Consider the following 57,671-nt stretch of genomic DNA (forward strand, 5'->3'; position numbering starts at 1 on the left):
GCGACCATAGCAAGAGTGAACCACCTGATCCCTTCCCGAACTCAGAAGTGAAACCTCTTAGCGCTGATGGTAGTGTGGGGTTACCCATGTGAGAGTAAGTCATCGCCAGCTCATTATTCCAAACACCCCGGTCTCGAAAGAAACCGGGGTGTTGCTTTATGGATAAAATAAAGATAAAGATAAAAAACAACTCTAAAAGAACATTTGTACAGGTGCCCTGATTCAGAGATATAGTGTCTTAATTCAATTAAATTGCCTTGTAATAAAAAAACATTTCATAATATTCCAATATTTGCTTAATCTATAAATAGTTAAGCTTGAGTTTCCATCTATGCAGTTCAAAATTATCGCAGCCCAAGATCTAGATAAAAATCAACGTCATCAGATTGCTGAGTTATGTTTTTCTGCTTTTGATGAAGATCCATGGAGCCAATATGCTTTCATGCAAAAAGCGATTCATGTCGTTGGTATATTGGACAATCAAATTGTCTCACATGCCTTATGGACGGATAGAGCTTTTACCATAAATGGTAGTTCCGATGTAAAAATAGCTTATGTAGAGTATGTGACCACTGATTACACGATGAGAGGTAAGGGACTTGCATCACAATTACTAAAATATTTAGTTGAAGCATTAACTGATTTGGAATATGAACTTGCTGCATTACAACCAGAAGATGAAGCGTTTTATAAAAAATTAGGTTGGACTACTTGGTGGGGTGATTTGTACATCAAACAAGATACATCTACTTATCTAACCGATGACTATGAAATTATGCTATATCCTTTGAGTATTCATATGAAAGATCTACTCTCACACAGTTCAGAGGACGATAGTATTTCCGCAGAATGGCGAGAGGGTGAAGTTTGGTAGTTCTAATGATCTAATAAATTCATTTTTTATTCTGTCTAAAATAGATGTAGCTGTCATTTTTTCATATTACTTAACTTTTTCTACTTTCCTGTTTATTAGACAAGCCTATAATGATTCAGAATCATTCCAAATCTAATAAGGATATAACATGTCTACCGATCAGCAATTTCCAACTCCCAACAATTTAGGTATCGCGGTATATTCAAATAATGCCGAAGCCATTGGTAATACACCTTTAGTACGTATTAACCGATTGATTAAAACAGGTGCAACCGTATTAGCAAAAGTGGAAAGCCGTAACCCTGCATTTTCTGTGAAATGCCGCATCGGAGCGGCACTTATTGCAGATGCGGAAAAGCGTGGTGTATTAAAAGAAGGTATGCATATTGTTGAGCCAACCAGTGGTAATACTGGTATTGCATTGGCGTTTGTTGCTGCGGCAAAAGGTTATCCAATTACTCTAACTATGCCTGCAAGTATGAGCCTTGAGCGCAGAAAAGTACTAAAAGCTTTAGGTGCTAATTTGGTATTAACTGAACCCGCAAAAGGAATGAAAGGTGCAGTTGATGAGGCTGTACGATTAGCAACTGAACAGCCAGATCTTTATTTCTTGCCACAACAATTTGAAAACCCAGCGAATCCACAAATTCATGTAGACACAACTGGTCCTGAAATTTGGCAAGCTACAGGTGGGCAAGTCGATATTTTAGTTGCGGGCGTCGGTACTGGCGGTACGATTACGGGTATTTCTCGTTATTTTGAACAGGTTCAAAATAAACCTTTGTATTCAGTAGCAGTTGAACCTGCTGAGTCTCCAATTATTACTCAAACTAAAAATGGTGAGAACATTACACCTGCACCGCATAAAATTCAGGGAATTGGTGCGAACTTTATTCCAAAGAATCTTGATTTGGACCTTGTGGATGAAGTCTTACCAGTGACTAGCGAAGAAGCAATTCAATGGGCGAGAAACTGTGCAACTCAAGAAGGTATTTTAGTGGGTATTTCAAGTGGAGCTGCATTAGCAGCCGCTGCAAAAATTGCAGAGCGTCCTGAAAATGCTGGTAAAACTATTGTTGTTATTCTGCCAGACAGTGGGGAGCGTTATTTGTCTTCTGTGTTATTTGAAGGTTTATTTGACGAATAAAATTAGTCGCATAAAAAAGCCCATCTATTGATGGGCTTTTGTTTAAGCTTATTTATAAGGCACTTTTTAAATTTTTTTGATGGTGCTTAATAGATCGAGCATATTTTTTCGCTTTGTGACGGGTCCAGAAGCTTCGCTCATATCCTGTTGGCCCAACATTATAATAGGCCGTGGCTTTAAACCAGCTATCTGCGGTTTGATAGTAATGATTTAAAATATAAGCACCACATTGGATATTTGTAGATTCATCATACAAATTACCAGCACAAGTTTGTTGCCAATAGCTTGGAATAATTTGAGTTAAACCAACAGCCCCAGTTGGAGAACGGGCATTACTATTGTAGTTCGACTCTTGTCTGATGACTGCCGCGAGTAAAAGGGGAGGAACATTATATTTGTCAGCACTTTGAATAATCATAGGAGACAATCGATTCGCTGTACTCGGTGGAACGGAATAAGCTTTTTGTAAACCAGATGATAGCTTATTTGAACGCCAAGTAAATGAGCCACTATTAGGGCCTAAGCTTGTACATCCTGTCATTATGATCATCAAGAAAATTATGAAAAATTTGAGACTAAGGATGTGTAATTGTGATGGTTCAAAACGATTTTGGGTTAAAGATGAGGTAAGCAAAATACAAAACCAATCATGAAGTTTCAAATGAAATAATCGTATTTAGCCGTACTTATCGGATCAATATTAGTTCTGTTGCTCAGCACATCTAAAAAGTAAGAATTTTGTATAAGTGAAATGAAAAAAACCCCGACATCCTGTCGAGGCTCCTTCGTATTCAGCTTTATGTAGCTAACTCCTGTCAACTACCGCTTCCTGCGTTCTTATTCTTCTTCAATGAGACATCCTGTCTCTCTATGATTCATATATTATGAAATAATACTAAAGCTGAATATCCGCAAATCACCGCAATTTTTGTACGTTTTAACTTACAGATCAACTTACTTAAATACAATGTCGACTAGTTTCTGGGCGATAGGAGCACAAATCAATACACTTGGAAAAGCTAATATCCATGCAATAATCCAAGCCGATACCCACAATGAAACGAAGTGATGATTTAGTCCTACTACTTTAAAAGTTGAAACACCTGAAACGATAAAAGACATCATTCCCGATAAAATGAAGAGGAATAAAAGTTTCTGTGCTTTCATGGATTTATATTCCTTGATAAGCACTTAAGGTCAATGCAAAATTTTCTCCAAATTGTTGAGCAGTTTTAATATCTCCTTCATCAAACCTATCGGCATTACTGCCATGTTCAGCCTGAGCCATTAAGCCTGACCATGAACCGAGACGGTTGGCTGCTTGAGTATAAGGAATACCATGGTGTTGCTCAGGCATAATCGGGTTGCCGATCCATAACATGCCGTGTTGCATACAAAAGGTAAAAATTGAAATTAGTGTCGATTGTTTATCACCAGCGGGAAGAGAGGAAATGGTAAATCCAGCTGCAAGCTTTCCTTTAAAGCTTTGCTTTTTCCATAATGGACCCGTTGCATCCATGAGTTGTTTTAACTTGGAAGACACGCCACCTAAATATGTAGGAGATCCCCAAATTAAACCATCATATTTGATAAGAATTTCTGGAGTGTTGATAAGATCTTCGGCATTTAGTAAATCTACTTCAATATCTTGATGACTCAAAATGCCAGTTTGAATTTGTTGAGCGATAAATTGCGTATGCCCTTGGCGACTATAGTAAATAATGGCAACAGTTTTCATGGATAGTTTCCTTTTTATTTAAATTTGAAAAATTTTTGCAGTGAGATATAAGCCACAACCAAAAACACTATGATTCATCAAACTTTTTAGACAGTTCAAAAAAGGATGTGGTGTTTTTGATGAAGCAAAACCACTACCCATGGCGGGTTGCATAATAAAAAAAGGGATGAGAACGGTGACTACACCAAATACTAGTGCTGAGAAAAACTGAGGATGACTAAGCCAAGTTGAGCCAACAATGAAAAGAAAGCTAAATGAAAAGATTAGCCCGACACTATAGTGAGCAATCCAACCGAATAAATATTCACCCTTAATCTGAGGGCTTTGTGCTATAGATTGATGGATGAGTTTTCCATGAAATATCCAGCCGACCCAGCGTCCGAGAAAGGAAAAATTTAAAGTCGGGATCTTAAATATTTTTAGTATTAACAGCCATATATCCATAATAACTGTTGCACCAATACCAAGACATAAAGCTTGAAAGAACAATGTAGAGGTATTCATTTTTACACCTTGCTTTTATACGTATGAAACGTGATAAATTTATTGTGCAAGTTCAAGTTCACTTGAAGTCAAGAGGATGTTATGGATATTGGTGAAGTTTCTAAGAAGGCAAAAGTCACAACAGCTACGCTACGTTTTTATGAAGAGAAGGGGTTAATTAAGTCGATTGGGCGGCAAGGTTTACGTCGGCAGTATGGTAAGCAGGTGCTTGATCAACTGGCACTTATTGCTTTAGGACGTGCTGCTGGATTTTCTTTAAATGAGATCGCTACTATGTTTGGACAAGATGGTCGGCCTGATCTTGACCGTCAAAAACTAAAAGATAAAGCTGAACAACTAGAGCAAATGGCAAAGCGATTACATTTTATTAGTCAAGGATTACAACATGCAGCTGTCTGTCCAGCCGAAAATCATATGGAATGCCCAACCTTTCAGAACTTTTTGAAAGCAGCAATTGCTGGAGAATATCAGCCAACGAAACTTTAATTCTTTTGATGAAGTCATTTAGTTTGTGTTTGTATTGAACAGTTGAGTTTGTCATATTTTCGCCATAAAGATTTCATCTTTTTGAAGAAAAAACTTCATATAAGCTTGATTAAATTTGCTTAATTTTTTACCAAATGTATAAAATCATGAGCAAAAAAACTTTAGTCGCATTATTATGCTGCGCCAGTTTAGGATTGTCGGCATGTAACGATGACAACGACCAAGAACAAACCTCACCTACAGAAAACGTTACCGAACCAACTTTAATTTCTTTTGCCAAATTGCCTGTAGAAACCTATGCTGCTGGCCCAGACTCTGGTGCATATGTAAAAGGTGCAAATGGAATTTATCCTCCATTTAAAGGCCAGCCTGTACAAGGTTTTTCGGCTGCATTAAAAAATGAAGATGGTAGCTATATGGCAATGGCCGATAATGGTTTTGGTACCCAAGATAATTCTTCTGACTTTTTGCTTCGTATTTATAAATTAAAACCTGATTTTAAAACTAAAGCCAAAGGTACAGGGCAAGTTACTGTACAAAGCTTTATTCAATTGCGTGATCCAAACAAGTTAATTCCTTTTAATATCGTGAATGGTAACACGCCTGAGCGTTTATTAACGGGTGCTGATTTTGACCCAGAGTCAATGCAACGTACTAGCGATGGCACTTATTGGATTGGGGATGAATTTGGTCCTTATTTACTTCATTTTTCAGCGGATGGTGTGTTACTAGATGCACCAATCGCTTTACCAAATCCATTAAATCCGACCCAAGAATTACGTTCACCACAAAATCAGTTTAATAAAGCACAAATTAATTTTGTGGAGCCTTTGGTTCAGCAAAGTGGTGGTTTTGAAGGAATGGCAATTTCACCAGATGGGCAGTATCTTTACCCGCTTATAGAAAAGCCAATTAAATCAATTCGGGAAACGGAAAGACAGTTGCTGATTTCTCAATTCGACATTAAGAAAAAAGCGTATACAGGTAAATATTATTGGTTCCAATTAGACAGCAAGGCAACCAATATTGGTGACTTCCAACTCTTTAATGATAAAGAAGGCATTATTATTGAGCGTGATGCGACTCAGAATAATTTAGGCGGATATAAAAAATTAATCCGTATTAAATTGAATGAGTCAGGTCAGCTAGTAAACCGTGAAGATTTAGTCGATTTAATTAAAATTGCTAACCCGAATATGTTGTATGGCACAGCTAGAGCAGGGGATATTGGTACGGGACAAGTTTTTGCTTTCCCGTTTGAAACCATTGAAGATGTGATTATTGAAAATGGTACAACGCTCACGGTACTAAATGACAATAACTTCCCTGGTTCAACAGGACGCAACGCAAAACTGGCTGATGATAACGAGATTATTCAAATTCGTTTGCCAAAAGCTTTGTTCTAATACCTACAAATAAATTATGTTAAGACTACGGCGGATTTTATTCCGTCGTATTTATTCTGAGAATAAAAATATTGGATAAACTTTAATCAAATTAATTTCTATATTATTGTTTTCGTATGTTTTATAAACAAGGAAAATGAATGAAATTCATGTTAAAATGATCGGCTTTCATCTTTAGATGTCTCTCCTTCATCTGCTAGCCGAGATTCGCAAGCCATGTCTACCGCTTATACCATGCAAACTGCGCCAAAAGCGCTGTTTGATTACGACAAATATTGGGCGTCGTGTTTTGAACCAGCGCCATTTTTGCCGATGTCACGAGAAGAAATGGACCAACTCGGCTGGGATGCTTGTGACTTTATTTTAGTCTGTGGTGATGCTTATATTGACCACCCATCATTTGTATCGGGTGTGATTGGGCGTGTACTTGAAGCACAAGGTTTCCGTGTCGGAATTATTGCGCAGCCAGATTGGACCAATGTTGAAAGTTTCCGCGTTTTAGGTAAGCCAACGATTGCTTGGGGTGTAACCGCAGGTAATATGGATTCGATGATTAACCGTTATACGGCAGATCGTAAAATCCGTTCTGATGATGCATATTCTCCAAATAATGAGCCAAATAAACGTCCTGACCGTGCTGCAACAGTATATTGCCAGCGCTGTCGTGAAGCTTTCCCAGATGTACCAGTGTTATTAGGTGGTATTGAAGGTAGTTTACGCCGTATTGCACACTATGATTATTGGTCAGATAAAGTTCGTCGTTCGATTTTGATGGACTCAAAAGCTGATTTACTCATGTATGGTAATGGTGAGCGTGCCATTATTGATGTGATGCATCGTTTGGCGAAAGGTGAAAAAATCCACGAGATTACAGATGTTCGTGGTACGGCATTTATTATTAATAAACATAACAAAGCATCAAAAGCAAAGTTTGTCGAAGTTGCGAGTAATGATGTAGATACGGTGGGGCGTGTTGACCCAATTATTAATCCATATGTCATGACAGAAGATATTGATGGCTGTGAGGTTGAAAAAGAAAACGGTAACTCTTTAGCTCAGTACCAAAATTTCCAAAAAGAGATTGTTGCAAATCCGATTGTACGTGAAGGCGACAAACTCGATGACGACACTCAAATTGTTCAATTAAAGCCAGCACCGTCAAAAGCAATTAAACACAAATTACCACCACGAGAGTTGGCAGTAATCCGTTTGCCTTCTTTTGAAGAAGTGGCAAATGATCAAGTGCTTTATGCACATGCAAACCGTATTTTGCACCTTGAAACTAATCCGGGTAATGCTCGTGCGTTGGTTCAACGCCATGGTGAACGTGATGTGTGGATTAATCCACCTCCAATTCCTCTAACCACTGAGGAAATGGACTATGTGTTTGATTTACCATATGCACGTTTGCCACATCCTACTTATGGTGATGCGCGTTTCCCTGCATTTGATATGATCAAATTCTCGGTCAACATTATGCGTGGCTGTTTTGGTGGTTGTACATTCTGTTCGATTACAGAACATGAAGGTCGTATTATTCAAAACCGTTCGGAAGATTCGATCTTACGTGAGATTGAAAAAATTCGTGATACGGCACCAAACTTCACCGGCATTATTTCAGACTTAGGTGGCCCAACAGCAAACATGTACCGTTTGCACTGTAAAGACCCAGAAATTGAGAAGAACTGTCGTAAACCTTCTTGTGTTTATCCGGGCGTTTGTCAAAACTTACATACCGATCATGCGCCGTTAGTGCAGCTTTACCGTAAAGCACGTGCGATTAAAGGTGTGAAGAAGATTCTGATTGGTTCAGGTTTACGTTATGACCTTGCAGTATTGAACCCTGAATATGTCAAAGAGCTGGTGCAACACCACGTGGGTGGTTATTTAAAAATTGCGCCTGAACATACCGAGCAAGGCCCGCTATCTAAGATGATGAAACCGGGTATTGGTACGTATGATCGTTTCAAACAAATGTTTGACCGTTTCAGTAAAGAAGCAGGAAAAGAGCAGTATCTAATTCCTTACTTTATTGCTGCGCATCCGGGTACTTCAGATTATGACATGATGCACCTTGCTATTTGGTTGAAAAAGAATGGTTTCCGTGCCGATCAGGTACAGACGTTCTATCCATCACCAATGGCAACTGCAACCACCATGTATTATTCGGGCAAGAACCCACTTGCTAAAGTTGCTCGTTATACTGAAAAAGTTGATATTGTAAAAGGTGAGAAACGCCGTCGTCTGCATAAAGCATTCTTACGTTACCATGATCCAAACAACTGGCCATTACTTCGTGAAGCCTTAAAAGAAATGGGCCGTGCCGATTTGATTGGTAATTCAAAGCAGCATTTAATTCCGACTTATCAGCCAAAAGGTACTGAAGGGGAATATAAATCTGCCCGTAAGAAAAACTCGTCTACGGCAGGGGATTCGGTTAAACGAAATAACCAGCAAACGAGTAGTCATTCAAATCAGAAGCGTCCACAAAAAGGTCAGGTACTAACGCAACATACAGGTTTGCCTCCTCGTGAAACAGGTGAGAAGAGACCGTTTGGTGGGAAAAGTAAAGCAAAGTCAAAAGCACGTGGATAATGATAAAAAAGGCTCTTAAACAGAGCCTTTTTTGTTTTTCATGAGGTTATTTAAATCGTATAGTGAGATTTTTGCAGATTTAAAGTACAAAAAACGTAACGAATAATGATAAATATCCAAAATCTGACGAGCTGCACTTGATTGTTGTTGACTCTATGATTATAAATAATGTTGAGGGTGGCTAAATTTAAGCCAAGCTTGATAACTACAAGTGAAATTACTAAGTGAACCTTTTAAAAAACGGCTGTGTCGTTATCAATTAAAACAAAGCGTGATCTAGCAAAATCATTATAAAAACTTAAAGGATTAGACCCATGTACTATTTAATTACGATCTTACTACTCTTTTTGACTGTCATTATGGCGGCGAAAAGCCTCTCAAGAAAACACCAACAAGATAGTGCTTTAAAGCGCCGTGCTGTATTAAGTAGTCATGAGCAAATGACTCTTACTCGTTTACAAACAGTATTTCCCAAATTTACCGTATTAGCTCATGTCTCATTTGATGCATTATTAACAACGAAATATGCTCACACCCGTCGCAAATATCAAAATATGACGGCTGACTTTGTAGTACTTGATCAAAATTACCAAGTTTTTGTGGTGGTTATGCTTGAAGAAAATGGTTTACGCCGTGCACATCAGCAGTATGAACGCCGTTTATTACAACTTGCGGGTTACCGTGTACTGCGCTACAGCAGTGTGCCTGATTATAATGATTTAAGAAGAGATTTATTGACCCCTGAATCAGAGATGGCAACTTTACATGCCACGCCGCAGTTAGAGCGAATCTCAAATGCTTTTGTGAAGTCTTAACAAGTAGACATTATAAAATTTTGATTTTAGGGTTTATTAAAGACGATATGAATAAAATGCTGATATTAGAATTTTTTGAACTATAAAAAATGAGCAATATTACTGTAAATATTGCTCATTTTTTTATTGATTAAAACCAATAAGAACTAGGGAAGTACCGCAACGACAGTCATTTCTACTAATACGTCAGGTGCGTAAAGTTTAGACTCCACACAAGTACGAGCAGGTGGGTTTTCTTTGCTAATCCATGCATCCCATACAGCATTCATGGCTGCATAGTCTGTTTCAATATCTTTTAGAAAAATCATGACTGAAAGAATATGACTTTTGTCTGTACCAGCTTCAGCAAGTAAGCGATCAATATTGTCTAAAGTTTGTTGAGTCTGTGCCGTAATGTCTACACTGGTGTCATCAGCGAGTTGGCCTGCTAAATGGACTAAATTACCTGAAATCGCAACTTCGCAGTAGCGTGAAGTCACGTGTAAACGCTTTACAGACATAACCTTTACCTTATTTAGAAACAATAGAAATGATTGTACTTGATACAATTCTAACGCAGTATAAATTTGGTTAAATTAGGCAGAAAAAGATTCTATTTCCATTAATTTACGCTGTTTAAAAATAAGAATAGAGTGATATTGTGGGCAAATAATAATATTACCTAGATTTAAAAATTGGATTTGGGTTTGTCGAAGCTGATTCAAGCAAGTTGCAATTGAACTTTGGTTTGGACACAATTTTTTGAGTTGGCTTAAAGCTGATTTGGTCTGTTGGTGCATAGTACAATCCTCATTTTACTATAAAAATTGAGCGAGGATTTGATCTCGCCCGATAGATTTAGATGCGTTGTTGTTCGGATTGATACCAATTAACATGGCGTGTGATGTACATGACACATGCAATTAGTATGAACGAAAGAATAGAGCCAAAAAGGAAGGTCTTGCCGCTGGATTGTAGTAGTAAATACATCATTCCATAAAGGATGCTTAGTAAAACACCGAATAGCAGAGCAGCTTTAAAACCCTGAACAACGAAGTATAAATACCAAGTAATTAAACCAATACAGGCAACTGCTGCAGCGAGATAGGCTAGTACAAAAGCATAATATTCACTTATAGATAGGAGCAAAACAAAGAATACACCTTGTGCCATAGCTACCAGAGCGTACTGAACAGGATGAATTTTAAGATTTTTCAAAACCTCAAATAAGAAGAAGCAACCAAAGGTAATAATGATCACCATGATGCCATATTTGATGGCACGATCCGTTTGAGTATAAATATTTACAGGTTCTAAAAATTGTGTAGAAATACCTGAAATGTTGTTTGAAGTTGCATTTGAAACAGCATAAGCAGCTTCATCACTCATCGGATTGTTTTGAGTATTTAAAGCTTGATAAAAGCATTGACTGTTTTCACAAGTCGAAAGTCGATCTAGATTGCGTTTACCTAAAGCAATATTTTTCCAGTCAGCTTCAAAGAATTGTTTTTTATTCAGTTTCTTAAAAGGCAAACTTTGACCATCGTATTTAACATCCCCCCAATTGCCTTTAGCTTGATAGGTCATCTCGTAACTGGTTGGAACAAAGGAAAAAGCGCTTAAACCTTCTAAATCAAATTGCAGACTAAAACTAAAACCTTGTTGTAATTTTGTGATTAGTTCTGGATATTGCTTGCTTGTGATATGAAGAAGATCAAAGCCATGTTGACCTTGGCTTTGAGTAGAAAAGTCAAATTTATAATTTTTTCCATCAATATTAAATATTGGTTTAGCATTTAGACCGCGCGCATCTTGAATAGGAAAAATGATTTCAGCTTGATCCCAAAGATAGTTGCGTTGTGATTCAAGCATTGTGCCTTTAAATACACCTTTACCTAACATGTGATTTTGATAGCTAATTGCTTTATACATATTGCGTTTGTAGGTGCTATCAGAAACTTTAAATTGAGCTTTCCAGTCAGTTGTTTCCGCACCTATGGTGACAAATAATGTTTGTATACATGCGTAAGTTTTCTTTTGCTCATCGGTACATATGGTTTGAACTTGATAAGGTAGTTTTAAATATGGTGCGACCACTTGTTGTGGGCGAATTTGTTCTTTTGCAATGTCTTGAATTACTTGTTGTTGATAGCTTTGGCGTTCATCTACCAAATTTGAAATAAAAAATAGGCCAATATAAAAAATTAAAATTAAGAATAAGATCGCTCCTATTTTAAGATTAATAGAGTTTCTACGCATGGTGGATTCCATTGTCATTCTGATATGACAATTCTCTCGAATGGATATGCGTTCTAAATGAGTTGTAGTTGAAGCTTATGTGAAGTTTTGATGAAGTAAAATTTTTACCAATACTCCCGATCTGTGCTGTTCTAAAAAATCCAGATAATTTTCAGGGATATTTTGAATCGTGATGTGACCTTGGTGCTGTTGAATAATTTGCTGCACAATACTTAGACCGATACCTGTACTTCGTTGCTGGTTATGCGGGCGTGGCAATGAAAAATAGGTTTCGTAGACACGATTTAAAGCATATTCAGGAATGGCTTCACCTTCATTGAATAGCAGAATTTCAAGACCATTCGTGATGCTGTTTTTCCGAAGTTGGATGGCGATAAGGCCATACTCAGAACAAAAGTCTCTTGCATTATCTAAGAGATTATTGATGGCTTGTTTAAGCCAAAAGGGATCAGCGTAGATTGTGCAATCTTCAGGAAGATTGAGCTCTACTTGAAGCTGTTTAATTTGGAGAGCACTGTGTTGTGGTATCAAACAATCTTGAATCAATTTTGATAAATCAATATTTTGAAACTCTAAAACATGCTGATTCTTCTCTAAACGTGTGAGCAGCAGCATACGTTCAATTAAAGATTGTAAGCGCTGACTTTGCTCAACAATATGTACAGCAAATTGTTGTTGATCTTCTAAGGGCAGATCATCTTGTAATAGTTCTGCACTGGCTTGAATCGCCGTGAGTGGACTTTTCAACTCATGGGTTAAAGTGTTGACATAATTTTCGACATAAGCACGATCTTCAAGTTGCTCGCGCATTTCACTTAATGCCTGTGTTACTTGGTTAAGCTCTTTTGCAGAATAGAAAAAAGGAGCTTGATTGACAGGTGCTAGTGCTTGAGCATAACGACGCACTTTATCAATACTGTGTCTTAACCAATATGCCACAATGCTTGCGAGTAATAAACTCAGTGTAGCGATCCATAATGCTTGATGAATCAGTTGACGTTCTGCACGTGTGATATACGGTTGCACGGATTGATTTGGTTTACCAATGCTGACTACACCTATTAATTGCTGATTGTAGATAATCGGCGCAGCAATATACATCACACTGCTGTTTCGGTCATAAGGAGTGGTTGAAGTAGAACGTGCACCGTACTTACCTTGTAGGGTTAAATAAACATCATTCCATTTTGAATAATCTTGTCCAATGGCTTGACCTTCTGAGTCATAGATTACTATGCCATGCTGATCTGTTATATAAAGTTGTTGATTAATTTCATCTTTTTTATGCTGCCAAATTGTGGCATTCAGTTGGCGAGATAATGCTGCTTGAATTTTTTGATCAAATTCGGGCGTACTAACTTGTTTTTGCGCTACATCTTCGGCAATCAGTTGGGCAATAATATTGGCATTTTCAGCAAGCGTATCTTCAACTACTTGACGGACATTTGGTTTGACCTGTTGATTCAACGTATAGGCAATAAAACTCAGACTCAGTACCACCACTAAGCTAAAGAAAAACCAAATACGGATGAAGATGGACATTAAGCTGTTCTACTTTTTCAAAGGAATAGACAGAGTGCTGAGTAATAAAAATATAGTCATCCCACAAATTGAACCAATAAAAAATGAAAAAAAGATGATGAAATAACTAAAAGCTATACCATAGAAATACGGATAGAACCTGCTAAAAATCCGTGCTGGGCAAAATAAAAAGATGACAGCAAAAGTTAAACTGATTGCCCAATGTAAATAAAAATTAGGATAATTGACAAAAGCACCTATATTGCTTGAAGCTAAAAAAAATCGATCAGCCTTAGGTGCTAAATATTCTTTAAGGCAAAAACTGAGGAAAATACTATAAAAGGTTAAAAAGAAAATTAGAGTTTTCTTTTTGCCTCGTTGCCAAATAATCCATATATTTGCTGGATTTTGTATTACAGCTTTATCCATTGTTGACCCCAAATTCCTTTTTTAAACTATATCCAAATCCTCGATGAGTCCGAATGGGATCATCATTTTGGGTAATTTGTTTTAGTTTTTGCCTTAAACTTTTGATATGCGTATCGACTGTGCGTTCTAAACTATGTTCAGGATGTTCCCAAATATGATCCATTAATTGTTGACGGCTAAAGACTTGTTCAGGATGCTGAATTAGTAAAAATAACAATCGATATTCATAACGTGTCAGTTGTAGTAATTTTCCATGGTATTGGATTTGCAGAGATTGTGGATTGCACGACCATATCGAGGAGGGAGTAATTATTTCCGCCTGAGAGACTGGATTTTGATTTGAATTACTTGCTATAGGCACTTCCATTCTACGCCAAATGGCTTTAATTCTAGCCACAATTTCCCGCGCACTAAAAGGTTTTGTACAATAATCATCTGCGCCAATTTCTAGACCGACAACCCGGTCAATTTCATCATCTCGTGCAGTAAGAAATAATAAAGGTGTTTGAGATTTTTGGCGTAGTTGTTTGCAGACTTCGAAACCATTGAGATCAGGTAAACCTACATCCAAAATAATAAAATCAAAAACTTGTTCTGAAAGATATTGTAATGCTTGAGTCCCCGTATTTGCCCAACTGACTCTCCAGCCTTCACGTTCAAGTGCATAACGTAGAGGAAGGACAATAGCCGCTTCATCTTCAATACATAGAATTTGTTTTGGACTCATCATGATTAACTAATTAATATATTCTAATTTTATTGAGTTAGTTTAACGGAAGATGCTGTAGAGAAAAGCCATTATATTAATTTTTATAATTTTTTATAAGACAGAGGGCACATTTGTGCCCTGTAATATTCGGATTTGGTCGTCACGCCAATCACAGGACGATATGCCGAAAGTAAGGTTGCTTTGGCATGTTGCAAATACATGGGTAATGAATATGCGCTAATTAGATTACTGTAATTTTTGATCAAAAGGTAACTGTTTTTGTCTAAAACTTGTTCTTTTGAATAAAAAAACATCAATTATAATAATGAAAGTTGGAAGTCGTCAGCTTTGGTCTGTAACTGATAAACACCAATCCCAATAAGACGAAATTGAAAATTTTCGGGAATATGCATTTCATTTAAAAGTAAGAATAAAACTTGAATCAAATCTTGTTGAGAATGGATTGGAGTTTTAAAACTTTTACTGTGTTGTAAAGTCTGAAAATTTTTAAGTTTGAGTTTAATATTTACACCACGCGCATGGAGTTGTTTTTTCTCTAAACTTTGCCAGACTTTTTCGGCTAAGCCATGCCAATAAGGTTGGCACTGAGTTAGGGTTAAATCACTATCAAATGTGGTTTCTTTCGAAATTTGCTGACGAGCACGTTCAGCTTGAACAGGGCGGTTATCAATACCTTGGGCGTATAAATAAAGCTGTTGCCCATATTTACCAAAGTGATGAACTAAAACCGCTTCTTCAATTTTTTGCAAGTCACCTAGTGTGTGCAATTCAAGCTGTTGGAGTTTTTCTTGGGTAACTTTGCCCACGCCAGGAATCTTTTTTAGCGGAAGGTCTTGAATAAAAGTAGCGACTTGAGATGGTTTTATTACACATAAACCATTCGGTTTATTCCAGTCAGACGCGACTTTTGCCAAGAATTTATTGGGTGCTACACCAGCCGAGGCGGTCAGTCCTGTTAGTCTAAAAATATCTTCCCGAATACGCATAGCCACTTCGGTTGCACTCGCGATTTGCTTTAAATTCTCAGTGACATCTAAATATGCTTCATCAAGCGATAAAGGTTCAATGAGAAGAGTATACTGCTGAAAGATTGAATGGATTTGAGCCGAGACTGTACGATATTTTTCAAAATTAGGTTCGATAATAACAACTTGAGGGCATAGTTTTCTTGCTTGGCTCATAGACATAGCAGAGCGTAAACCGAACTCACGGGCAGGATAAGAAGCTGCCGCAATTACAGCGCGCGGATGATGCGAAGAGATAACGACAGGAAGATGCTTTAAATCAGGACGCTCTCGCAATTCGACCGATGCATAAAAGGCATCCATATCGATATGAATGATTTTGCGCATATTATTGTGCTTTCACGATGCCTTGTTGCTGTAAAAATTGATGCCACTCTTTGACTGAACCCTCATAAACATTTAAGTCTACTGGCTTTGTCATGCCTTCAATTTTACCTTGATTACTATGTTGCCAAAAGAGCCATTTTCTTTTGTCTTTCAGTTCAGGTTTTCCTTCATAATCTCTAACCCAAAGCGGGGTATTAGGGAAATTTCCTCTTAACACAATATGGTAAAAAGTTTTGGAGATATAAAAGATAGGTTGTTTGCCATAATGTTGTTTTAAGCGGTCATGCATAATGCCTATTTCTTTAAGTAATTGTTCTTTGGTGTGTGCATTTATACAGTTGCTGTCATATTCGAGATCGATAACAGGTGGAAGCGCATCGATTTTTTTTGGAACAGTTGCAATAAAATTTTCGGCCTGTGTTTTACCATCACGACATAGACGATAAAAATGATAAGCCCCTACATGAAATCCATGTTCGCGTGCTTTTAACCAGTTTTCTTGAAATTTTGGATCTTTATAATCACCGCCTTCAGTCGCTTTTAAATAGACGAACTGGAATTTTTGGGGTGATATTTTTTTCCAGTTAATCTCTTCTTGATGATGAGAAATATCAAAGCCTTGAACTGGATAATCTTGAGCAATTGCTTTTTGTTGATAGAACAGACCGAAGTAAGTGAGAACCCCCATGACACAAGCTAAAACAATACCGATTACGGTGTTGTAGCGTGGTGCAGAAAAGGTTTTTGCCAGCTTGGTCATGCAAAACTCAGTATCAAGATGAAGCTCACATCATAGCGTGATTTACGAACGAGAAACCATGCTAAAAATGCAACTGCTTACACAGGTGTATTTTTTGGAATTTGCCAAAAGATAAGCGCAGTAATGACGTTAATACAGCCCAAACAGACTAGAGTGATATGAAACGCTGTTGTCACATGGGCTGTACCATAGTAATTAGTAAATACATTAATGAGTGTACCTGCCAATGCAACACCGATACTCATAGACAGCATCATAATCATTGATAGGAAACTATTTCCACTACTTGCATCTTGTTGAGGCAAGTCTTTTAAAGTCAGCGTATTCATTCCTACAAATTGTAATGAGTTTAATGTACCAAACAAGAAAAAGTGTAGGGTCCTAAACCAAGTAGGCGTGTCGACCGTCATAATCGCAAAAGACGCAATACATAGTCCCACTAAGGTTGTGTTAATTAACAGAAAGCGACGATATCCCATTTTCTGAATAATAGGTCTAACAATTGGCTTAGAAAAAAGTGAACCTAGCACTAGTGGAATCATCATTAAACCCGCAATAAATGGTTCAAATCCAAAAGCCACTTGCAACATGAGTGGTATGACGAAAGGTAAAGCGTTACCACCAAAGCGAGCGAAGAAATTACCTAAAATCCCGATTGCAAAAATTTTATTTTTAAATAATCGGCTACGGAATAATGCATTTTGATGAGTATGGGAATGATAGGCATACCAAAGCGTTGCAATTACTCCGACTATTAATAGAGAAATACTGAACCATTTGGAATATTCAGGTGAGGCAAGATGTTCAATACCTAAAGACCAGCCAATCATTGCAACCACCAAGAGCACAAACCCCATAAGATCAAAGGTTTTAGCAGTAGGTTCTTTTACATTTGGCATGACCTTTAATGTCATTAATATACCGAGTACACCCATTGGAATATTAATAAGAAAAATCCAGTGCCAAGTTGCCACTTCAACTAACCAGCCTCCTAATGTTGGACCTGCGAGAGGGCCAAGTAAACCTGCCAGACTCATGAGGCTCATAGCAGCTAGGAATTGAGTTCGGGGAATAATTTTTAAAAGTGATAAACGACCAACGGGGAGTAATAGTGCTCCACCCACACCCTGAATGACACGGAAAAATAAAAGTTCATTCAGATTTTGAGACAGGCCACACCCCAAAGACGCTAAAGTAAAAATAATAATTGCTGATAAAAATGTATTTCTGACGCCAAACCGATCAGCTAACCATCCACTTAAAGGAATGCAGGCAGCAACCGACAAAACATAAGCCACCACCACGCTATGCATACGTAATGGGTCTTCATTTAAATGGTGTGCCATTGCAGGAATAGCAGTATTTACAATTGTGGTATCTAATGCCTGCATAAAAAAGCCAATAGATACCAAAAGTACGAGTAAGCGATATTCAGGTTGCAAGGCTTGGTGAGTCGGCGTGGCATTCATAACATTTGAAAGTTAACGTTTTGGTCTAGTTTAAAACAAATTGAAAGTAAAAAAAGTAAGACAATGTTGAGTACCCCTTTACTAAATCTAATTGCTCTTGAAGGCAACGGTGAAAATAGTGAAAACAAAAAAAGCGGAAGAACCGCTTTTTTATTGGGAGAGGAGAGTTTACACAACAAATCTTTTTGGCATTTTTAAGTTTCTGATGACGTTGTAAATTTGATCTATTTCTTCACATACAATTAATTTTGCTCGGTGTTGAAGGGGAAGAAAACCTTCTTGAACCGCATGATCTAGCTGGGCAATTAATGGATTATAAAAACCATTTACGTTATATAAAATCATGGGTTTTTGGTGCTGATTGAGTTGGCCCCAAGTCGCAATTTCCAAAATTTCTTCGAATGTTCCTAAACCGCCAGGTAATGCAATAAATGCACTTGCACGCTCTGCCATCATGGCTTTACGCTCATGCATGGTTTCGACCACATGCAATTCGGTTAGTCCTGCATGTGCGACTTCATAATCAAGCATAAATTCAGGAATGACTCCTACAGCTTCTCCACCATGTGCAAGCACACTTTCTGCAACTTGGCCCATTAAACCAATGCTGGCACCGCCGTAGACTAAACCAAAACCTTGTTCAGCTATTCCGCTGGCTAATTCAATTGCCTTTTCTCGATAAATCGGCTTATTTCCTGCTCGTGAGCCACAATATAATGCAATAAGAGGTTGTGTTGTTTTTACAGATGTTATTGGTGAATCGTTTACTGCCATTGTTAATACGCTATTCATTGCTTTATTTTCACCTTATCACGTTCATATTTCTTGTCTACACTAAGCAAAAAATATGACAACTTTATAAGCAGTTTTATAGGAAAGACCCATGTTTTGTATGGGTTTGGTGAATACATATAATGATCAAATAAAAATGATGAATTTATGTTAAATCTTGCCTATACTGAAAATTCGTTTAACAACATATGAACAAATATGGGTAGTGGTTGTAGTCGCTCCGTTTTAATTTCTTGTCCTAAAAAAACATTATTCCCCCTTTGTCTAGGTACGCCAGTTGCGTTGCCCAATAAAGATAAAATCCACCCAGCACAGGAGCAGGATCAATGATCTTTGAATGGATGTCTGATCCGTCTGCTTGGGTAGGCTTAGCTACATTAATTGTTCTTGAAATTGTACTAGGGATCGATAACCTCGTCTTTATTGCTATTTTGGCTGAAAAGTTACCGCCAGAACAACGTACTAAGGCACGTATAGTGGGTTTAATACTCGCTTTGGGAATGCGTCTTGTCCTCTTGGCTTCAATTGCTTGGGTTGTGACACTCACCCAACCGCTTTTCCATATTTTTGATCATCCATTCTCTGGTCGTGATTTGATTTTATTATTCGGTGGTGTGTTTTTGTTATTTAAAGGCACCATGGAATTGCATGAGCGAATGGAAGGTAAACAGCTTCATAAAGAAGATAATCCAGTCCATGCCGCGTTCTGGATGGTTATTGTCCAGATTGTTGTGCTTGATGCCGTATTCTCATTAGACAGCGTAATTACTGCGGTGGGTATGGTCAAAGAGCTGTCAGTGATGATGGTTGCTGTTGTGATTGCTGTGGGTATCATGTTGTGGGCTTCGAGACCACTCATGGACTTTGTAAATAAGCACCCAACAGTCGTTATTCTGTGTCTTGGCTTCTTAATGATGATTGGTTTCTCTTTGGTGGTGGAAGGTTTTGGTTTCCATATTCCGAAGGGTTACTTATATGCTGCGATTGGTTTCTCGATTTTAGTCGAAATGATCAACCAAACCATGCGCCGCAATCAAGAAAAGCTAGTTACTACTACAGATTTACGTTATCGCACAGCATCTGCAGTTTTACGCATGTTAGGCAGTAAAAATAGCAGTTCTACTTCCGATGCCCAAACGGCTGATAACGAAGATGTATTGGCTACACAAGCTTTTGCCGATGAAGTTTTTGACGAAGAAAACGGTGTTTACCACAGTGTGCTTGTACAAGGTGTACTTGGGTTATCTGAACGTCCAGTAAAGTCGGTGATGACTCCACGACCTGAACTTGAATGGATTGATTTAGACGACGAACCGGAAGTTTTGAAAGAACGTTTAATGTCGATGACACATTCACGTTTAATTGTTGCTCGTGGTGAACTTGATAATATTGAAGGTATCGCCCTTACGCATAAAGTTTTAAATAACTTTATTGAAACGGGTGTTGTCGATTTCCAAAAGCACTTACGTGAACCAGTTATTGTGCATGAAAATGCTCAAGTGCTTATGGTGATGGAGCAATTACGTCAGGCTCCTTTACAAATGGCCATTGTTCTAAATGAATATGGTTCAATCGAAGGTATTGCGACACCAATTGATATTTTAGAAGCTATTGCAGGTGAGTTCCCAGATGAAGACGAACTAGATGCAGCAGCTGAAAGCTTAGAAGATGGTTCTTTAATACTTGAAGGTTCAACCGATATTCGCCATGTATCTCTTTTACTTGGTCGTGACTTGGTAGATGAAAGTGAACAATATTCTACTTTATCGGGTTATTTGTTATTCCATTTAGGTCGTTTACCTGAAAATGGTGAAACTGTGGAAGCGGATGGTTATCGCTTTGAAGTTGTAACTATGGAAGGTCATAAAATCGAGAAAGTTCATATTGTTTCTATCGAACAAGATGAATCAAAAGATTAAATGACATTTTAAGTCTAGAAACATCATAAAATAGCTCAACTCTGAGCTATTTTTTTATTTGAGAAACTTAATGACAGAACAAATTTGTCCATGCGGAAAGGGCAGTTATGCAGAATGTTGTGAGCCTTTACATTTAGGTACAGCAAAAGCCCTGACAGCGGAGCAGCTTATGCGTTCCCGCTATAGTGCTTTTGCATTACAACAAATTGATTATATTGTTCAAACCACAGCACTAGGACAGCAATCTGCTCTTGATAAAGAGGCTATTGCAGATTGGAGTAAACAAAATCAATGGTTGGGTTTAGAAGTCATCCAAGCCAAAGAAAAGTTGGATAAGACTCATGCACAGGTGGAGTTCAAAGCTCATTATCATGATGGAAAAAGTACTCAAATCCACCATGAAGTTTCACATTTTGTGTATCAACAGCAGCAATGGTTTTTCCTTGATCCAACGGTCGATATGCAAGTCACTATGAAACAGCCTTGTATCTGCGGTTCAGGAAAAAAATTTAAACAATGCTGTGCACAATTCCTATAAGTTTATCTTAAAATACGCCCACCGTTTGGCCTGAAGGAAAGGGCAATGTTACTCACCGTTATTTATATTATTGCGATTACTGCCGAAGCCATGACTGGAGCATTGTCTGCTGGGCGACGGAGTATGGACTGGTTCGGTGTTGTACTGATTGCCTGTGTAACAGCTTTGGGTGGTGGTTCTGTACGTGATGTACTACTTGGGCACTATCCTTTAACGTGGGTGAAGCATCCTGAATATTTAGTTTTAACGTGTTGCGCTGCCTTTGTTACCATCATTATTGCTAAATGGATGCGCCATTTACATAACATTTTCTTGGTACTTGATGCTTTAGGTTTGATTGGCTTTACCATTATTGGTTGTCAGATTGCCTTACAAATGGGACATGGCTTTGTCGTTTCAGCCGTAGCAGGTGTTTTGACTGGGGTTTCGGGTGGTATTTTACGTGATATTTTATGTAACGATGTGCCATTTGTTTTCCGCCGTGAACTCTACGCGAGTATTTCTTTTGTGGCAGTGATCTGTTATTGGGTCTGTCAGGATATAGGATTAAGTCTAGAGTTAACTGTTATTTCGACCCTAATTTTCGGCTTTACCTTACGTTTGATTGCCATTTATTTTGGTTTGGAAATGCCTAAATTTATTTATAAAGATGATGATGCAGAGTCGGCTTCTTCTACCGACGAACATTAATCATTCAGAACTTGATGTGGGCATGATATAACAATTCTATATATGGTCTTGCTCACTTAATCTTTCCAGTAGAGTTAATCCTATGGATCTGGTTTCACGTATACAAAATCTCCCAATCGGCAAATTTCACTACACGCTTTTATGGGTAGTAGGGTTGGGATGGATGTTTGATGCGATGGATACCGGCATTATTGCTTTTATTATGACAACCCTTGTTAAAGACTGGTCATTAACACCGGCTGAAAGTGGTTGGATTGTCAGTATTGGCTTTGTGGGCATGGCTATCGGTGCAGTTTGTTCTGGTGCCTTAGCAGATCGTTTTGGCCGTAAAACGGTATTTGCGATTACGATGGCCATTTATAGTATTGCTACAGCTTTATGTGCTTTTGCTCCTGATCTAAAGTGGCTATTAATTTTTCGGTTTATTGTTGGTCTGGGACTAGGTGGTCAGTTACCTGTAGCAGTCACACTGGTCAGTGAATATGTTCCTGCTCATGTTCGTGGCCGATTTATTGTTCTGCTTGAAAGTTTTTGGGGACTAGGGTGGCTGGTTGCAGCGCTCATTTCTTATTTTATTATTCCTAAATTTGGCTGGCATATTGCCTTTCTTATGGGCGGCCTACCACTTCTTTATATTTTAGTGATTTGGAAAAAAGTCCCTGAGTCGATACCTTACCTGATTAACCGTGGTCGTATTGAGGAAGCACATGCACTGGTACAAAAACTAGAAGCCGAAGCATGCGTGCAAATTGTTCATCATATTGAAGTCGTGCCTGTGGCGATGCGACAAAAAGTTTCATTTAAACAGCTCTGGAGTGGTCAATTTGCTCGTAGAAGTTTAATGCTCTGGCTGATCTGGTTTGGAATTGTGTATTCCTATTACGGGATTTTTACTTGGTTACCAAGTTTATTGGTAAAACAAGGCTACGATGTTGTTAAATCATTTGAATATGTATTGCTTATGATTTTGGCGCAACTACCTGGCTACTTAGCTGCTGCTTGGTTTGTTGAACGCTTAGGTCGAAAAATTACACTCGCAGCATTTATAGGTTTTTGTGCCTTATCTGCATATTTCTTTGGACAAGCCGACAGCGTAAATAGCATTATGTTTTGGGGTTGTCTCATGTCATTCTTTAATTTGGGTGCATGGGGAGTGTTATATACCTATACACCAGAACAATATCCGGCCAACATTCGTGCCTTTGGTTCGGGTTGGGCATCGGCAATGGGGCGTATTGGTGGCATTGTAGCGCCAATCGTCGTGACTCATATGATGGTCGCTAAAAACGGGTTTAATCACGTTTTTATGATGTTTACTGTTGTTTTACTTGCTGTGGCATTGGTTATTTTGATATTAGGTGAAGAGACTCAAGGGAAAAGACTAGAGTCGATCGGGCTATAGTTTTGCCTAACTTTATAGCAAGTAACTAAAAATATAGAGAGATAAGACATAATTTGACGCTCAGGTGACAGAGTCCCTCTTGTGTCTGTAACATAGCCCACTTAGCATAATACACACTTAAAATAACGACTGATTTGGAAGATAAGCTGACTATGACCAGCCTTGCGCATCATGCGACAGAAAACCGCTCTGTAGCCGAATTTACTGAACAGGCTTACTTGAATTATGCCATGTACGTCATTATGGACCGTGCATTGCCGCATATCAGTGATGGCTTAAAGCCTGTACAGCGCCGTATTGTCTATGCCATGAGCGAACTAGGCTTAAAAAATAGTGGTAAGCCTAAAAAATCAGCGCGTACTGTGGGTGATGTACTTGGTAAATACCATCCACATGGTGACTCGGCTTGTTATGAAGCCATGGTCTTAATGGCTCAGCCTTTTAGTTATCGTTATCCCTTAATTGAAGGTCAAGGTAACTGGGGAGCACCAGATGATCCTAAGTCATTTGCTGCAATGCGTTATACAGAAGCCAAGCTTTCGGCTTACAGTGAGCTATTGTTAAATGAGTTAGGTCAGGGCACAACTGAATGGCAAGATAACTTTGATGGTTCATTAAAAGAACCTATTACATTGCCAGCGCGTATTCCGAATATTCTACTCAATGGTACAACCGGTATTGCTGTAGGTATGGCAACCGATATTCCACCGCATAATTTACGTGAAGTGATTAAAGGAACGATTGCCTTAATTCGTAACCCACAAACTTCAGATGAGAAATTAGCTGAATATATTCCAGCTCCAGATTTACCAACCAAAGCTGAAATTATTACTCCGCCAGAAGAGTTGCTTAAAATCCAGACAACTGGTCGTGGTAGTTATCGCATGCGTGCGGTTTATACCGTTGAAAAGCATGAAATAGTGATTACCGAGTTACCATATCAAGTATCTGGCTCTAAAGTGATTACTCAAATTGCCGACCAGATGCAGGCTAAAAAGCTACCATTGGTGGTGGACATACGTGATGAGTCTGATCATGAAAACCCAACACGACTAGTGATTGTGCTGCGTTCTAATCGTATTGATGCGGAAGCAGTGATGAGCCATTTATTTGCGACCACCGATTTAGAGTCAAGCTATCGTGTCAATTTGAACATGATTGGTGAAGATGGTCGTCCTCAAGTTAAATCGATTCGCCGTATCTTGCTTGAATGGATCGAAATCCGTAAGAAAACGGTAACTCGCCGTTTGCAATATCATTTAAATCGTATTGAAAAGCGCCTGCATATTTTGGCGGGTTTGTTAATTGCTTATCTTGATATTGATACTGTTATTCGTATTATTCGTGAAGAAGATCAGCCTAAGCCAGTATTGATGGAACATTTCAATATTGATGAAATACAAGCAGAAGCGATTTTAGAGCTGAAATTACGCCATTTGGCAAAGCTTGAAGAGATGGAAATCCGTCACGAACAAGATGAGCTCGCTGCAAAAGCTGCGATTATTCGTGAACAATTGGAAAATCCTGAGTCTTTGAAAAATCTGATTATTGGCGAACTAAAAGAAGACGCGAAAAAGTTTGGTGACGAACGTCGTTCTCCAATTGTTGCACGTGCCGAAGCTGTTCAAATTAAAGAACAAGATTTAATGCCAGCTGAAGCGGTAACAGTCGTTTTATCAGAAGCGGGTTGGGTTCGTGCAGCAAAAGGCGCAGATGTTGATGCTGAAAACCTAAATTACCGTGCAGGGGATCAATATTTAAGCCATGCTGTAGGTAAAACCAATCAACGAGTTTACTTCCTTGATGAAACAGGGCGTAGCTATGCTTTACCAATTAGTAGCTTACCTTCAGCCAGAGGCTTAGGTGATCCATTAAGTTCGAAACTATCTCCAGCAAGTGGCGTAGCGTTTATTCAGGCTTATTTAGATGATGATGAATCTGAGCTAATTGCTGCAAGTTCAGCGGGTTATGGTTTTAAAACTCAAGTTAAACAGTTAGATACAAATGCCAAAGCTGGTAAGACATTCTTAACAGTGCCTGAGAAGGCAAAAGCTTTACCGCTTATCTCTGCACAAAACATGACACATTTGGCTGTGCTCAGCTCAGCAGGGCGTTTGTTAATTTTAGATTTGGTAGAATTACCAAATTTAAATAAAGGTAAAGGTAATAAGTTGATACAACTTGAAGCGAAAGAGCAGATTTTATCCATGACAACCTTGAACCTAGATGAAATAATTCAGGTGGTTGCAGGTCAACAACATCTGAAATTAAAAGGTGATGATCTACAAAAATACATGGGTAAACGTGCTTCGAAAGGTCAGCTCTTACCACGTGGATATCAAAAAGCAAATAAACTGTTGATTCAGAGATAAAGCTAGCGTCTGGCAACATAAATACGCTATATATGGCAACAAGTTCAAGCAGTGAACTGAACTTGTTGGTATTGAATAATGATTAAAAGGGCAGCAATTTGGAGTACGTAATTTGTACTCCATGCAAAAAATTTGACAGGGACAAATTGTCAAAACTTCTGTCTCATAATCTTGTTCGAAAGTGTCATGAATGTGCCAATAAGTTTTAAATATGTTCTGGCACCAAGAAGCTAAAGAATAGCTGGGGCATTGAATAACAGTTATTACTAAGGATTACGAATCGGAGATAATGGCATTATGGAAAAGATTTGGTTTGCAGAATACCAAAAGACAGGGATACCAGAAACAGTAGCATTGCCTGCAGAAAATACCTCAATTGTTGATATTTTTGAGCGTAATTTCCAGAAATTTGGTTCTCGTGATGCCTTTATCTTTATGGATAAAGCCATGTCATTTAACGAGTTGGAGCTTGCAAGCCGTAAATTCGCGACCTATTTGCAAAATTTGGGGTTAGCAAAAGGAACTCGCGTGGCAGTGATGATGCCAAACGTATTGCAGTATCCTGTAGTGGCTTTGGCGGTTTTCCGTGCTGGTTTAATTTTAGTGAATGTTAACCCACTATATACTGCACGTGAGCTTGAGCATCAGTTAAATGACTCAGGTGCTGAAGTTCTTGTCATTATCGAGAACTTTGCAAGCGTTTACCAAAGTATTTTAGGTAAAACTCCAGTCAAGCATGTTGTAGTTGCTTCTGTTGGAGACATGTTAGGTACACTTAAGGGTACTTTAGTCAATTTTGTTTTGCGTAAAGTGCGCAAACAAATTCCAGCTTGGAACATTCCAGGCCATGTTAAATTTAATAGTGCATTAAATAAAGAAAATCCAAGCAATTACAAACGTCCGAATTTAACTTTAAGCGATACAGCCGTGCTTCAATATACGGGTGGTACAACGGGTGTTTCAAAAGGTGCTGAGCTAACTCACCGTAATTTGGTTGCTAACCTTTTACAGTGTGATGGTATTTTCCAAAGTAAATTTGGTGCAAATGATGGGGCGAAAGGCGACCGTATTGTTTGTGCATTACCGCTTTATCATATTTTTGCATTCATGGTTTGTGCGATGTACGGTATGTACAAAGGACAGGCAAATATCTTAATTCCAAACCCTCGTGATTTACCTGCTGTAATTAATGAATTGCGCAAATATCAACCATCATTTTTCCCAGCAGTAAATACATTATTTAATGCTTTAGTCAATAATGAAGAGTTTAAGCAACTCGACCATAGCAATTTAAAAATGGCGATGGGCGGTGGTATGGCAGTTTTACCTTCTACAGCAGAAGCTTGGAAGAAAATTACGGGTACAACCATTATCGAAGGTTATGGTTTATCAGAAACTTCGCCAGTAGCAACTGCGAATCCACCGACATCGACTGAATTTAGCGGTACGATTGGTATTCCATTACCATTAACCGATGTTGCAATTTTGGATGATGATGGAAAAGAAGTACCTTTAGGTGAACAAGGCGAAATCTCAATCCGTGGTCCTCAGGTCATGAAAGGATATTGGAACCGTCCAGATGAGACCGCTAAAGTGATGACAGCCGATGGCTTCTTCCGTACTGGTGATATTGGTATTATGGACAGCCGCGGATATACAAAAATTGTAGACCGTAAAAAAGATATGATTTTGGTTTCTGGCTTCAACGTTTATCCGAGTGAAATTGAAGAAGTTATTGCTAAACATCCAAAAGTATTGGAAGTTGCAGCAATTGGTGTTCCAGATGAAAAATCAGGTGAAGTGCCAAAACTCTTTATTGTGAAAAAAGATCCAAGTTTAACAACTGAAGAAATTTTGAACTTTGCTAAAGAAAACTTAACAGGCTACAAACGCCCTCGTTATGTTGAGTTTATGGATGAATTACCAAAATCAAATGTAGGTAAAATTTTACGTAAAGATCTACGTAAGCCTGCATAATTCTTGAATAATAAAAAAGCGCCATAGGGCGCTTTTTTTATTATTAACGGTTTTTCATAAACCAGCGGTCTACATAAGGGCGACCAATTCCAACCATACCTACAAAAACAAGCATAGTGCCAAGTTGTAAACGCAGGTGAGTTAAATCAAGCTGACCATAACTCAGGTAATTATCTGCGAGGCAATATAAGCTAATTACAATCATCCAATGCCATAAGGTAAGCCTTTTAATACCTACAGCAATAAAGGCAATCGTTAAAATCACAAAGGTACCTAGTGTCGATTGCCAATTTAAATTTGCACAAATTACACTCAGTAAAAAAGCGACGATGGGTAATACAATTTTAAATATGAGGTCTACCTGAAGCTGATTCTTCTTTTGCTTTTCCAAGACATCAAACAATTCTTTTTGATCAGGTTGTTGCATACATAGCCCTATAAATCAGTGATGACATGCGATTGCATAAAATTTCAGGTAAAAACGATCAGTTATGATAGCATGATCAACAGTATTTTCAGTGATGGATGGCACTATGCACGGCATCAGCAGCATTATCTATATTATTTTAGTGGCATGTTTGCTGCCATACGCATTTACCGTAATTGCAAAATTTAAAGGCGGTTTTCAACCCGTCGATAATCAGAACCCAAGAGATTTTCTTGCTAATACAAAGGGTATCGCTGCTCGGGCAAATGCAGTACAACAAAACAGTTTTGAAAGTTTACCTTTATTTTTAACAGCTATTTTGATGGCTGAATATATGGTGGTGCCTGAATACTTTATTTTGAGATTGGGTTGGGCATATATTATTTTACGTATCATTTATGGCATCTGTTATTTATGTAATTGGGCAACTTTACGTTCGATTGTCTGGTTTTTATCATTATTATGTCCAATATTTTTGTTGATCGTGACAATTAAGCTGACTTGAGTGTCATTCTGTCACCATTCATATCAACTTTCGCGTGTGCGCATTGTATAATCGGCATCATTTTGATGATATCCACGTTATAATCGAGTGGATTTTACATCTGACTTCATAACGAAAGAGTATTGATATGAGTTACAGCAATATCCCAGCAGGTAAAGATGCACCAAATGACATCTATGTCATCATTGAAATTCCTGCAAATGCAGCGCCAATTAAATATGAAATTGACAAAGATTCTGATGCATTGTTTGTAGACCGTTTCATGGGCACAGCAATGTTCTATCCAGCAAACTATGGTTATGTACCAAATACTTTGTCTGAAGATGGCGACCCATTAGACGTACTTGTTGTAACTCCACATCCTGTTGCTGCTGGTTCTGTAATTCGTTGCCGCCCAGTTGGTAAATTAAACATGGAAGATGACGGTGGTATCGACGCGAAATTAATCGCAGTTCCACACGAGAAATTATCTCCACTTTACAAAGACGTGAAGGAATATACAGATCTTCCTCCATTGTTGATTAGCCAAGTTGAGCATTTCTTCAGCCACTACAAAGATTTAGAACCTGGCAAATGGGTAAAAATCAGCGGTTGGGAAGGTTCTGACGTTGCTAAAGCTGAAGTATTGAAAGCTATCGAAGCTGCTAAATAAGCTCTGATTTTATGAGCCTAGAGTGTCTCAATTGATATTCTAGGCTCAATAAAAAAACCTACCTGTGTTACCAGAGGTAGGTTTTTTTATGCTTGATAGATCTATGAATTAGAATAATTTCACAGGAATATCAAGGAAGATACGCCATTCGTTTGTATCACCGATGTACGCATTAGATTGGTAAGCATCACTTGCACGGTAGTAAGAGTTACGAATACGAAGACTTGCATCTTTAGCAAAACCACTTTGTACTGTGTATTTTACTTGGTTGAAGAATTCGCGCTCTTGAGCATCGTCAGTTACATTGCGAACTTTGATGTCCCAACCGTATACAAATGCAGTTGTCCAGTTCAAACCAGGTAATACACCTAATTTACCGAAATCAACATTGTATTGAATTTGTGCAGATTTCTCGTGGTTACCGATGAAATCAGACATATAAGAGTTTGGTAAATAAATACTTTGGAAGCCGTCAGCATTTTGACCATAGTCATAACCAACATTACCAGTGTTTTGTTGGTAAGCAAGCATAACACTGTGTGGACCAGTGTTATAAGTGGTAGAGAATGCCCAAATGTTGTTGGTTTTTTCTTCGCCAGCTACACCAGTGGCACCATAGTTAGGTGCTACTGTTCCAGTTGCTGAATAAGTATGTGCATTAGCATCAAACTTAGTGTGGTAGCCACTGAAGTCATAAGTTAATGAGCTGCCATTTGTTAAAGGCTGTTTAAAGTTCACATTAGCATAATGGCGTTCAAGCGCATTTTTGCTGTCTAAACCATAGTAAGAGGCATTTAAGTTATCATTGAACTTATATTTACCACCCCAAACGATTGCACGATCAAGGCCTCTGCCAGACGCATCGGCATCGGTATTAATTTGGTCAGACATTTGGTCTTTTGTGAATTTACCAGCAACTAACTCAAGATTCTTGATTTCATGGCTTGTTAATAAAGTACCTGTAAAATATTCAGGAACCATACGGCCAGTATTACTTGCTAAAACTGGTAAATCGAGTACTTGAGTACCATAGCGTACAGTCGTATTTGAGAAACGAGCTTTAACGCTACCGCCACCACGACCCCAATGGTCATAAGCTGAACCATCATTGTTTTTAGGAATCATTTGGTTGCCGGCATTTTTATTTTCACCGATTTTAAATGAACCATCACCAACAACGCCAACACCGAAACCAACGATACCAGGTGTAAAGCCAGATTCAAGATTTACAATTGCCGATTGAGCAAATGAGCTAGTATCTTTCGCGCCTTGTTTCTTGTCGCGAGTTAGATAACCTGTACGGAAGAGAATAGAACCGTTCGCATCTTCAACAAATCCTTTTGCCTCACTTTGCTCGCTTGCCTGAGCTGAGGAAATTATTGCCGCAGAAATGAGAACTGCTAATGTAAGTTTTTGTGCATTTAGCATATTTAAAGAACCTCATAAAAACGATAAATCCTGTGCCTTGTTATAATTCAGGGCCTAGGATTTCCATCAATTGTATAAGTAATCTATAAAAAAGATATATTTTTGTTGATTTTATTTTATATATGCTATGCAGAAATTGATTAATGTGGTACTGGATGTTTAGTAAATTTACTCATAGTGTTTTATACTTAATGTATTGTTTAAAATAAAAAAAGTAATTTATTTTTTAGTTGATTTTTACCATTTATTTTATATTCAAACTTTAAAAAATAGTTGATTCTTGTGTTCGTTTTTTGCTCTTTTTTGCTGGATATGTTTACTTTTTAACCTTGCTTTAAGTTGATTTTTTCGACGATTCATTTTAAACACTATTTGAAGTGTTGCAATGTAACGTTATTTTAAAAGTGCAATATATTAAGAACAAGTGTTATAAAAAGCCAATAATGATTTAGTTGAGCTGATCAAAATGAGTGCAATATTTTGCGTAAGTTTTGTGCAGTATCCTTTTTGTTTATATTGTTGGTTAAAAAAGGCCCAAAATAGTTCATTGACTTTAACTCACAAATAAATAAAGAAATAAATTAACCAAATATGCTCCCTCACAGAACATTACTAGGATCGCCTCCAATAATTTACATACTTTTTATATCTGGTCTTTAAATCTAAATAGAAAATTTACACACATCAAATGAATACTTCCAACCTCGGTAATAATTTCCGATAAGGGGTTTTTCTATGTTGAACATTTTTAGCTTTGCAATAATTTTGTTTTATTGTATTGTTTTTTATAAATATATTTTTATGAGCGTTAGGCGATATTTTTATTTTAAAAAGAATTTGATTTCAAAACTGATGCAGTGCAGCGATATCAAATATGGACTTGGCACAGCAATTGCTAAAGCTTAAGTAACAAAATTTGTTTAGTTCAATTAAATCGTGCGTTCATTGTGGGGGAGATCAAAATGATGAAATTTGCACTTAAAGCAGTAGCATTCGGCGTACTCACGGCAGGTTCAACCATGGTTATGGCTGAGGATGCTCCATCTTTTTATGGAATCACGGCAACAGGTAGTGTGGCAGCGACCACAGACTACCGTTTCCGGGGTGTTACTCAATCGTCAAATAACCCTGCCATTCAAGGCGGTTTCACTTTTTCTCATAAGTCAGGTGCTTATGTTGCGCTTTGGGGTTCAAGCGTTGACTTTAATACACCGGGTGTTTCAACAGAAACTGATATCTCTTTAGGTTATACAAATACGTTAAAACTTTCAGACACACTTGCGCCAACTTATGATGTTGGTGTTATTCGCTATGGATACATTGGTTCTGACTCAAAATTTACTAACCCATACAATGGTGATACTGGTTTTGACTTCACTGAATTTTATGGAAAATTAACATTTGCAGACTCTTTATTTAAAGGCGATGCACTCAGTGTAGGTGTGAACTATTCTAATGATTACTGGGGTCGCTCTGATGAGTTCTGGTATTTCAACGTTGGTTATTCAGCACCAATTGCAGACACAGGATTTACTGGACTTGCTTCAGTTGGTTATAACAAACTCAAAAACAAAGACTCTTTACTTGTAGTTGCAGGTGGACCAGGTGAAGATGATAGCTATATCGATTATAAAGTCGGCGTAAACTATAACATCTTGGGTATTGTTGCTGAGCTAGATGTTGTCGGTACAGATATTAGTACTTCTGGCATGACTGATGCTCAGAAAAAACCTTATGACACAGGTTTAGTGTTTAGTTTAACTAAAACATTCTAAGTTTGAATTTTAAAAAAGCGGGTGAATAACCCGCTTTTTTTAGTTTTCTATTTCAGAAAGTAGCTGTTTTAACTGGTCAAGCTCAATATCTGTAGCTTTAGACAGGAGCTTGCGTGGTAAGCCCGCAAAGACACCTTTTAGTTGTAAACCAGCTTTAATCGTTTTAGGTAAACCACCATTTACAATAAAGCGTAGTAGAGGAAGTTGCTGATAAAATGAATTCTGGGCCTGTTCCAATTCACCATTTTTTACATGTTCAATAAGCTGTTGAGGTCGCTAACCTAACAGGTTTGGTGCTGCTGTACACCAACCGCTTGCTCCCGCACATAAAGCTTCTAAAGCTAGAGGGTTACACCCGTTATAAAAAGGGAGTTCTCCTTTTGATAACTCATAAATTTTATGCATGCGCTGAATATCACCGCTACTTTCTTTCACCATCGTAATATTTGCAATGTTATTAAACATACGCACAATTAACTCTGGATACATATCAACACCACTGGTTGCTGGGTTGTTATAAATCATAATTGGTAGTGTGGTCGCTTGAGCAATTGCTTGATAATATTCAAAAATCTCTTGGTCTGTTAGCTTCCAGTACGATACAGGAATCACTATAAGTGCATCTGCACCATAGCTTTGCGCGACTTGTGCCTTTTTGATGGCTTGATCGGTGGTGAGTTCTGAAATTCCAATAATGACGGGCAAGCGTTTATTAATGCTTTCAATAGAAGTTTTCGCGACTAAACACCACTCATCCCATTCAAGATAAGCGCTTTCACCTGTACTGCCTAAAGGTGCAATCGCATCGCAGCCATTTGCAATCAGCAAATCCAGCATTTGTTTTAAAACATGAATGTTAATGGTGTTGTCATCAGAAAATGGCGTAACAGGGTAGCCAATAATGCCGTGTAGTTTCATGGTCGAAGTCTCTTTTTAAATACAGTCAGAATGTTTTTTCAAAGCTTTACGTGCGTAGTAAGCAAAGTTCACTTTGTTACGTTTATCGGTAGATACCCAGTCATGAGCTTCTGTAGCTAAATCGTGTGGGATCGGCTGAATTTGCCCGGCCGACATGGCTAAAAGTTGTAGTTGAGCTGCGCGTTCAATTAAAAGAGCCAAGTTGCAGGCTTCTTCAATGGTTTTTCCTGTAACCAGTTGACCGTGGTGAGACAACAAAACAGCGCGGTTTTTACCAAGAGCAGAGGAAATCAAAATACCTTCTTCATTGCCCACAGGAACACCCGGCCAATGGCCTACAAATGAGCAATCTTCGTAAAGTGCACAGACATCCATTTGAGAAATCATGAGCGGAATTTGAAGCATGGAAAGAGCCGCGACATGCGTAGGATGTGTGTGGATAATGCAGTTCACCTCTGGGTGTTCTTTATAAATCCATGTATGAAAACGGTTGGCTGGGTTTGCCATTCCTTCTTGATGGATGGGTTCTAAATCTTGGTTCACTTCAAGTAAGTTTGAAGCAGTAATTTCATCAAAACCTAAACCGAAATGTTGGGTAATAAAGGTTTCTTTATTTTCACTACGGCATGTAATTTGACCTGCCAAACCAGCATCATGGCCATGGTCAAATAAAATACGACAAGTGAGTGCAAGCTTTTGGCGGTCAGTTAAATCTGAGTCGCTAATCCACTTTTGCATGTCTTGCTGTGCGTGTTGCATCAGCTCTTGTTTGTTTACAGAAGCAGTCTTCATCTCTTCTCCAGTCCAAGTTGACCAAATTAAGTAGGTGAAGGCAGAATAGAAAACAACTGGATGAATCAATACATCCAGTTTTCATAAGTTATATGGTCCAGATGGGGCGAATATGCTAAGACCTTGGCAAGTACATTTTCGTATCGATGAAAGAGAAGAAAAACGGTTTTCCTAAAACTGACTAACTTGATTAGTCAGGAAATTTTAAGTGGCCGTTTAGGGCAGGGGACTATGTTGCCGGGGTCTCGTAGCTTGTCAAAAGAACTAGGAATTAATCGGAAAACCGTGCAGGCAGTTTATGAAGAACTAGAGGCACAAGGATGGTTGGTGACTCGTCCCCGAAAAGGCACATTTGTGGCAGATATTTTGCCTGAAAGTTCAATTGAGATAGAGCCAGCCTTTGAGAAAATAGAACAAGAGAAATCTCTAATTCAAAGGACTGCTGTCTATCCACATAACGATGGTGTGCCAGATCCACGACTTATTCCCTACGAACTATTTTCACGAGCCTATCGGCATGCACTGATTAAAATTACGCAAAACCAATACATGGGCTATGGCGACCCGCGGGGAATGATTGAGCTAAGACAAGCCTTACAACAAATGCTCTCGATGGAACGCTTTATGAATGTTGCCGCAGATGAGATTTGTATTGTACGTGGTAGCCAGATGGGAATTTTTCTTGCCTCTCGGGCATTACCTAATCGGCAGGGTGTTATTGTTGTTGAGGAGCTGTATTACCCTTCTGCTTTTAAAGCATTCCAATCAAATGGTTTTCAGGTCGTTTCTGTCAAATTAGATGAACAAGGTATTGTCATTGAAGATTTAGAACGGATTTTAAAAGAACATTCGATTGCTGCTATTTATACAACCCCGCATCATCAATATCCCACAACTGTCACGATGCCAATGAATCGCCGTCTTCAACTCTTAGAGCTTTCAAAAAAATGGGGCTTTTATATTATTGAAGATGACTATGACCATGAATTCCATTATGACAGTCGGCCTATGCCGCCCTTAGCAAGTTTGCCTCATTCTGAATTGATTATTCATGTGGGTTCATTGTCTAAAGTTTTTGCACCGGGTATTCGTTTGGGTTACATCGTGGCATCTTCACCAATCATTCAATCCATTACTGAAGATATTTTATTGATTGATCGGCAAGGCAATAACGTTACGGAACTTACTTTAGCAGATTTAATGCAGCGAGGTGAAATAAAACGGCACATTCGCAAAATGAAAAAAATATATCAGCTACGTCGAGACCATACCTTAGCTGAGTTTCAGCGAATTTTTGCAGAGAGTGTTCATATACAACGACCCGCGGGTGGAATGGCTTTATGGGTAAAGTTCCAGAAACCATTTACTCAAGATCAGCTTATACAGTTAAAAGATCTTAACATTGATACAGAGCATAAGTTTAAACAAAACGAGTCTTCTAATCGTTGTATTCGCTTGGGTTTTGCCGCTTTATCAGAGAAAGAAATCACTGCTTTAATCGAGAAGCTAAATGAGATTCTTAATAAAAGAACAGTGAACTCATAATCTGTTATTTCATTTTAAGAAAGCTCACTCTAATTGGTCTTTATACTTTTGAATTTCTGAGACAAAGCTAAGCAGGAACGGTGTGATTTGTGACTTATATTCTTCAGTATGTAGCATTTCAAAAATTTGTTCGGGAGATTTACTGAGAAGAGAGAAGCGTAAAAATAAATCTTCAAAAAAGTTGCTGCTCACTGTCGAAAGTACTCTTCTTAAAGAAACTAGCATGTCGTCACCGCGACTAGATGCATGAACTAGAATAATCGGCTTGTCTATAATTTCGGTACGGGAAACCATCCAATCAATTGCATTTTTAAGACCGCCCGGAATACAACGAATATATTCAGGACTTGAAATAATAATTCCATCTGCATCAGAAACAGATTTGATGAAATCTTCCACTACAGTAGGCGTTTTTTCTCCTTCATTATCTGGAGAAAAGATAGGCAGATTATTAATTTGATCAAAAACTGTAAACTCAATACTGGACGGTGCTATATCCCTCATTGCTTTTAATAGCGCCGTATTGGTAGATACTTTTCTTGCACTACCCGATATAGCCAAAATTTTCATAGCGTCCTCTTTTTTGCCTTTTTATATAGGCTTTAATAAATTCTTTAATGAACAACTCATATACATATTAAAAAAGCGGATACACGATCCGCTGTTTTACCTTAAGAATGATTGCCTCGATAAGAGAGCGCTTCTGTAAGATGAGGACTTTGAATCATCTCACTTTGAGCTAAATCGGCAATAGTTCGCGCGACTCGTAAAACACGATGATAAGCACGAGCCGATAAATTTAAACGTTGCTGTGCCATTTCAATCATTCGCTGTGATGTTTCATCTAAGACAGCGAATTGTTCTAATTGTTTCGGTGAAAGCGCTTGATTTAAACAATTTTGTCTTTGTATTTGTTGTTCATAAGCAGAAATCACACGTTGTCGCACAGTTGTAGAATCTTCAGCAGGCGTTGGGTCTTGCAGTTCCTGAGCTTTTAAAGGTGGCACATCAATATGTAAATCGATGCGGTCAAGTAACGGGCCCGATATACGGTTCTGATAACGTTTAATACCCTCGGGTGAACACTGACAACGACTGTCTTGATTAAATGCATAACCACATGGGCAGGGGTTCATGGCTGCAATCAGTTGGAAGTTGGCAGGATAGGTAATTTGTCGCGCTGCCCGTGAAATAATAATTTCTTTTGACTCGAGCGGCTGGCGTAAAACTTCTAATACTTTGCGATCAAACTCGGGCAATTCATCTAAGAATAGAACACCTAAATGAGATAAGGTAATTTCACCCGGTTTAGGATGTGAGCCGCCCCCAACTAGTGCAATTGCGGATGCTGTATGGTGGGGTGCACGGAAAGGACGCTGTCCAAAAGTATGAGGCGTATTTGAAATAGAATAAATACTAGCAACTTCAAGTGTTTCTTGAGTAGATAGTGGCGGTAAAATTGACGGAAGGCGTGAGGCGAGTAAAGTCTTACCTGTGCCCGGTGGTCCTTTAAAGAGCAGGGAATGCCCTCCCGCAGCAGCAATTTCTAGTGCACGGCGCGGGCGTAGCTGACCTTTTACATCTGCAAGGTCAAATTTATACGGCAAGTTATTTGAACGTGATGATGATTGCACCTGAGATAGCTTGGTATTACCTAAAAAGTGTTCACAAACTTCTTTTAAATGGCTCACCGGATAACACTCAAGATTTGGTAAATGACTAATATCCTGGCTATTATCTTGGGGTAAAACAATTTTATGCTGAGCTTGCTGACATGCCATGGCCAAAGTTAAAGCACCTGAAACTGGTCTTACATGACCATCTAGGGCTAACTCTCCAATAAATTCAAAGTCTTCTGTACAGTTCTCTGGAAGCTGACCTGAGGCAATTAATATCCCTAATGCGATCGGTAAATCTAAACGTGAACCATCTTTGGGCAAATCTGCGGGAGCAAGATTAATAGTCAGCCGTTTAGTCGGAAACTGAAATCCACTATTAATAATGGCTGAGCGAACCCTGTCCTTACTCTCCCTAACTGCTGCTTCAGCAAGCCCTACAATCGTTAGAGAAGGTAAGCCTTGACTCACGTGCACCTCTACTTCTATGAGAGGTGCATGCAATCCTAAAAGTCCCCGAGTATAAATTTTAGAAAAAGACATCTTACTGTTCCATTATGGTGCTTCATTTTTAATCGTTGTAAAGTATAAGTGCGCTACGTTGGTGCTTATTTTTTATTCTTTAAAGTTTCTTCTAACAAACTTACTTGTTTTTGTAGCTCTTCTAAACGTTGATTGGCTAAATGAAGGGCGGTTTTCTGTATTTCGATTTCTTGTTTCGACACGAGGTCTAATTTCTCGACAGTTTCATTTAATAATGCACGTAAATTTTTTTCTAAATCTTTTTTAGGCTCGTCAATTTGTTCCAAAATGGCCTGTAATAGAGTTTCTAACATGGGATATCCAAACTGTTGTATTCACTTTACTTGTCAGTTTAACACTGCTTGAAGCTCGGATATAGGCTTCTTGGCTTTCCGATATTGCATAACAATAAATTGAAATAAAAACAGGACTGCAAATTCATTTTATTTTTAGTAGCTCATCTACATCTTGATAACTAAATAGGTTATAAAGAAAGCTCATGCAAAAGATTCATCTCCTCCAACCTTTGAAATATTGGCATGAAAATTGAACATAAAACCTTACTGGTGAAAAGAAGCCGAAGGAAACAAACATGAAGCTTGTAACTGCAATTGTAAAACCGTTTAAATTGGATGATGTGCGAGAAGCACTCTCTGACATTGGTGTACAAGGGATTACCGTAACTGAAGTTAAAGGTTTTGGTCGTCAAAAAGGGCATACAGAACTTTACCGCGGCGCGGAGTATGTGGTTGATTTCTTACCTAAAGTAAAAATCGAAATTGCGATTAGCGATGAAATGGTCGACGCAGTAATTGAGTCAATTACTCGTGTGGCAAGTACTGGGAAAATCGGCGACGGTAAGATTTTTGTGACTAATCTGGAACAAGTCATCCGTATCCGTACGGGTGAAACAGGACCAGATGCTGTCTAAATTGGCACAAAGCTTGCTGAGCAATAAATAGCTCGCAAATGAGGTTGGGGGACACGAATGAAAAAAATGCTTATGGCGCTGAGTCTAACAGGCGCACTTTTGGGTGGTACTGCCGCTTGGGCAGAAGAGACTGTAACAACACCTACATCTGAGGTTACATCAACATCAACATCTGCAGCTCCTGCAACAACTGCAGCAGCACCAGCCGCCGCAGCAACTCCGGCAGCTCCAGCACCTACACCAAAACTCGATACAGGCGATACATCTTGGATTTTAGTTTCAACAGCTTTGGTTCTGTTGATGACGATTCCTGGCTTGGCATTGTTCTACGGCGGTATGGTCCGTAAGAAAAACGTCTTAAGTACCATGATGTTCAGCCTTTCTGCTGCAATTTTGGTAAGTTTAATTTGGGTGATTGCTGGTTATTCACTCGCGTTCTCTGGCACAGGTGCATACTTTGGTGACTTGTCTAAAGCGATGCTCAACGGCGTAGGCTTTAATGCACTAAGTGGAACAATTCCTGAAAGCTTGTTTGTTATTTTCCAAATGACTTTTGCCATCATTACTGTCGCAATTTTGAGTGGTTCGATTGCTGACCGTATGAAATATTCAGCTTTCATGGCCTTTATTACTATTTGGGTACTCGTAGTTTATGCGCCAATTACTCACTGGGTGTGGGCAACAGATGGTTGGTTATTTAAAGCAGGTGCGTTAGATTTTGCTGGTGGTACAGTTGTACATATCAACTCTGGTGTTGCAGGTTTAGTCGCAGCTTACATGCTTGGTAAACGTATTGGCCTTGGCCGTGAATCTATGGCACCGCATAACCTAACTTTAACTGTAATCGGTGCAAGCTTACTTTGGGTGGGTTGGTTCGGCTTCAACGGTGGTAGTGCGTTAGGCGCTGGTGCTCGTGCAAGTATGGCAATTTTAGTAACTCAAGTTGCTGCCGCTGCTGCTGCGTTCTCTTGGTTAGTTGTAGAACGTATGATTCGTGGTAAAGCTTCTGTATTAGGTGGTGCATCTGGTGCTGTGGCTGGTTTGGTTGTGATTACACCAGCAGCAGGTTTCGTCGGTGTAGGCGGAGCTCTAGTGATGGGCTTAATTGGTGGTGTAGTCTGCTTCTGGGGTATTACAGCACTTAAACGTTTACTCAAAGCGGATGATGCATTGGATGCCTTTGGTTTACATGCAGTAGGTGGTATTGTCGGCGCGATTTTAACTGGCGTGTTCTACAGTGATGAAATCATTAAAGCAGCTAGTGTGACTTTAGCACCAACATTTGCAGGCCAATTGTGGGTACAAGTTGAAGGTGTACTTGCAACTATGGTTTACAGCGGTATTGCAACCTTCATTATTCTTAAAGTAATTGATGTGGTGATTGGTCTGCGTGTTAATGCCGATGATGAACGTATGGGTCTGGATTTAAGCCAACATGGCGAACGTATTGAATAATACATAATATATCTGCTGTATTAAAAACAGTCTTGAGCTGTGATCAAAGCGATGCTTTGATCTGGCTCAAGGCTGTTTTTTTGTCTCATAGAATGCTGGTTCAGTAAGCGTAGAAATTTTGCTACACTAGGTCAAAGTAATTGACCCTATTAAGTCCGCTATGCATTGTCCATTTTGCAACGCCGCAGATAGTAAAGTCATCGATTCTCGGCTAGCCGCAGAAGGCTGTCAGATTCGTCGACGTCGTGAGTGTGTAGTTTGCGGTGAACGTTTTACCACTTTTGAAAGCTATGAAGTGGTGATGCCCCGTGTGATCAAATCGAATGGAAAAAATGAACCGTTCGATGAAGCGAAGCTACGCCGTTCGCTTATGCATGCTTTACAAAAGCGTCCAGTGACACAAGAGCAGATCGAAACGGTTCTAAGCGATATTCAATTGCAGATTCGCCGTTTAGGTGAGCGTGATGTTAAGTCTAGAACAATTGGTGAAATTGTCATGCAATCTTTATTTGCACTTGACCACGTTGCCTATGTTCGTTTTGCTTCGGTTTATCAGGACTTTCAGGATGTTGAAGCATTTCGTCGTCAAATTGAGCAAATGCAACAACGTGAGCAATAATCATTTGAGATGTATATGTCTGAGTTGAAACAAGATCAGTACTGGATGCAGCAAGCGATTGAACTTGCTAAACGAGGACTTTATTCGACAAAACCAAATCCAAATGTTGGGTGCGTGATTGTCAAAGATAATCAGGTCATTGGTGAAGGCTTTCATCCAAAAGCTGGTCAACCCCATGCTGAAGTTTTTGCATTACGTGAAGCTGGTGAGCAAGCACAAGGTGCAACCGCTTATGTAACACTTGAACCATGTGCTCATTATGGACGAACACCTCCGTGTGCTGAGGCACTCGTGAAGGCGCAGGTTAAAAAAGTGGTTGTGGCATGTCCCGATCCAAACCCGCTTGTTGCGGGTAAAGGGGTTCAGATTTTAAAAAATGCTGGTATTGAAGTAGAAATCGGTATTTGTGAAGATTCAGCAGCCAAACTTAATCAAGGCTTTTTAAAAGCGATGTCTACGAGCATGCCATATGTACGTTTAAAAGTTGCCTCTAGCTTAGATGGGCGTACTGCAATGGCATCTGGTGAGTCAAAGTGGATTACGGGTTCTGCTGCTCGTCAAGATGTGCAGCATTGGCGTGCGATTTCAGGTGCCGTGATTACAGGTATTGATACTGTGATTGCTGATGACTGTCAGCTTAATGTACGCTCACTCAATAATATTGATATCGAGACAGTTGCTCAACCAAAACGGGTAATTCTAGATCGGAGAGGGCGCTTACCGCTCACCGCTAAAATTTTAGAAAATCCTCAAACTGTCATGGTGATGGGGCCATATCGTCAGGAATTCGCTGACTTAGGCATGATACAATTAGAAATTCAGCCTTTAAAAACACTATTACAGACCTTATCTAAGCAATACCAAATTTATGATGTGTTGGTTGAAGCTGGCGCAACTTTGTCTACCGTCTTTTTACAAGAAGGTTTGGTAGATGAAATGATTAGTTATGTTGCCCCGACTTTATTGGGGCAAAGTGCCAGAGCCATGTTCAATGCAGAATTTGAATATATGGTGCAGCAACTTCGTTTTAAACTTCTTGATGTAGTACAACTTGATCAAGATATACGCTTAAGGTTAATCCCTACGCAAGAGAAAGTATGAATTCAGAGCCTTCGGTTTACCACAAACGTCGCCATGCAGCCCGCACGACCGACGAATATCTTTTTCATCAGCTTGTACCCTACTTGGGCAACAAGCGCCGATTGCTCCACTTGATTTTAGAAGCCCTAGAAATTACAGGGACGCTGAACAGCAAGAAAAAGAATCCTCCAATTTTTGCCGACTTTTTTGCGGGTAGTGGTGTGGTATCTCGTTTGGCACGTCAAAATGGTTACCGTGTCATTGCCAATGATTGGGAACCTTATAGCCATGCCCTAAATCATGCGATTTTAGCCTGTGTCGATGCGCCTGCTTTTAAAGAGCTTGGCGGATATCAAAAAGCCATCGATTATTTAAATAGATTGCCTGAGGTTAAGGGTTGGGTTACACATAACCTTTGTCCTCGTAACGATGATGTATACGACCCAACCCGTGACCGTTTGTTCTTTAAACGCCGTAATGGTATGCGCATCGATGCGATTCGCCAGCAAATTGCAACATGGCAGGCACAAGGTGCAATTAATGATGTAGAGATGAGTGCTTTACTTGCACCATTGCTCTATTCAGCTAGCTTTGTGAGCAATACAAGTGGCGTATTTAAAAGCTTTCACCAAGGGTGGGGCGGACGTACACAAACGGCTTTAGAGCGTATTGAATCATTACTTTGGTTAACACCGAGCCGTTTCTGTGAGATTGGTGATCGTAAACGTCCAGCCGCTGAAATGTGGTGTGTAGATTCACAACATTTAGCAAATCAGATGAGTGGTTTTGAAGTAGATGTTGCCTATCTTGACCCACCATATAACCAGCATGCTTACAGTAGTAATTATCACGTTTTAAATGCATTAACTTTATGGGATCAGGTTGATTTACCTTCACCAGATACCAAAGGTTATAAGAGCGGTATTGATCGTGCGTGGCGTAAAGAGCGTCCAAGTCCATATAACTCTTCTAAACATGCAAAAGATGCGTATGAAAAATTACTTTCAACCATCAATGCGCGTTATATTCTGACCAGTTATTCGACCGATGGTAACATTGAGCCAAAGGATTTACTTATGGCCAATCTGGAGCGCGGAAAAGTCACTTTACTGACTCAAGATGTTCCACGTTATCGCGTAAGTAAACAACGTCAGTCAGAACGTGCACGCGTGCTCGAGTTTATTGTGATTACAGATACACATGCCAAACCAGGACCACCGTTACGTCAATTGTTAGGCCAGCTTTACCACTTTGCCGAGCTAGGTGGTGTAGATACTTCAGGTAATAGTACGCAACTTGCACTTTGGTAAGCGCTGCAACTTAAGCAGTGTGAAAGATTTGGAGATTGAGCCATGTTTACAGGCATTATTGAAAGTTTAGGTAAAGTAGAAAGCCTGCAAAGTGTAGGTGGCGATGTGCGTTTACGTATTCAAACCGATTTGGATATGTCGGATGTACATTTGGGTGACTCAATTGCAACCAATGGAATCTGTCTCACCGTTATTGAGTGGGGTGATAACTGGTATGCGGCTGATGTGTCTCGCGAAAGTTTAAACCGTACCACTTTGGGTAACTGGAAAGTTGGTCAGCGTGTCAATGTTGAAAAAGCGATGCTACCAACAACTCGTTTTGGTGGTCATATTGTAAGTGGTCACGTTGATGGTGTAGGTGAAATTACCGTAGTGCGTGAAGATGCTCGTTCCGTCTATTATGAAGTGACAGCACCTGTAGAACTTGCTAAATATTTAGCAGAGAAAGGCTCTGTAACTGTAGATGGTATTAGTTTAACCATTAACCATTTGCGCGGTAATATTTTAAGTTTGAACTTAATTCCCCATACAGCAGAACGTACCAATATTGGGACATGGCAAGTAGGTAGCAAAGTTAACCTTGAGGTCGATGTCTTAGCGCGTTATATCGAGCGTTTATTGCTAGGTGATAAGGCTGCTGAACAGAAAACTGAGTCAAATATTAGTATGGCTTTTTTAGCTGAAAATGGTTTTTTAAAATAAATTTTAAATCGCCAAAATAAAAAACCGGACATATGTTCCGGTTTTTTATTTTAAAAATTAATGCTTGGTCAGAGTAACCGAATGTGTACCAACCCATGGTTTATTATGCTGGGTGCGTGTAATTGAAAATTGACCTTTTTCTGACGCTCGTGTCAGCAAAATAGAAAGTGAATTAAAGTCGTTATGACTCATATAAAGTTCTTGTGCTGAAAATGTCCATTGCTCACCCTGATTAAGCTGCTCAAGTTGCGTTGAAATCTGATGTGGAATGTCCATTTTTACTCTCTTTAATTTTGATAAATAACCATGCATTATTCTAATAATTATTTGAACTAAAAGAATATTATGCATGACTATTTTGTGACAATTAAATGTCATTTTGATGACAAAGAGCGTTTTTAAAATTTTACTTTTCTATTTTTTCATCAGAAAACTTAGAATTATTTAATATGTATTCAATTTCTTCTTGAGCTGCCGCCTCTAGTTTGGCACGGAAAGCCGTTACAGAATGTTCAATTAAGTTTTCAGCTTCAAGTTCTAAACGAATTCTTAAACTTTCAAGCTCCGATAAGATTTGATCATCGGTAATGCTAAGTTTTACACCAGAAGAATAGTCTACAGCAGGTGTTTCAGGGTTTTTTTGATAACGTGCAGTTTGTTCAGCAACTTCCTGTTCTAAATGACTGCAGAAAGCTTGTAGAGCTTGGGTTTGTTCATCAAACTTACGAACTTCATCGGCTTGCAATTCAGCAGCATAGGCTGCTTCAACTGCACGCTTATCTGCAAGAGATTTTTCTAAAGCAAGCTGACGGCGAATTCGTGCTTGTTCGATTAACTCTGCTTTGAGGTCTGCATAAGCTTGTTCAATGTTTTTCTGCGACTCTAGTTGGGCTTTCTCGTCATTGAGTACCCAAAGTTGAATAGGCGTCTGAGGCTCTAATAAATCGCAAATACGTGCCAAATCCTGTTGATAGGCATGACGGACAGCTTCAGGCGCATTTAACCATCTTTTTTTAAAATCTTGCCCGACATTTAATGCCACCACAGTTCTCCTTTACTCAACAGTCTCAACATTTTAGCGCGTTATAATTTAAAGGTTCGAGGTTCTATACCCAAACGACGATACATTTTAAATTTTTCTCGGCCAATTTGCTTGGCTGCTTCATTATTTTCAACAATTTCTATAATGTGGCTAAAATGATTCACTTGTTCAAGTGCATGATTGTTAAAATTAAATGCCAACCAACCCTGTTCAGTAGGTTGTTTAGCCGAAATACATACTGCTGCGTCTGCCTGATCAATACCATGAGCAATGAAGCTGGTCGGATCAAAGCTCCAAAGTTTTTCATCAAGTGTTTGTTGTAACTGCACATCTGTGCAGTACCACCAGATCTGTGAGTGCTTCAGTAGAATCTTTCGGCACAAACGGCAAGCACTATCGACTTGCCGTTCTTCACTCGTTTCAAACAAATAAAAGCTAACTTTAGCCATTCGTATTTACACGGTTGGCTAAGAATTGCATAAGTAGCGGTACTGGACGACCAGTTGCACCTTTTGCTGCGCCTGATAGCCAAGCTGTACCGGCTACATCTAAGTGAGCCCAGCGATAATCACGTGTGAAACGTTCAAGGAAGCAGGCTGCTGTAATCGCACCGCCATGTGGACCACCAATGTTGGCGATATCTGCAAAAGGTGAGTCTAGTAGTTCTTGATAGTCATCAATCACTGGCATACGCCATACACGGTCAAATGATTGTTCACCCGCTTGTTGAAGCTCAGTTGCTAAAGCATCGTCAGGAGAGAATAAGCCGCTTAACACTTTACCTAGTGCAACTACACAAGCACCGGTTAAAGTTGCGATATCAATGACTACTGCCGGATTGAAGCGTTTGATATACGTTAACGTATCGCAAAGAACCAAACGGCCTTCTGCATCGGTATTTAAAATTTCAACCGTTTGACCACTCATGGTCGTTACGATATCGCCCGGACGAGTTGCTTTACCTGAAGGCATATTTTCTGCCGCTGCAATCGCGCCCACTACATGGATTGGAAGGCGTGCTTCACATAATGCGCGGATTGTACCAAGCACAGAAGCTGCACCACACATATCGAATTTCATTTCATCCATGCCAAGGCCTGGTTTTAAAGAAATACCACCTGTATCAAAAGTGACGCCTTTACCTACAAGTACCACAGGAGCTTGTTCAAGGTTTGCTTGATATTCAAGAGTGACAATACGACCCGGACGCTCAGATCCTTTACTTACAGCGAGGAATGCATACATGCCTAAATCAGCCATTTGCTGCTCATTTAAGACAGTCACTTTAAGTAAGTCTGGGAATTCTGCAGCTAAAGCTAATGCCTGTTCAGCTAAATATTCAGGGAAACAGATATTACCTGGACGGTTTCCTAAGTCACGAGCATAAGACTGACCAGATTGTACGGCATGCACCAAGGCAAGTTGGCTTTCATCAAGATTGGTTTGTGAACTAATTAAATCAACTTGTTGTAACACAAATTCATTTTTTTTCGATTTAAACTCATCATAACCATAAGCTGCTTGAGTTAAGCTTAATGCAAATAAATAATGGTATTCGACAGGTAACGCAGCAATATCAATTGCGATATGCTTAAATTTATTTTGTGTCGATTTGATAATGGTTTGTGCCAATTTTGCTAACTTAACTGCTTGAAGTTCAGCTGCTTTTCCTAAACCAAGTAATTGGGTATGAGCTTGATGAGTAAGCTGACCAAACAATGGCAAAGTTTCGTTGAAGTTGGCTTTAAATTGAGTCGCTGTAAGAATGTTTTCTATGTTATTGATTTGATATGTGTTGAGGTTGGTTTGTAGCTGTTCTGAATCAACTAAAACCCACAAAGATTCATTAGATGTTTGTTCAGGGAAAGTTGTATAAGTTGTAAATTTCATGGCTGCCGTGATTGCCTATAGAAAGTTATGTTGGATTAAAACATTTAAACACTTTCAAGCATAGCGTTGCAATGTGCGGTTTTATATTTTTAACATTCGGGTAAACTAGCGTTCGTCCCGTTTAGCCTTTTGGAAGTATTAATTTGATTATTCGGCGTTATCTCGTCAAGCAAGTTGTCTCTACCTCATTGGTGGTCATTGCATTATTGACCTTAATCATGATGGGTGGTCGTCTGATCAAATACTTTGGTGTGGCGGCGCAGGGGCGTTTAGATGCTAGTATTTTATTTAGCATCGTAGGATATCGTTTACCCGAATTCCTTACCCTTATTTTACCACTAGGTTTTTTTATTGGCTTAATGCTGGTGTTTGGTCGCTTATATGTTGACCATGAAATGGCCGTACTCAATGGTAGTGGAGTAAGTCGTCATCAATTAGCACGCTTACTCATTCCAATGACACTGGTTTACATGGTTTGTCAGTCTGTGCTCATGTTGTGGATGACGCCGTGGGGACTACGTGAATTTGAAAAACTAACGACAACTCAAGCTGTACGGACTGGTTTTGATTTGGTTCGGCCAAGAGAGTTTATTTCTTCAGGGCCTTATACGATTTATGCAGGCTCACTGTCGGAAGACCGTAAAAACCTTAAGGATATTTTCTTTTATCAACGCGCTACTAAAGAAGATAAGCCCGATGTCATGATTTTGGCAAAAGAGGCAACACGTATTGAGATGGCTAATGATACAGCCAATGTTGTCGATCTGGTTCAAGGTCGCCGTTATGAAATATATCCGGGACAACCGAAATATACGCAAGCAGAGTTCCAGTCTTATCGTCTGCGCTTAGAAAATGATAAGGACGTTAAGTTTGAGAGTAGTGATGTAGGAGCGCTTCCAACCTCTAAGCTATTGGATAAAAGCAATGATCCTGTCATCAGAAGTGAGTTGGGTTGGCGTTTATTTGGTCCGTTTACCATCATTGTTGCTCTCATGATGTCAGTTGCATTGTCTGAGGTAAATCCACGACAGGGCCGTTATTATCGTCTTATTCCATCTATTTTTATTTTCGCGAGTCTGATTGTACTTATGATTGCGATTAAGACTCGTATCAGTAGAGGAGAGCTGGACATTTGGGCTTATCCAGCAGCTTTATTGGTTTATGCAATTGCAGCTGCCTTATTTTCACGTAAACAGAAATTAGGGCCGAAAATCAAGAAACAGATCAAGCGGGTGAAATTATAATGTTAGCACGTCGAATAGTCGCCAAATATGTGACGAAAACCACTGCGCTTGCAATGTTTGGTACCACCATTGTTTTATCTGTTTTGCAGGTCTTGTTTACTTATTTGGGTGAATTGGGTGAGTTAAAACCTGACTATAATGCATGGCAAGCTTTCATCTATGTTTTATGGGGTGCCCCTCGCTATCTATATGAGATTTTACCTATTTCGGCCTTAATTGGGGCTGTGATTGGATTAGGGGCTTTAGCATCCAACAGCGAGCTGATTGTGATGCGCTCAGTTGGTATTAGCTTGTGGCGTATTGTAGGTTGGGTGATGCGCTCAGCTTTGCTGCTTATTATTTTATCTTTTGCACTCAGTGAGTGGGTTGTTCCCTATACAAATGAGCAAGCGCAAAGTGTCAAAAGTCACCGTTCAGCAGCTGCTTTAGGTGAAGTGAAAGGCTATTGGTCACGAGAAGGGCAGCGTTTTATCTATATTGACTATGCAAACTCGCAAGGAAATTTAAGAGACATTCAAGTTGTAGACTTTGACAAAGATTACCGTTTGCAATCTCTAATTAATGCAGAGCAAGGTAAGTTTATCAAAGATGGTCAATGGTCTTTACAGAAAGCTAGCCAGACCGACATTCTTACAGATGGTAATTCAATACAAAACAATCATGAACAGCAGTCTTTAGGATTGGCTTTACAACCTAAATACGTACACATGGTGACTTTAGATCCTGAAGACTTATCTCCAAGTCAGTTGGTTAGCTTCATGCGTTATATGGATGAATATAGCCAAGTCCCTAAAACCTACCAATTAGCTTTTTGGCAAAAAGTTGCCTCTCCATTTTCTCTCATTACCTTGGTGTTAGTCGCTTGTTCTTTTATTTTTGGGCCACTACGTCAACAGTCAATGGGTTTCAGATTGGTGATCGCACTCTTTATTGGTTTGGGTTTTTATTACTTACAAGATTTCTTGGGTTACGCAAGTTTGGTATACGCACCTTCACCTGCTTGGTTTGTACTTGTACCTATTGCTTTGCTATTCGGTGCAGGTAGTTATTTACTTTACCGCGCCCGTTAATTCAAAAGAATATGAATGGCTTTCTCAATGATAGGCATTGGTGAAAGCTATAGGAAAAATTAGAGTCTTTACCGAAAATTCGGTAAGATATTGCGATGAAATTGTAGACAAAAGAGAAATTGATTATGACGGATGCAACTGCTGGCAAGATCCCTCACGTTCTGGTCATTATGGATGGTGTTGGACACCGTGAAGCGATTGAAGATAATGCTTTTCTTGCAGCAAAAACCCCGAATTTAACTGCAATGAAAGCAAAGCATCCAAATAGTCTCATTTCTGGTTCTGGTGAAGATGTTGGTTTGCCTGATGGACAAATGGGGAACTCTGAAGTTGGCCATATGAACCTTGGTGCTGGCCGTGTGTTGTATCAAGATTTTACCCGTATTACTAAAGACATTCGTACTGGCGATTTTTTCAAACATGAAGTATTGATTGACGCTGTTGAAAAAGCCAAAGCTGCTGGTGGCGCAGTTCATATTATGGGTTTGCTCTCAGAAGGTGGTGTTCATTCACACGAAGATCATATTGTGGCGATGTGTGAGCTTGCATTAAAACGTGGTGCAAAAGTTTATCTTCATGCATTCCTTGATGGTCGTGATACTCCTCCACGTAGTGCTCAACCTTCATTAGAAAAATTAGATGCTCTATTTGCTCAATATCCAGATCAAGGTCGTATAGCAACTATGATTGGCCGCTATTTTGCAATGGACCGTGACAACCGTTGGGACCGTGTAGAACAGGCTTACCGTTTATTGACTGAAGGTGAAGCACTTCGTACTGCACAAACGGCAGTAGAAGGTTTAGAGCTTGCGTATGCTGCAAATGAAAATGACGAGTTTGTAAAAGCAACTCGTATTGGTGATGTGGCTAAAGTTCAAGATGGCGATAGCGTTGTTTTCATGAACTTCCGTGCTGACCGTGCTCGTGAAATTACTCGTGCGTTTGTTGAAAAAGACTTCGCTGGTTTTGAGCGTAAAGTTGTGCCGAACCTTTCTAAATTTGTCATGTTGACGCGTTATCAGGCCAGCATTGATGCGCCTGTGGCATATATGCCTGAAGAGTTGAAAAACTCACTTGGTGAATATTTATCTTCTCTTGGCAAAACGCAATTACGTATTGCTGAAACTGAAAAATATGCTCATGTAACGTTCTTCTTTAGTGGTGGCCGTGAAGATGAATATCCAGGTGAGAAGCGTATTCTCATTCCATCACCAAACGTTGCAACATATGACCTAAAGCCGGAAATGAGTGCTTATGAAGTAACTGATGAGCTCGTTAAGGCAATTAACTCAGGTGAGTATGATTTATTGGTTGTGAACTTTGCCAATGGTGATATGGTAGGTCATACAGGCGTATTTGATGCTGCGGTTAAAGCTGTTGAAGCAGTTGATACATGTTTAGGTCGTGTATACGAAGCTGTGATGGCGAAAAAAGGCCACATGCTGATTACTGCTGACCATGGTAATGTCGAGCAAATGCAGGACTATGAAAGTGGTCAGGTTCATACTCAACATACAACAGAGCTTGTACCATTTATTTATGTTGGTCCAACTCAAGCGACAATTGCAGAAGGTGGTGTACTTGCAGATGTTGCACCGACTATCCTTAATCTAATGCAGATTCCAGTTCCTGCCGAAATGCAAGGTCGTAATCTGATTACATTATCTGCATAAGCAATAGGTGACTAAATGCTGCAACACAATATATATAAAGCTTTTTTGGGTAGTGTATTGATGTGTTGCAGCTACCTCGCTCTTGCTGCTCCTGTTGTAAAAGAAAAACTATCGCCGCAGCATGCTGATCCGGCAGAATCAGAAGAAAGTTATGCAGAAGTTCCTATTGAGTCGATTCAGCAGTTTGTACAAATTTATGGGATTGTTCGGGATAACTATGTCGATGAAAAGTCGGACGATGCTTTATTTTTACAAGCAATTAAAGGATTAGTCAGCGGTTTAGATCGTTATTCACGCTATTTGTCTCCTGAAGAATACCGTCAACTCATTCAATATACCGAAGGTGATTTAGCCTCGGTTGATTTTGCATTAAGTCCAGAAGCACATATTCATAAATGGATGATTCGTGACCTTAAGACAGGTTCAGATTCATATAAACTAGGCTTAAGAAATGGCCAGACAATTCTAAAAATTGATAATCAAGAACTTAAGAATCTGACGCAAGATCAAATATCTGGTTTGCTGTATGGTTCAATAGGATCAACACTTCAAGTACAGACCGAGGAGTCAAATACTCCAATCAGTTTAGTTCGTAATAAAAAGATTGAAACTGACATCGAACCTGTCATGTTACACAATCAGGTATTGGTACTAAAAATTAGAGTGTTCCAGCAAGATACTGCTAATGAAATTAAGCGTTTGATTGAAGAAAATAGTTCTTCGCGTTTAAAAGCAGTATTAATTGATTTACGAAATAACCCAGGCGGGTTGCTATCTGCTGCTGTTGAGTCAGCCGATTTATTTTTAAATCATGGCATTATTGTTTCTACAAAAAGTCGTTCAGAAGGTAATCAGCAATTTCAGGCTTTACCGGGCAATGATTTTCAAAATATAAAGGTCGGTATTTTAATTAATCATCGATCCGCATCAGCAGCAGAAGTTTTTACTGCAGCAATGAAAGAGCATCAGCGGGCTTGGGTCATTGGCGAAAAAAGTTATGGAAAAGGTGTTGTACAAAAGCTTTTCCCTCTGCCTAGTGGGGCAGCCTTGCAAATGACGGTCTCACACTACTACACACCAAATGGTAATATGATTGAAGGGCAAGGTATTCAACCTAATCAGACTTATCCCTTACCGCCAGAAATGAAAGAAGATGTTTATTTGGAGCGTGTTGCCGATTTACTTCTAAAAAGGAAGTAAGGTTTATACTTCCTGTTCAGTCTCGGTGTCTAAGCCAAATTTTTTCAAACGATAACGTAAAGAACGAAACGTCATTCCTAGTTTTTTTGCTGCTAAAGTTCTGTTCCAATGGGTCATATTGAGTGCATTGAGCAGAATATCTTTTTCAATGTTCTCTAAATAACGCTCCAATCCTTCAGTTGGCAATTTTTTTACAACTTGAGGCGTTGTCACATTATTTTGTATAGTCTGAGATACCACTGGTACTGAGCTAGAGATATTTGCTCTTAATGGTGCTGGATGTAAGTGTGGTACATCAATTTGAGTATCGTCACTTAGAGTGATTGCTCGCTCAATCATGTTTCTTAATTCACGAACATTGCCAGGAAAGTGTTGCTGTAAGAGATAAGTCTCGGCTGCGTCGCTTAATTGTTTGGGTGGTGTTTCCCACTCCATACAAATTTTTTGAATAAAGTGATTTGCAAGTAAAAGGACATCTTCGCCACGTTCTCGTAGCGGTGGTAACATCAAATCCATAACATGGATACGGAAGAATAAATCCTGACGGAATTTGCCTTGTCTAACCAATAAATCCAAGTCTTGATGACTCGCACTAATGACACGGAAATCAACATCAATTTCCTGATCGGAACCGAGAGGACGGATCTTTTTTTCCTGTACCGCACGCAGTAGTTTGACTTGCATACTGAGTGGTAATTCGGCAATTTCATCTAAAAATAAACTACCGCCGTGAGCCGATAAAATCAGACCCTGTTTATCTTGAGTTGCCCCAGTAAAACTGCCTTTTTTATGTCCAAACAGCTCACTTTCCATGAGTTCAGTTGGAATGGCACCGCAGTTAATTGCAATAAAAGGACCTTCACTACGGTTACTTAACCGATGAACTAGGTTGGCAACTACTTCTTTACCTGTTCCTGACTCACCCGTAACAAATACAGGTGCTTGAGAGCGAGCAATTTTTTTAATTGCAATGCGTAATTGTTGAATGGGTAGAGAACGGCCGATTAATAATTTATTTTCTAGCGCCGTTTCTGCAAAGTCTTGATCTGTTTGTTGCCGATTGAGCGCCTTTTGCAATAACTGATCTAGATGGACTTGGTTAATAGGTTTATTCACAAAATCAAAAGCACCTGCTTTTAATGCAGCAATTGCAATATTCATATTGCCGTATGCAGTTAAAACTGCAATTGGGGTGTTGGGGTAGTTTTGAGAGACATGTTTGACTAAGTCTAACCCGCTACCATCAGGTAGATTTAAATCGGTTAAGCATGCGTCGTAATGAAACTGAGTGAAGAGTTGTTTGGCCTGTTCAACCCGATAAGCAAGATGTGTTTTAATCCCCATTCGTGCAAGTGTCATTTGCATTAAAAGGCACAAATCTTCTTCATCGTCTACAAGCAAAACCAGTGGTTGCTGTTCTGCCATTTCCCCAAAAACCTAATAAAAAAATCAATATATTATTGGGCACTCTATTCTGAAGCATGCCCCTTGTTTTTGCTCTACATAAGTGAGCTTTGCATGGTTTGCCTCACAGAAACTATGAGACAAGTATAATCCTAAACCAGTTCCATTAATTTCGGTACTAAAAAATGGTTTAAATAGTTGAGATATATCACGTTTTGAGACACCTTCGCCGTAATCGATCACATCAATATAAATTTTATTTGTTTGTGAATGAATATTGATCGTGACATCAGGTGAATCAGGTGCATTATGCCGTAAAGCATTTCGCACCAAATTAATCATAACTTGTCGCAATTGTTTTTCGTCAAATAAAAATTTTAGATAATTATCAGATATTTCGAGTCGGATAGAGTGCTTAACATCTGATAAATCTTCTTCGAATAAACTTGTTATAAAATGATTTAAGTCAATCTGAATAGGATGAGTTCTTTCACTACGTGCAAGTCCCAAAGTATCTTGAACAATACTGTCAATACGTTTGGCTTGTTTACCAATCATATGTTGCAAAGTATTTTGTTGTTCTGGGTCGCTATCTTTAAGTAGCTCATTTGCTTGTACAATTGCAGCCAAAGGGTTGCGGATTTCATGTGCAATACTTGCTGAAAGTTGTCCTAAAGCAGCAAGTTTGAGCTGTTGTGCTTGCTGATTAATTTGCTGGGCATCTTGTAAAATGAGCAGTGTCAGTGCTTGTTGTGGGACCAAAAGGTGCTGCACTTTAATATTAATGGAATAAGTCGATAGGCGGGACTCAAAAATAAATCGGTCACCTTCTTGTAAGTCACCAAACTTAAGAATCTCATATAAGTCGGTATGCCACTTGGCTAAAGGATATTTTTCGTTGGCAAATTGGGGTGGAATACCGAGTAGTGAGCAAGCAGCTGGATTGCTGAGCACAATGTTGTAGTCTTCATCTAAGACTAAATAGCCTTCTTCAATTTGTTCTAAAATATAACGGTTAATATTTTGAAGTTGATAAAGTTCAACTGACTGGTGAAAGGTCAAAGCTTCAAGTAATTTAAAGCGCTGAACCGCAATTTGACCAATACCATGAACGACAAAAAATAAGAAAGCGAGTAAGGCACTATTCCCAATCGTGTTTAGATTGTTGTAGTCGAACAAACTCCCCACGAAGCGTTGGTAAATAACTGCAATGATCGCAAGTAATGTAATGATTAAAGACATTCTTGCGCTGAGCAAAATTGCCGAGGTAAAGATTGCAATTACATAAAGTAGACTAAGCTGTAAATTTGGTTCACCAACAGAAAAAGTCAGTAAACTCAAACAAATAACATCGACAATAAAAAATAAAGCAAGCTGGCGTGTTGCCTGAGCTGCGATAAATTTAAAGCCTAACAATTGAACAAGACTGACAATTGAGTAGCCTAGCAGCGTATAAAAATATAAAGATGGTTGCTGCAAACTATTGTCGGCTTGAGCATTGGTTGAAACCAAAATAATAGTCAGGCTAACCGCAATAATAAGACGGTATAAACCATACCAAGTGCCCAAACGAAAAATCGTATGGGACAGGGATGAATTTAAAGGAGAGTGCATGTAAGTCTGATTATGGTTTAATCAGACCGTAGCGAATCGCAAGATGTGTAAGTTTTACATCGCTATCAATTGCTAACTTTTCAAAAATACGATAACGGTAAGTATTTACGGTTTTCACGCTCACAAAAAGTTTATCGGCAATTTCTTGTGCGCTAATACAGTTGACAACCATCATGGCAACTTGCATTTCACGTTCTGATAACGAATCAAAAGGGGATTGTTGGGTGTCGGATAAATATGAGCTTGCTAGTTGTTCGGCAATATCAGCACTAAAATATTTACCACCTTGCATCACTTTATTAATTGCACGAACCATCTCGGCAATTGGTGCACCCTTAGTGATATAACCTTTTGCACCGGCTTTTAGCAATAAAGACGGGTAGGGTTCTTCGGCAAGGCCGCTCACAGCAATGACTTTAGTCTCTGGAGCTGTTTGTAATAAACGACGCGTTGTTTCTACGCCACCGATGCCCGGCATGTTGACATCAAGTAGTACGACTTGCGGATGTTGTTGGCGAACGATAGCAATTGCTTCTTCCCCAGATTCGGCTTGTCCAATTACCTCAACATCTGCATGATCTTCTAACATACGGCAAATACCCGTACGTACCAGTTCATGGTCATCGACAACTAAAACTGTAATCAAGAAGACCTCCTTTCTTTCAAAAAACAAGTTTTTTGTTACATAAAGCAAAATAAGCTTGCAATGGAATGACAAAATTAGCAATCCTATTCTTCTATAGTGAGCGAATAGTTGTGCACAATTGTGTCGGTAAACCTTTATACCTTATATCTCAAATGTAAGGCATAATGATAGTAAGCGCAAATGTGTGTCACCCTGAGTCGAGTATTGTGCCGTGAAAAATTCTAAAAAGTCTTTAATGCATGTGCTAAGCATGTCTATTTTGCTTAGTTTGAGTTCAACAAGCTTTGCAGAACTCGTCAACAACCCGTCCTCAGGGAGTACTGGTACTGCAAGTTTAAATTGGTCGGCTGCGGATGCCAGTCAACTTTTAAATGATGAAGATGATGAACCAACTCCGCAAGGTTCAACATCTGTAACTACAACTTTGCGTGGCAGTAATGCACCGAAAGTTATTAGCTCTACACCTAGAGTTGCTCCAATTCGCGATACTGGGGGTTTTAATGCCCAGCCGAGTGTAAGTGCACGTGCTGCACTTGTCATGGATGCGCAAACAGGTGAGGTTCTTTATAGTAAAAATACCAATGCATCGGTACCGATTGCGTCTATTACCAAATTAATGACAGCAGTTGTAACGGCAGATGCGCGTTTAAACATGTCAGAAGAAATTACACTTGAGCAAATTGATTTTGCTGGTGCAAATGGTAAAAACTCAAGCTCAACCTTACGTGTTGGCGACAAGATGAACCGTGCAGAAGTTCTTCTGTTTGCTCTAATGAAATCTGAAAACCCAGCGGCAGCAGCTTTAGCGCGTACTTATCCGGGTGGTCGTCCTGCATTCGTAGCAGCGATGAATGCTAAAGCACGTTCTTTGGGTATGAGTGCAACTCATTATTATGAATCAACTGGTTTAGACCCACGCAATGTTTCTTCTGCACGTGATTTAGGAATTTTGGCGAGTACAGCATCTCAGTATGGTTTAATCCGTCAATTCTCAACTACACCGACTTATGATTTTAACTTGGGTTATCGCGTGTTGAAATCTAACAATACTAATGCGCTAGTGCGTAATGGTGGCTGGAATATCAACTTGTCTAAAACTGGTTATATCAATGAAGCCGGTCGCTGTGTCGTGATGCATACCACTGTAAACTCACGTCCGGCAGTAATTGTATTGCTTGGTGAGCCAAGTACACAGGCACGTAATAACGATGCAACTAACTTATTGGGTTGGTTGAGTAATTTGCCAAAACGTATTTAAGTTCAATATTTTAAAAACGCTTCTTTTAAGAAGCGTTTTTTATAGTTATAAAAAAGACATAAAAAAACGGCTGTATTAAACAGCCGTTTTTTATAAAAACTCAGATCTTACATATTAGATAAAATCGAATCTTTAACTTGGTCCATCGTTGCATCAATTGACAACATCACTGCATCAGCACATTGTTTGATTGCAGTATCAGGATCTTTCAAGCCATTACCAGTTACTGTACATACGATGACAGAACCTTCAGCAATTTTACCCGCTTTAATGTCACGGATTGCACCGCCAATAGAAGCAGCAGACGCTGGCTCAACGAATACACCTTCATACATAGAAAGTAAGCGTTGAGCTTCTAAAATCTCGCTGTCTTGAAGTTCATCAAACCAGCCTTTAGAGTCACGTACTACAGCTTTTGCATGGTTCCAGCTTTGCGGGTTACCAATACGAATTGCAGTTGCAACTGTTTCAGGACTTTCAACTGGAGCACCACGTAAGAATGGAGCTGCACCAGAAGCTTGGTAACCTACCATTGTCGGTAAGCCTTCTGGTTTAGGGCCAGTGAATTGATCGGTCGCAGCATCATAAACAACTTGTTC

The 57,671-nt window shown here is 39.1% G+C and carries 54 protein-coding genes, 1 rRNA gene and 3 pseudogenes (1 of these 58 running past the window's edge); 29 read left to right on the plus strand and 29 right to left on the minus strand.

The annotated features are described in order from the left end of the window. From rrf to cysK, 3 genes are all read left to right on the plus strand, one after another. A 5S ribosomal RNA gene (rrf, locus tag MSG95_RS10630) occupies window positions 1–111 on the plus strand; the annotation flags it as partial. Window positions 112–331: 220 nt separating this feature from the next. Continuing rightward, window positions 332–874 (plus strand): GNAT family N-acetyltransferase, encoded by a 543-nt coding sequence (locus MSG95_RS10635; protein WP_077165273.1) that lies wholly within the window; start codon window positions 332–334, stop codon window positions 872–874. Window positions 875–1,022: 148 nt separating this feature from the next. Continuing rightward, window positions 1,023–2,021 carry a cysteine synthase A gene (gene cysK / locus MSG95_RS10640; RefSeq protein WP_077165272.1) on the plus strand — a complete coding sequence of 333 codons (999 nt, stop codon included), beginning with the start codon at window positions 1,023–1,025 and terminating at the stop codon, window positions 2,019–2,021. A 52-nt stretch (window positions 2,022–2,073) separates the two neighbouring features. On the opposite strand, the gene MSG95_RS10645 is transcribed toward cysK, so the two are convergent. From MSG95_RS10645 to MSG95_RS10660, 4 genes are all read right to left on the minus strand, one after another. After that, the gene (locus tag MSG95_RS10645; protein WP_077165271.1) at window positions 2,074–2,682 is read right to left on the minus strand and encodes a lytic transglycosylase domain-containing protein; all 609 of its coding nucleotides are present in this window, start codon (window positions 2,680–2,682) and stop codon (window positions 2,074–2,076) included. A gap of 293 nt (window positions 2,683–2,975) precedes the next feature. Then, window positions 2,976–3,188: a DUF2798 domain-containing protein gene (locus tag MSG95_RS10650; RefSeq protein ID WP_049066825.1), complete on the minus strand. Its 213-nt coding sequence runs from the start codon at window positions 3,186–3,188 to the stop codon at window positions 2,976–2,978. A gap of 4 nt (window positions 3,189–3,192) precedes the next feature. Continuing rightward, entirely contained in the window at window positions 3,193–3,759 is a 567-nt protein-coding gene (locus MSG95_RS10655; RefSeq protein WP_324624709.1) for a flavodoxin family protein, read from the minus strand. An 18-nt stretch (window positions 3,760–3,777) separates the two neighbouring features. After that, on the minus strand, window positions 3,778–4,263 hold the full coding sequence (locus MSG95_RS10660) for a DUF2938 domain-containing protein (protein WP_077165269.1): 486 nt from the start codon (window positions 4,261–4,263) through the stop codon (window positions 3,778–3,780). Window positions 4,264–4,344: 81 nt separating this feature from the next. Here MSG95_RS10660 and MSG95_RS10665 point away from each other — a divergent pair, with 81 nt between their 5' ends. The 4 genes from MSG95_RS10665 to MSG95_RS10680 all read left to right on the plus strand — a co-directional run bounded on the left by MSG95_RS10665 (window position 4,345) and on the right by MSG95_RS10680 (window position 9,565). Next, window positions 4,345–4,749: a helix-turn-helix domain-containing protein gene (locus tag MSG95_RS10665; RefSeq protein WP_022575122.1), complete on the plus strand. Its 405-nt coding sequence runs from the start codon at window positions 4,345–4,347 to the stop codon at window positions 4,747–4,749. 146 nt (window positions 4,750–4,895) lie between these two features. Beyond that, entirely contained in the window at window positions 4,896–6,155 is a 1,260-nt protein-coding gene (locus MSG95_RS10670) for an esterase-like activity of phytase family protein (protein ID WP_077165268.1), read from the plus strand. Window positions 6,156–6,371: 216 nt separating this feature from the next. Beyond that, the gene (locus MSG95_RS10675; RefSeq protein ID WP_077165267.1) at window positions 6,372–8,750 is read left to right on the plus strand and encodes a YgiQ family radical SAM protein; all 2,379 of its coding nucleotides are present in this window, start codon (window positions 6,372–6,374) and stop codon (window positions 8,748–8,750) included. Window positions 8,751–9,064: 314 nt separating this feature from the next. Next, window positions 9,065–9,565, plus strand: a complete 501-nt coding sequence (locus tag MSG95_RS10680; RefSeq protein WP_004699315.1) for a DUF2726 domain-containing protein — start codon at window positions 9,065–9,067, stop codon at window positions 9,563–9,565. 146 nt (window positions 9,566–9,711) lie between these two features. Here MSG95_RS10680 and MSG95_RS10685 read toward each other — a convergent pair whose 3' ends face one another. From MSG95_RS10685 to creB, 6 genes are all read right to left on the minus strand, one after another. Then, on the minus strand, window positions 9,712–10,065 hold the full coding sequence (locus MSG95_RS10685) for a RidA family protein (RefSeq protein ID WP_077165266.1): 354 nt from the start codon (window positions 10,063–10,065) through the stop codon (window positions 9,712–9,714). Between the two features lie 75 nt (window positions 10,066–10,140). Then, window positions 10,141–10,344 carry a hypothetical protein gene (locus tag MSG95_RS10690; protein ID WP_077165265.1) on the minus strand — a complete coding sequence of 68 codons (204 nt, stop codon included), beginning with the start codon at window positions 10,342–10,344 and terminating at the stop codon, window positions 10,141–10,143. 58 nt (window positions 10,345–10,402) lie between these two features. Further along, entirely contained in the window at window positions 10,403–11,803 is a 1,401-nt protein-coding gene (gene creD / locus MSG95_RS10695) for a cell envelope integrity protein CreD (protein WP_077165264.1), read from the minus strand. Between the two features lie 75 nt (window positions 11,804–11,878). Further along, a complete protein-coding gene (gene creC / locus MSG95_RS10700) occupies window positions 11,879–13,306 on the minus strand; it encodes a two-component system sensor histidine kinase CreC (protein ID WP_252717725.1) in 1,428 nt (475 codons plus the stop codon). Window positions 13,307–13,354: 48 nt separating this feature from the next. After that, complete coding sequence (locus MSG95_RS10705; RefSeq protein ID WP_077165262.1) at window positions 13,355–13,753, minus strand: hypothetical protein; 399 nt, start codon at window positions 13,751–13,753, stop codon at window positions 13,355–13,357. Further along, entirely contained in the window at window positions 13,746–14,483 is a 738-nt protein-coding gene (gene creB / locus MSG95_RS10710; RefSeq protein ID WP_077165261.1) for a two-component system response regulator CreB, read from the minus strand. The genes MSG95_RS10705 and creB overlap by 8 nt, the downstream gene beginning before the upstream one ends. 175 nt (window positions 14,484–14,658) lie before the next feature. Between creB and MSG95_RS10715 the strand changes: the two are divergent. Further along, window positions 14,659–14,721 (plus strand): annotated as a pseudogene (locus MSG95_RS10715) (hypothetical protein); the annotation flags it as partial. Between the two features lie 58 nt (window positions 14,722–14,779). On the opposite strand, the gene dinB reads toward MSG95_RS10715, so the two are convergent. The 4 genes from dinB to MSG95_RS10735 all read right to left on the minus strand — a co-directional run bounded on the left by dinB (window position 14,780) and on the right by MSG95_RS10735 (window position 18,856). Next, window positions 14,780–15,835, minus strand: a complete 1,056-nt coding sequence (gene dinB / locus MSG95_RS10720) for a DNA polymerase IV (protein WP_077165260.1) — start codon at window positions 15,833–15,835, stop codon at window positions 14,780–14,782. Window position 15,836: 1 nt separating this feature from the next. Then, window positions 15,837–16,595 (minus strand): GH25 family lysozyme, encoded by a 759-nt coding sequence (locus MSG95_RS10725; RefSeq protein ID WP_077165259.1) that lies wholly within the window; start codon window positions 16,593–16,595, stop codon window positions 15,837–15,839. Between the two features lie 77 nt (window positions 16,596–16,672). Continuing rightward, on the minus strand, window positions 16,673–18,064 hold the full coding sequence (mdtD, locus tag MSG95_RS10730) for a multidrug transporter subunit MdtD (protein ID WP_077165258.1): 1,392 nt from the start codon (window positions 18,062–18,064) through the stop codon (window positions 16,673–16,675). Window positions 18,065–18,232: 168 nt separating this feature from the next. Beyond that, window positions 18,233–18,856, minus strand: coding sequence for a TIGR00730 family Rossman fold protein (locus tag MSG95_RS10735; protein ID WP_004699303.1), 624 nt, complete (start codon window positions 18,854–18,856; stop codon window positions 18,233–18,235). Between the two features lie 326 nt (window positions 18,857–19,182). Between MSG95_RS10735 and MSG95_RS10740 the strand changes: the two genes are divergently transcribed. The 6 genes from MSG95_RS10740 to MSG95_RS10765 all read left to right on the plus strand — a co-directional run bounded on the left by MSG95_RS10740 (window position 19,183) and on the right by MSG95_RS10765 (window position 27,754). Continuing rightward, window positions 19,183–20,775 (plus strand): TerC family protein, encoded by a 1,593-nt coding sequence (locus MSG95_RS10740; RefSeq protein WP_039254279.1) that lies wholly within the window; start codon window positions 19,183–19,185, stop codon window positions 20,773–20,775. A 70-nt stretch (window positions 20,776–20,845) separates the two neighbouring features. Then, window positions 20,846–21,313, plus strand: coding sequence for a YchJ family protein (locus MSG95_RS10745; RefSeq protein ID WP_077165257.1), 468 nt, complete (start codon window positions 20,846–20,848; stop codon window positions 21,311–21,313). Between the two features lie 45 nt (window positions 21,314–21,358). Further along, window positions 21,359–22,003: a trimeric intracellular cation channel family protein gene (locus MSG95_RS10750; protein WP_004699296.1), complete on the plus strand. Its 645-nt coding sequence runs from the start codon at window positions 21,359–21,361 to the stop codon at window positions 22,001–22,003. An 82-nt stretch (window positions 22,004–22,085) separates the two neighbouring features. Further along, on the plus strand, window positions 22,086–23,405 hold the full coding sequence (locus MSG95_RS10755; protein WP_049066817.1) for an MFS transporter: 1,320 nt from the start codon (window positions 22,086–22,088) through the stop codon (window positions 23,403–23,405). A 152-nt stretch (window positions 23,406–23,557) separates the two neighbouring features. Further along, a complete protein-coding gene (gene parC, locus MSG95_RS10760) occupies window positions 23,558–25,777 on the plus strand; it encodes a DNA topoisomerase IV subunit A (RefSeq protein WP_077165256.1) in 2,220 nt (739 codons plus the stop codon). Window positions 25,778–26,074: 297 nt separating this feature from the next. Next, a complete protein-coding gene (locus tag MSG95_RS10765) occupies window positions 26,075–27,754 on the plus strand; it encodes a long-chain-fatty-acid--CoA ligase (protein WP_004699291.1) in 1,680 nt (559 codons plus the stop codon). 43 nt (window positions 27,755–27,797) lie between these two features. Here the strand turns inward: MSG95_RS10765 and MSG95_RS10770 are convergent, their stop codons facing one another. After that, window positions 27,798–28,181, minus strand: coding sequence for a hypothetical protein (locus MSG95_RS10770; protein WP_077165255.1), 384 nt, complete (start codon window positions 28,179–28,181; stop codon window positions 27,798–27,800). 106 nt (window positions 28,182–28,287) lie between these two features. Here MSG95_RS10770 and MSG95_RS10775 point away from each other — a divergent pair, with 106 nt between their 5' ends. Both MSG95_RS10775 and ppa read left to right on the plus strand, forming a co-directional pair. Further along, window positions 28,288–28,686: an MAPEG family protein gene (locus tag MSG95_RS10775; protein ID WP_039254267.1), complete on the plus strand. Its 399-nt coding sequence runs from the start codon at window positions 28,288–28,290 to the stop codon at window positions 28,684–28,686. A gap of 127 nt (window positions 28,687–28,813) precedes the next feature. Next, the gene (gene ppa / locus MSG95_RS10780) at window positions 28,814–29,338 is read left to right on the plus strand and encodes an inorganic diphosphatase (protein ID WP_077165254.1); all 525 of its coding nucleotides are present in this window, start codon (window positions 28,814–28,816) and stop codon (window positions 29,336–29,338) included. A 108-nt stretch (window positions 29,339–29,446) separates the two neighbouring features. On the opposite strand, the gene MSG95_RS10785 is transcribed toward ppa, so the two are convergent. Further along, window positions 29,447–30,766, minus strand: coding sequence for an OprD family outer membrane porin (locus MSG95_RS10785; protein ID WP_049066813.1), 1,320 nt, complete (start codon window positions 30,764–30,766; stop codon window positions 29,447–29,449). A 962-nt stretch (window positions 30,767–31,728) separates the two neighbouring features. Here MSG95_RS10785 and MSG95_RS10790 point away from each other — a divergent pair. Then, complete coding sequence (locus MSG95_RS10790) at window positions 31,729–32,541, plus strand: TorF family putative porin (protein ID WP_213033553.1); 813 nt, start codon at window positions 31,729–31,731, stop codon at window positions 32,539–32,541. Between the two features lie 39 nt (window positions 32,542–32,580). On the opposite strand, the pseudogene MSG95_RS10795 reads toward MSG95_RS10790, so the two are convergent. After that, window positions 32,581–33,459, minus strand: a pseudogene (locus MSG95_RS10795) (dihydrodipicolinate synthase family protein). 15 nt (window positions 33,460–33,474) lie between these two features. Further along, window positions 33,475–34,251, minus strand: coding sequence for an aldolase (locus tag MSG95_RS10800; protein ID WP_077165251.1), 777 nt, complete (start codon window positions 34,249–34,251; stop codon window positions 33,475–33,477). 112 nt (window positions 34,252–34,363) lie between these two features. Between MSG95_RS10800 and MSG95_RS10805 the strand changes: the two are divergent. Then, window positions 34,364–35,796 (plus strand): annotated as a pseudogene (locus MSG95_RS10805) (PLP-dependent aminotransferase family protein). A 24-nt stretch (window positions 35,797–35,820) separates the two neighbouring features. Here MSG95_RS10805 and MSG95_RS10810 read toward each other — a convergent pair. From MSG95_RS10810 to MSG95_RS10820, 3 genes are all read right to left on the minus strand, one after another. Then, window positions 35,821–36,366: an NADPH-dependent FMN reductase gene (locus MSG95_RS10810; protein ID WP_077165250.1), complete on the minus strand. Its 546-nt coding sequence runs from the start codon at window positions 36,364–36,366 to the stop codon at window positions 35,821–35,823. 101 nt (window positions 36,367–36,467) lie between these two features. Beyond that, window positions 36,468–37,955: a YifB family Mg chelatase-like AAA ATPase gene (locus MSG95_RS10815; protein WP_077165249.1), complete on the minus strand. Its 1,488-nt coding sequence runs from the start codon at window positions 37,953–37,955 to the stop codon at window positions 36,468–36,470. A gap of 65 nt (window positions 37,956–38,020) precedes the next feature. After that, window positions 38,021–38,248: an accessory factor UbiK family protein gene (locus tag MSG95_RS10820; RefSeq protein ID WP_077165248.1), complete on the minus strand. Its 228-nt coding sequence runs from the start codon at window positions 38,246–38,248 to the stop codon at window positions 38,021–38,023. 278 nt (window positions 38,249–38,526) lie between these two features. Between MSG95_RS10820 and glnK the strand changes: the two genes are divergently transcribed. The 6 genes from glnK to MSG95_RS10850 all read left to right on the plus strand — a co-directional run bounded on the left by glnK (window position 38,527) and on the right by MSG95_RS10850 (window position 44,031). Then, window positions 38,527–38,865 (plus strand): P-II family nitrogen regulator, encoded by a 339-nt coding sequence (gene glnK, locus MSG95_RS10825; RefSeq protein WP_000780326.1) that lies wholly within the window; start codon window positions 38,527–38,529, stop codon window positions 38,863–38,865. Window positions 38,866–38,922: 57 nt separating this feature from the next. Then, on the plus strand, window positions 38,923–40,320 hold the full coding sequence (locus MSG95_RS10830; protein WP_077165247.1) for an ammonium transporter: 1,398 nt from the start codon (window positions 38,923–38,925) through the stop codon (window positions 40,318–40,320). 160 nt (window positions 40,321–40,480) lie between these two features. Then, the gene (nrdR, locus tag MSG95_RS10835) at window positions 40,481–40,939 is read left to right on the plus strand and encodes a transcriptional regulator NrdR (protein ID WP_004699275.1); all 459 of its coding nucleotides are present in this window, start codon (window positions 40,481–40,483) and stop codon (window positions 40,937–40,939) included. A gap of 15 nt (window positions 40,940–40,954) precedes the next feature. Then, on the plus strand, window positions 40,955–42,040 hold the full coding sequence (ribD, locus tag MSG95_RS10840; protein WP_077165246.1) for a bifunctional diaminohydroxyphosphoribosylaminopyrimidine deaminase/5-amino-6-(5-phosphoribosylamino)uracil reductase RibD: 1,086 nt from the start codon (window positions 40,955–40,957) through the stop codon (window positions 42,038–42,040). After that, on the plus strand, window positions 42,037–43,329 hold the full coding sequence (locus tag MSG95_RS10845) for a DNA adenine methylase (RefSeq protein WP_004699273.1): 1,293 nt from the start codon (window positions 42,037–42,039) through the stop codon (window positions 43,327–43,329). Before ribD ends, MSG95_RS10845 begins: the two co-directional genes overlap by 4 nt. Before the next feature lie 42 nt (window positions 43,330–43,371). Then, window positions 43,372–44,031: a riboflavin synthase gene (locus MSG95_RS10850; protein WP_004699272.1), complete on the plus strand. Its 660-nt coding sequence runs from the start codon at window positions 43,372–43,374 to the stop codon at window positions 44,029–44,031. Window positions 44,032–44,088: 57 nt separating this feature from the next. On the opposite strand, the gene MSG95_RS10855 is transcribed toward MSG95_RS10850, so the two are convergent. From MSG95_RS10855 to MSG95_RS10870, 4 genes are all read right to left on the minus strand, one after another. After that, on the minus strand, window positions 44,089–44,307 hold the full coding sequence (locus MSG95_RS10855) for a hypothetical protein (protein ID WP_004699271.1): 219 nt from the start codon (window positions 44,305–44,307) through the stop codon (window positions 44,089–44,091). A 130-nt stretch (window positions 44,308–44,437) separates the two neighbouring features. Then, complete coding sequence (gene blhA / locus MSG95_RS10860) at window positions 44,438–45,076, minus strand: cell division protein BlhA (protein ID WP_019456998.1); 639 nt, start codon at window positions 45,074–45,076, stop codon at window positions 44,438–44,440. Window positions 45,077–45,114: 38 nt separating this feature from the next. After that, the gene (locus tag MSG95_RS10865; RefSeq protein ID WP_004699269.1) at window positions 45,115–45,522 is read right to left on the minus strand and encodes a DNA polymerase III subunit chi; all 408 of its coding nucleotides are present in this window, start codon (window positions 45,520–45,522) and stop codon (window positions 45,115–45,117) included. After that, window positions 45,515–46,963: a leucyl aminopeptidase gene (locus MSG95_RS10870; RefSeq protein WP_077165245.1), complete on the minus strand. Its 1,449-nt coding sequence runs from the start codon at window positions 46,961–46,963 to the stop codon at window positions 45,515–45,517. The genes MSG95_RS10865 and MSG95_RS10870 overlap by 8 nt, the downstream gene beginning before the upstream one ends. A 143-nt stretch (window positions 46,964–47,106) precedes the next feature. On the opposite strand from MSG95_RS10870, the gene lptF reads away from it, so the two are divergent. The 4 genes from lptF to MSG95_RS10890 all read left to right on the plus strand — a co-directional run bounded on the left by lptF (window position 47,107) and on the right by MSG95_RS10890 (window position 52,150). After that, the gene (gene lptF / locus MSG95_RS10875; RefSeq protein ID WP_151819452.1) at window positions 47,107–48,207 is read left to right on the plus strand and encodes an LPS export ABC transporter permease LptF; all 1,101 of its coding nucleotides are present in this window, start codon (window positions 47,107–47,109) and stop codon (window positions 48,205–48,207) included. Continuing rightward, a complete protein-coding gene (lptG, locus tag MSG95_RS10880) occupies window positions 48,207–49,277 on the plus strand; it encodes an LPS export ABC transporter permease LptG (protein WP_004699266.1) in 1,071 nt (356 codons plus the stop codon). The genes lptF and lptG overlap by 1 nt, the downstream gene beginning before the upstream one ends. A 125-nt stretch (window positions 49,278–49,402) precedes the next feature. Beyond that, window positions 49,403–50,950: a 2,3-bisphosphoglycerate-independent phosphoglycerate mutase gene (gene gpmI / locus MSG95_RS10885; RefSeq protein WP_077164313.1), complete on the plus strand. Its 1,548-nt coding sequence runs from the start codon at window positions 49,403–49,405 to the stop codon at window positions 50,948–50,950. A gap of 15 nt (window positions 50,951–50,965) precedes the next feature. Beyond that, window positions 50,966–52,150 carry a S41 family peptidase gene (locus MSG95_RS10890; RefSeq protein WP_077165243.1) on the plus strand — a complete coding sequence of 395 codons (1,185 nt, stop codon included), beginning with the start codon at window positions 50,966–50,968 and terminating at the stop codon, window positions 52,148–52,150. Window positions 52,151–52,153: 3 nt separating this feature from the next. Here the strand turns inward: MSG95_RS10890 and MSG95_RS10895 are convergent, their stop codons facing one another. The 3 genes from MSG95_RS10895 to MSG95_RS10905 are packed head-to-tail and all read right to left on the minus strand — an operon-like array spanning window position 52,154 to window position 55,814. Continuing rightward, on the minus strand, window positions 52,154–53,575 hold the full coding sequence (locus MSG95_RS10895; protein WP_077165242.1) for a sigma-54-dependent transcriptional regulator: 1,422 nt from the start codon (window positions 53,573–53,575) through the stop codon (window positions 52,154–52,156). Between the two features lie 24 nt (window positions 53,576–53,599). Then, complete coding sequence (locus tag MSG95_RS10900; protein WP_213033552.1) at window positions 53,600–55,168, minus strand: sensor histidine kinase; 1,569 nt, start codon at window positions 55,166–55,168, stop codon at window positions 53,600–53,602. Window positions 55,169–55,178: 10 nt separating this feature from the next. Then, window positions 55,179–55,814: a response regulator gene (locus MSG95_RS10905; RefSeq protein ID WP_019457005.1), complete on the minus strand. Its 636-nt coding sequence runs from the start codon at window positions 55,812–55,814 to the stop codon at window positions 55,179–55,181. Between the two features lie 211 nt (window positions 55,815–56,025). Between MSG95_RS10905 and pbpG the strand changes: the two genes are divergently transcribed. Next, window positions 56,026–57,072 carry a D-alanyl-D-alanine endopeptidase PBP7/8 gene (gene pbpG, locus MSG95_RS10910; RefSeq protein WP_134263468.1) on the plus strand — a complete coding sequence of 349 codons (1,047 nt, stop codon included), beginning with the start codon at window positions 56,026–56,028 and terminating at the stop codon, window positions 57,070–57,072. Window positions 57,073–57,179: 107 nt separating this feature from the next. Here pbpG and thrC read toward each other — a convergent pair whose 3' ends face one another. Continuing rightward, on the minus strand, window positions 57,180–57,671 hold the final stretch of the coding sequence (gene thrC / locus MSG95_RS10915) for a threonine synthase (RefSeq protein ID WP_019457006.1). Its footprint extends 648 nt past the window's final position; the window shows 492 of its 1,140 coding nt (coding positions 649–1,140); its start codon lies beyond the right edge, outside the window; the stop codon is at window positions 57,180–57,182.

Origin of the sequence: Acinetobacter sp. IK23 (assembly GCF_035615275.1) — a bacterium.
GTDB lineage: Bacteria > Pseudomonadota > Gammaproteobacteria > Pseudomonadales > Moraxellaceae > Acinetobacter > Acinetobacter seifertii.

Excerpts from the sequence above, each read along its gene's own strand:
- MSG95_RS10865 (WP_004699269.1), bottom strand. The coding sequence starts at position 45,522 with ATGGCTAAAGTTAGCTTTTATTTGTTTGAAACGAGTGAAGAACGGCAA.
- MSG95_RS10855 (WP_004699271.1), bottom strand. The coding sequence starts at position 44,307 with ATGGACATTCCACATCAGATTTCAACGCAACTTGAGCAGCTTAATCAG.
- MSG95_RS10830 (WP_077165247.1), top strand. The coding sequence starts at position 38,923 with ATGAAAAAAATGCTTATGGCGCTGAGTCTAACAGGCGCACTTTTGGGT.
- parC (WP_077165256.1), top strand. The coding sequence starts at position 23,558 with ATGACCAGCCTTGCGCATCATGCGACAGAAAACCGCTCTGTAGCCGAA.
- ribD (WP_077165246.1), top strand. The coding sequence starts at position 40,955 with ATGTCTGAGTTGAAACAAGATCAGTACTGGATGCAGCAAGCGATTGAA.
- MSG95_RS10750 (WP_004699296.1), top strand. The coding sequence starts at position 21,359 with ATGTTACTCACCGTTATTTATATTATTGCGATTACTGCCGAAGCCATG.
- creB (WP_077165261.1), bottom strand. The coding sequence starts at position 14,483 with ATGATGAGTCCAAAACAAATTCTATGTATTGAAGATGAAGCGGCTATT.
- MSG95_RS10810 (WP_077165250.1), bottom strand. The coding sequence starts at position 36,366 with ATGAAAATTTTGGCTATATCGGGTAGTGCAAGAAAAGTATCTACCAAT.
- ppa (WP_077165254.1), top strand. The coding sequence starts at position 28,814 with ATGAGTTACAGCAATATCCCAGCAGGTAAAGATGCACCAAATGACATC.
- MSG95_RS10815 (WP_077165249.1), bottom strand. The coding sequence starts at position 37,955 with ATGTCTTTTTCTAAAATTTATACTCGGGGACTTTTAGGATTGCATGCA.
- mdtD (WP_077165258.1), bottom strand. The coding sequence starts at position 18,064 with ATGAATGCCACGCCGACTCACCAAGCCTTGCAACCTGAATATCGCTTA.
- MSG95_RS10745 (WP_077165257.1), top strand. The coding sequence starts at position 20,846 with ATGACAGAACAAATTTGTCCATGCGGAAAGGGCAGTTATGCAGAATGT.
- lptG (WP_004699266.1), top strand. The coding sequence starts at position 48,207 with ATGTTAGCACGTCGAATAGTCGCCAAATATGTGACGAAAACCACTGCG.
- MSG95_RS10755 (WP_049066817.1), top strand. The coding sequence starts at position 22,086 with ATGGATCTGGTTTCACGTATACAAAATCTCCCAATCGGCAAATTTCAC.
- MSG95_RS10785 (WP_049066813.1), bottom strand. The coding sequence starts at position 30,766 with ATGCTAAATGCACAAAAACTTACATTAGCAGTTCTCATTTCTGCGGCA.
- MSG95_RS10765 (WP_004699291.1), top strand. The coding sequence starts at position 26,075 with ATGGAAAAGATTTGGTTTGCAGAATACCAAAAGACAGGGATACCAGAA.
- dinB (WP_077165260.1), bottom strand. The coding sequence starts at position 15,835 with ATGCGCAAAATCATTCATATCGATATGGATGCCTTTTATGCATCGGTC.
- MSG95_RS10670 (WP_077165268.1), top strand. The coding sequence starts at position 4,896 with ATGAGCAAAAAAACTTTAGTCGCATTATTATGCTGCGCCAGTTTAGGA.
- MSG95_RS10900 (WP_213033552.1), bottom strand. The coding sequence starts at position 55,168 with ATGCACTCTCCTTTAAATTCATCCCTGTCCCATACGATTTTTCGTTTG.
- MSG95_RS10820 (WP_077165248.1), bottom strand. The coding sequence starts at position 38,248 with ATGTTAGAAACTCTATTACAGGCCATTTTGGAACAAATTGACGAGCCT.
- MSG95_RS10800 (WP_077165251.1), bottom strand. The coding sequence starts at position 34,251 with ATGAAGACTGCTTCTGTAAACAAACAAGAGCTGATGCAACACGCACAG.
- MSG95_RS10740 (WP_039254279.1), top strand. The coding sequence starts at position 19,183 with ATGATCTTTGAATGGATGTCTGATCCGTCTGCTTGGGTAGGCTTAGCT.
- MSG95_RS10690 (WP_077165265.1), bottom strand. The coding sequence starts at position 10,344 with ATGCACCAACAGACCAAATCAGCTTTAAGCCAACTCAAAAAATTGTGT.
- MSG95_RS10770 (WP_077165255.1), bottom strand. The coding sequence starts at position 28,181 with ATGCAACAACCTGATCAAAAAGAATTGTTTGATGTCTTGGAAAAGCAA.
- MSG95_RS10850 (WP_004699272.1), top strand. The coding sequence starts at position 43,372 with ATGTTTACAGGCATTATTGAAAGTTTAGGTAAAGTAGAAAGCCTGCAA.
- MSG95_RS10685 (WP_077165266.1), bottom strand. The coding sequence starts at position 10,065 with ATGTCTGTAAAGCGTTTACACGTGACTTCACGCTACTGCGAAGTTGCG.
- nrdR (WP_004699275.1), top strand. The coding sequence starts at position 40,481 with ATGCATTGTCCATTTTGCAACGCCGCAGATAGTAAAGTCATCGATTCT.
- MSG95_RS10660 (WP_077165269.1), bottom strand. The coding sequence starts at position 4,263 with ATGAATACCTCTACATTGTTCTTTCAAGCTTTATGTCTTGGTATTGGT.
- MSG95_RS10680 (WP_004699315.1), top strand. The coding sequence starts at position 9,065 with ATGTACTATTTAATTACGATCTTACTACTCTTTTTGACTGTCATTATG.
- MSG95_RS10650 (WP_049066825.1), bottom strand. The coding sequence starts at position 3,188 with ATGAAAGCACAGAAACTTTTATTCCTCTTCATTTTATCGGGAATGATG.
- gpmI (WP_077164313.1), top strand. The coding sequence starts at position 49,403 with ATGACGGATGCAACTGCTGGCAAGATCCCTCACGTTCTGGTCATTATG.
- MSG95_RS10890 (WP_077165243.1), top strand. The coding sequence starts at position 50,966 with ATGCTGCAACACAATATATATAAAGCTTTTTTGGGTAGTGTATTGATG.
- MSG95_RS10725 (WP_077165259.1), bottom strand. The coding sequence starts at position 16,595 with ATGACCAAGCTGGCAAAAACCTTTTCTGCACCACGCTACAACACCGTA.
- cysK (WP_077165272.1), top strand. The coding sequence starts at position 1,023 with ATGTCTACCGATCAGCAATTTCCAACTCCCAACAATTTAGGTATCGCG.
- MSG95_RS10655 (WP_324624709.1), bottom strand. The coding sequence starts at position 3,759 with ATGAAAACTGTTGCCATTATTTACTATAGTCGCCAAGGGCATACGCAA.
- MSG95_RS10790 (WP_213033553.1), top strand. The coding sequence starts at position 31,729 with ATGATGAAATTTGCACTTAAAGCAGTAGCATTCGGCGTACTCACGGCA.
- MSG95_RS10635 (WP_077165273.1), top strand. The coding sequence starts at position 332 with ATGCAGTTCAAAATTATCGCAGCCCAAGATCTAGATAAAAATCAACGT.
- MSG95_RS10675 (WP_077165267.1), top strand. The coding sequence starts at position 6,372 with ATGTCTACCGCTTATACCATGCAAACTGCGCCAAAAGCGCTGTTTGAT.
- MSG95_RS10775 (WP_039254267.1), top strand. The coding sequence starts at position 28,288 with ATGCACGGCATCAGCAGCATTATCTATATTATTTTAGTGGCATGTTTG.
- MSG95_RS10665 (WP_022575122.1), top strand. The coding sequence starts at position 4,345 with ATGGATATTGGTGAAGTTTCTAAGAAGGCAAAAGTCACAACAGCTACG.
- MSG95_RS10895 (WP_077165242.1), bottom strand. The coding sequence starts at position 53,575 with ATGGCAGAACAGCAACCACTGGTTTTGCTTGTAGACGATGAAGAAGAT.
- creD (WP_077165264.1), bottom strand. The coding sequence starts at position 11,803 with ATGCGTAGAAACTCTATTAATCTTAAAATAGGAGCGATCTTATTCTTA.
- glnK (WP_000780326.1), top strand. The coding sequence starts at position 38,527 with ATGAAGCTTGTAACTGCAATTGTAAAACCGTTTAAATTGGATGATGTG.
- MSG95_RS10870 (WP_077165245.1), bottom strand. The coding sequence starts at position 46,963 with ATGAAATTTACAACTTATACAACTTTCCCTGAACAAACATCTAATGAA.
- MSG95_RS10845 (WP_004699273.1), top strand. The coding sequence starts at position 42,037 with ATGAATTCAGAGCCTTCGGTTTACCACAAACGTCGCCATGCAGCCCGC.
- MSG95_RS10735 (WP_004699303.1), bottom strand. The coding sequence starts at position 18,856 with ATGAATAGCGTATTAACAATGGCAGTAAACGATTCACCAATAACATCT.
- MSG95_RS10705 (WP_077165262.1), bottom strand. The coding sequence starts at position 13,753 with ATGGATAAAGCTGTAATACAAAATCCAGCAAATATATGGATTATTTGG.